The 57,671-nt window shown below is 67.0% G+C and carries 16 protein-coding genes and 2 pseudogenes (2 of these 18 only partly in view); 6 read left to right on the top strand and 12 right to left on the bottom strand.

All coding sequences use genetic code 11. The features are described 5' to 3' along the window. The 7 genes and pseudogenes from CQW31_RS05975 to CQW31_RS05940 all read right to left on the bottom strand — a co-directional run. Positions 1–1,908, bottom strand: partial view of a MacB family efflux pump subunit gene (locus CQW31_RS05975; RefSeq protein ID WP_099814052.1) — the 5' portion only. The gene continues 96 nt to the left of window position 1, outside the view; 1,908 of the gene's 2,004 nt are visible here — the first part of the coding sequence; its start codon is at positions 1,906–1,908; its stop codon lies off the left edge, out of view. Between the two features lie 2 nt (positions 1,909–1,910). Further along, a complete protein-coding gene (gene macA / locus CQW31_RS05970; RefSeq protein ID WP_099814051.1) occupies positions 1,911–3,068 on the bottom strand; it encodes a macrolide transporter subunit MacA in 1,158 nt (385 codons plus the stop codon). A 97-nt stretch (positions 3,069–3,165) separates the two neighbouring features. Further along, positions 3,166–14,586, bottom strand: a complete 11,421-nt coding sequence (locus CQW31_RS05965) for a non-ribosomal peptide synthetase (protein WP_099814050.1) — start codon at positions 14,584–14,586, stop codon at positions 3,166–3,168. Beyond that, positions 14,583–17,660 (bottom strand): annotated as a pseudogene (locus tag CQW31_RS32045) (AMP-binding protein); the annotation flags it as partial. The gene CQW31_RS05965 and the pseudogene CQW31_RS32045, both read right to left, overlap by 4 nt. 264 nt (positions 17,661–17,924) lie before the next feature. Further along, positions 17,925–19,469, bottom strand: a pseudogene (locus CQW31_RS32040) (amino acid adenylation domain-containing protein); the annotation flags it as partial. 197 nt (positions 19,470–19,666) lie between these two features. Continuing rightward, complete coding sequence (locus CQW31_RS05955) at positions 19,667–37,078, bottom strand: non-ribosomal peptide synthetase (RefSeq protein ID WP_218254730.1); 17,412 nt, start codon at positions 37,076–37,078, stop codon at positions 19,667–19,669. 521 nt (positions 37,079–37,599) lie between these two features. Next, entirely contained in the window at positions 37,600–43,953 is a 6,354-nt protein-coding gene (locus CQW31_RS05940; RefSeq protein ID WP_099814048.1) for a non-ribosomal peptide synthetase, read from the bottom strand. Between the two features lie 416 nt (positions 43,954–44,369). Here CQW31_RS05940 and CQW31_RS05935 point away from each other — a divergent pair, with 416 nt between their 5' ends. From CQW31_RS05935 to CQW31_RS05920, 4 genes are all read left to right on the top strand, one after another. Further along, positions 44,370–45,140 carry a helix-turn-helix transcriptional regulator gene (locus tag CQW31_RS05935; RefSeq protein ID WP_099814047.1) on the top strand — a complete coding sequence of 257 codons (771 nt, stop codon included), beginning with the start codon at positions 44,370–44,372 and terminating at the stop codon, positions 45,138–45,140. 18 nt (positions 45,141–45,158) lie between these two features. Then, positions 45,159–46,568 carry an efflux transporter outer membrane subunit gene (locus CQW31_RS05930; protein WP_099814046.1) on the top strand — a complete coding sequence of 470 codons (1,410 nt, stop codon included), beginning with the start codon at positions 45,159–45,161 and terminating at the stop codon, positions 46,566–46,568. A 101-nt stretch (positions 46,569–46,669) separates the two neighbouring features. Continuing rightward, a complete protein-coding gene (locus CQW31_RS05925; RefSeq protein ID WP_099814045.1) occupies positions 46,670–47,560 on the top strand; it encodes a universal stress protein in 891 nt (296 codons plus the stop codon). Positions 47,561–47,804: 244 nt separating this feature from the next. Continuing rightward, positions 47,805–49,940, top strand: coding sequence for a TonB-dependent siderophore receptor (locus tag CQW31_RS05920; RefSeq protein ID WP_099814044.1), 2,136 nt, complete (start codon positions 47,805–47,807; stop codon positions 49,938–49,940). A gap of 32 nt (positions 49,941–49,972) precedes the next feature. Here the strand turns inward: CQW31_RS05920 and CQW31_RS05915 are convergent, their stop codons facing one another. The 3 genes from CQW31_RS05915 to CQW31_RS05905 all read right to left on the bottom strand — a co-directional run bounded on the left by CQW31_RS05915 (position 49,973) and on the right by CQW31_RS05905 (position 52,109). Continuing rightward, positions 49,973–50,494, bottom strand: a complete 522-nt coding sequence (locus tag CQW31_RS05915; RefSeq protein WP_054885408.1) for an acyloxyacyl hydrolase — start codon at positions 50,492–50,494, stop codon at positions 49,973–49,975. Positions 50,495–50,729: 235 nt separating this feature from the next. Continuing rightward, positions 50,730–51,182, bottom strand: coding sequence for a hypothetical protein (locus CQW31_RS05910; protein ID WP_054885409.1), 453 nt, complete (start codon positions 51,180–51,182; stop codon positions 50,730–50,732). A gap of 60 nt (positions 51,183–51,242) precedes the next feature. Beyond that, positions 51,243–52,109 carry a LysR family transcriptional regulator gene (locus tag CQW31_RS05905; RefSeq protein WP_054885458.1) on the bottom strand — a complete coding sequence of 289 codons (867 nt, stop codon included), beginning with the start codon at positions 52,107–52,109 and terminating at the stop codon, positions 51,243–51,245. Between the two features lie 107 nt (positions 52,110–52,216). Here CQW31_RS05905 and CQW31_RS05900 point away from each other — a divergent pair, with 107 nt between their 5' ends. Then, positions 52,217–53,602 carry an aldehyde dehydrogenase family protein gene (locus CQW31_RS05900; protein ID WP_099814043.1) on the top strand — a complete coding sequence of 462 codons (1,386 nt, stop codon included), beginning with the start codon at positions 52,217–52,219 and terminating at the stop codon, positions 53,600–53,602. 122 nt (positions 53,603–53,724) lie between these two features. On the opposite strand, the gene CQW31_RS05895 is transcribed toward CQW31_RS05900, so the two are convergent. Beyond that, complete coding sequence (locus CQW31_RS05895) at positions 53,725–55,638, bottom strand: AAA family ATPase (RefSeq protein ID WP_099814042.1); 1,914 nt, start codon at positions 55,636–55,638, stop codon at positions 53,725–53,727. A gap of 182 nt (positions 55,639–55,820) precedes the next feature. Continuing rightward, on the bottom strand, positions 55,821–56,720 hold the full coding sequence (locus CQW31_RS05890) for a helix-turn-helix domain-containing protein (RefSeq protein WP_099814041.1): 900 nt from the start codon (positions 56,718–56,720) through the stop codon (positions 55,821–55,823). 183 nt (positions 56,721–56,903) lie between these two features. Here CQW31_RS05890 and CQW31_RS05885 point away from each other — a divergent pair, with 183 nt between their 5' ends. After that, a protein-coding gene (locus CQW31_RS05885; protein WP_054885413.1) for a glutamine synthetase family protein crosses the window boundary here: on the top strand, positions 56,904–57,671 show its 5' portion. It continues 591 nt past the right edge of the window; 768 of the gene's 1,359 nt are visible here — the first part of the coding sequence; the start codon lies at positions 56,904–56,906; the stop codon falls past the right edge of the window.

Raw genomic sequence — 57,671 nt, 5'->3', positions numbered from 1 at the left:
TGCCATCACGATCGACACCGGCGAAAACACCATCTCCCACTGTTTCACGAACAGCTCGAACAGATAACCGATCCCATACGACAGCCCGATCCCGACCACGCCGCCAAACAGGCAGACCATCACCGCCTCCACCAGAAACTGCTGGCGGATGTCCGACTGCCGCGCCCCCACCGCCATGCGGATGCCGATCTCGCGGGTGCGCTCGGTCACCGACACCAGCATGATGTTCATCACGCCGATGCCACCCACCACCAGCGAGATCACCGCAATCAGCGACAGCAGCAAGGTCAGCGAGCGGCTGGTCTTCTGCACCGTCTGCATGATGCTGTCGAGGTTGTTGGTGAAGAAGTCCTTGGTGCCATGGCGCTGCAGCATCACCTTGGTCACCTCTTCTTCCACGCGCTTGCTCGGCACGCCGTCCTTGATCCGCACGCTGATGCTGTCCAGGTGGCGCTGGCCGAGCACGCGGCCGGCGGCAGTTTCGTAGGGCACCCAGATGTTCAGCTGGTTGCTGGCGACGAACAGGTTCTTGTTCTCGGCAGTGACACCGATTACCGTGCACGGCAGGTTGCCGACCAGGATCACCTGCCCAAGCGGGTCGACATTGCTGCCGAACAGGCGCTTGCGGGTGTTGTGGTCGATCACCACCACCTGGGCCTGGCGCCGGGCGTCGTCGGCACTGAACACGATGCCGGCGGCCAACGGAATGTTGCGCACCTGGAAGTAATGTTCGCTGACGCCGTTGAGCTGCACGTCGACATCCAGGTTGCGGTAGCGCACCAGGGTGCTCTGGCCGATCACCGGGGTGGCGCTGTCGACGTAGTACAGCGCATTCAGCGCCGCCACATCGGCCGGCAGCAGGGTCTCGATGGTCTTGGCCCGGCTGTCGCCGAAGTTGCTGCCCGAGTAGATGTCGATGGTGTTGCTGCCGATTGCCTGGATGTCCTTGAGCACATAGCCCTTGGCGCCTTCGCCGATGGCCGAGATGGACACCACCGAGGTGATGCCGATGACGATCCCGAGCATGGTCAGCAAGGTGCGCATGCGGTGCGAGATCAGCGCGATCCAGGCCATCTTGAACGCCTCGCGGAACATCCCCAGGCTCGCCACCAGGCGCTGCGTGGCGTGCGCCTTGGGCGCAGGCTCGGCAGCTGGTGTAGGCAGGGCCTCGCGGGCGTTGCTGCGGTCGCTGATGATCTGCCCGTCGCTGACTTCGATGATCCGTTCGGCATGGGCGGCAACCTTGGGGTCGTGGGTGACCAGGATCACCGTGTGGCCGGCGCCATGCAGCTCCAGCAGGATGTTCATCACCTCCTTGCCGCTGGCGGTGTCCAGGGCGCCGGTCGGCTCGTCGGCGAGGATCACCTGGCCACCGTTCATCAGCGCCCGGCAGATACTCACCCGCTGTTGCTGACCACCGGACAGCTGGCTGGGGCGGTGTTCGAGGTGACCGTCCAGGCCCAGCCGCGTCAGCAGCTCGCGCGCCCGCTGGTGGCGCTGGCCCTGGGGCAAGCCGGCATAAACGGCCGGGATCTCGACGTTGTGCAGCGCATCCAGGTGCGGCAGCAGGTGATAGCGCTGAAAGATGAAGCCGAAATGGTCACGGCGCAGTGCGGCCAGGGCATCGTCGTCCAGTTCTCGGGTTTCCTGGCCACCGACCTGATAGCTGCCGCTGCTGGCGTTGTCCAGGCAGCCGAGGATGTTCATCAGGGTCGACTTGCCCGAGCCGGACGCGCCGATGATCGCCACCAGCTCGCCGCTGCGGATCTGCAGGTCGATGCCCTTGAGCGCGTGGAACTCGCGGTCGCCGGCGAGAAAGCTGCGGGTCACACCCTGCAGGCACAGCAACGGCTCGCCCTGGCCACGGGCGACTGCCAGGTGCGGGGTCAGCTCGACAGTCATGTTCATGCTCACGCCCCTGCTTCGCCAGACACCGGCTCGCCGATCACCACCCGGTCACCTTCGGCCAGGCCGTCCTTGATCTGCACCTTGACGTTGTTGTTGATGCCGGTCTGCACATTGCGCACCTGGGCAAAGCCCTTGGCATCGAGCACCCGCACCGGGAAGCTGCCGTCGCCATTGCGCAGGCCCAGCGCCGCCACCGGCATGGTCAGCACGCCCTCGGCGGTGTCCAGAACGATGTGCACCTGGGCGGTCATCGAGATGCGCAGTCGGTGGTCGGGGTTGGGCACTTCGAACAGGGCGTTGTAGAACACCGCGCCCTTGGGCTTGGTGCTGCTGCCATCGCTCTTGTCGGTGCTTTGCGCGTAGTTCTGCGGCGCAGGCTCGGTGCCGCGCAGCTTGGCGTAGTAGCGCTTGTCCTCACCAAGGATGGTGAAGTACACCTCTTGGCCTGGGGTGATGTGGATCACGTCGGCTTCGGAAACCTGCGCCTTGACCGTCATGGTGTCGAGGTCCGCGAGCTTGAGCAGCACCGGCGCCAGCTGGTTGGCGATCACGGTCTGCCCTTCCTGGGTGACGATGCCCACCACATGGCCGGTGATCGGCGCGTTGATGCGGGTATAGCCAAGGTTGACCTTGGCCGTGTCGATCTCCACCCGGGCGCTCTGGATCTGCGCGTCCAGCGAACGCACCGAGGCCTGTTTCACCTCGTAATCCGATTCGGCGTTTTCGAAGTCCTGGCGCGACACCGACTCGTCGGACTGCAGCTCACGGTAGCGCTCGTAGACACGCTTGGCCTGGCGCAGCTGGGCCTGGGTCGAACGTTTTTCGGCTTGCAGTTTTTCCTCGTCGACCTCGGCCTGGCGCAAGGTGTTGCGCAACACCAGCGGGTCGATCTCGGCCAGCCACTGGCCCTGGCTGACCTTGTCGCCGAGCTTGACCTTGAGCGACTTGAGCTGCCCGGAGACCTGGGCGCCGACGTCCACCTGCTTGATGCCCTCGAGCATGCCGGTGGCCAGCACCGCGTTCTCGATGTCGCCCTTCTCCACCGTGGCGACGATGTACTGCGGCGGCTTGGCCGGGGCCTGGATGGCATACAGGCTGATGCCGGCGACCAGGGCCACGGCGGCGCCGAGGCTGAACTTGCGGAATCTGGACTTATCCATGAACACTCACTTCCATTCAAATCACATCATCAACAGCTTGCCTCTTGCCCTGTGGGAGCGGGTTTACCCGCTCCTACAAGGTCCGAGGCGCCTTCGATTACTCAGTCACCTTGCCGAGCTGCAGCGCCTGGCCGTCGTGCCACCAGGCCGCCAGGCTGAACACATCCGGGACCTTGAGGATGCTGAAGTGGTCGCCCGGGCCCTGCCACAGCGCCAGTTGCGGCATCAGCGCCTGCCAGCCGGCTTGCATCGCTGCCTGCTCGCGGGCGTTGCCGGCCGTGTCCAGGCTCGGGTCGTCCACCAGCACCAGCCCTGCTGGCCCGCTGTAGTTCATGCGCGGCTGGTAGCGGGTGCGCAGCGCCGTGGCGAAAGTCCGTACCGTGCCATCCAGCGCCCGTGGCGCCGAACGGGCCGGCAGCAGGCCGATGCGCACCATCGCCGCGTGCAGCTGACGCAATTGCTCGTCGTCGCTGGCCTGGGCGAAAGCCTGCGGCTCGATGCCCAAGGCCTTGCCGGTGGACAGCTGCAGCGCGTGTATCAGCTTCTCCAGCGCCTCGCCGAAGGTGTACGGCCTGCCACATGAGCCCGCTTCACCCGGCGCCTCGCTGTCGATCAGGGTCAGCGAACGCACCTGCCGCCCCTTGGCCTCGAAACGTGCCGCCATGGCGTGCGCGACCCAGCCCCCGAACGAATGGCCGACCAGGTTCAGCGGCCCTTGCGGGTACAACCCTTCGATGGCCTGGACATGGCAGTCGGCGGCGGCCTCCACGGCACTGTGCGGCACCCGGTTGCCATCCAGGCCCCGCGCCTGCAGGCCGTACACTGGCCAGTCCGGGCCCAGCGCCTCGGCCAGGCCGATGAAGCTGGTGACGCTGTCGCCGGCACCGGGCACGCAGAACACCGGGGCATGCCCCGGCTGCCCGCTCTGGATCGCCACCAACGGCTGATAGCTCGGCTGCTCGGCACGCCCCTGCAGCTGTTGGAGCACCCGGGCGATCGCCTCACCCAGCGTCGCAATGTGGGGTGCCTGCATCATGCTGCGGTGATCGCCGGGGACACCGACTTCGAGCAGCACCTGGGCCGGCAATGTCTCGCGCCAGCCCAGGCTCGCCACGCTGTCGCTGCCTTGCTCGGCGCGGAACAGATGCACCGGTATGTCCAGTGGCGCCAGGCGGTAATGGGCCATGGCATGACCGTGGGCCAGTTCACGCTCGAAGTAGTCGCGCAGCTGCACATCGCTCATGCTCGACCACAAGCCGTAGAGCAGGTGGTGTTCGCGGCAGCTGGCGAGCAGGCTGGCGAAATCGCTTTGCTGGGCCTCCAGGCGCTGCAGTTGCGCCAGCGGCGCATTCCCGGCCTCGCCCTGGGTGCGCCAGAAGCTGTTGCAGGTGAGCAGCAGCTGGTTTTCCACGGCGCGCGGCCCCTGCCAGCGGGCCTTGCCCTGGTCGGCCAGGCGGGGCACGTAGGTGTCGATCAGGCCGAGGAACTCGACCCCCTCGTCCGCGCCCAGCAGCTGGTTGGCCATTTCGAAGGCCAACACGCCACCGAACGACCAACCGGCCAGGCGATACGGGCCATGGGGCTGGACCTTGCGCAGCTGCGCAATCTGGTAGCGTGCCAGGCACTCCAGCGTGCGCGGTTGTGCTTCGCCACCAGGGATACCCGGCAGGCCGTAGATCGGGAAATCACCCGGCAGGTGCTGGCCCAGCACCGGGAAGTAGAAGTCCAGGCCGGTGAATTCGTGGACCAGGAACAGCGGCGTCTGTGATCCGCTGGAGCGCACCGTGACCACGGCCTGGGCCTGTGCGTTGCAGCTGGCATCCAGATGCCGGGCCAGTGCCGCCACGCTGGGCTGCTGGAACACGTCGTTGATTGCGGCCGCCAGGCCGGCCTTGCCAAGTTTGTCGATCAGGCGAATCGCAGCCAGGGAATGGCCGCCCAGTTCGAAGAAGTTGTCGTGGCGCCCTACCCGTTCCACGCCCAGCAACTCGCACCAGATGGCGGCCAGCAGGGTTTCGGTGTCACCCTCTGGGGCTTCGTAAGGGCGGTCCTGAAGGGCGTCGGGCGCCGGCAGTGCCTTGCGGTCGAGCTTGCCGTTGGGGCTCAGCGGCAAGGCGTCGAGGTGCATGAACTGCGCCGGGACCATGAACTCCGGCAGGTGCGCGAGCAGTGCCGTGCGCAGGGTTTCCACGGTTTGCGCGGTGCCGGTGTAGTAGGCGATCAGGCGTTGCTCGTGGGCGATCACCACGGCTTCCTTGATGCCATCGATGGCGGTCAGGCCGGCCTGGATCTCGCCCAGTTCGATGCGCAGGCCGCGGATTTTCACCTGGTCGTCGTTGCGGCCCAGGTATTCGATATTGCCGTCTGGCAGGTGGCGTGCGAGGTCGCCTGTGCGGTACAGCCGCCCGCCTGGGCGGAACGGGTCGTCGAGGAAGCGTTCGGCGGTGAGTTCGGCTCGGTTGAGGTAGCCGCGGGCGACCTGTACGCCGCCGATGAACAGCTCGCCGGCCACGCCTTGGGGTACCGGTTGGCCCTGGTCATCGAGCACGTACAGGGTGGTGTTGGCGATGGGTTTGCCGATTGGGGTGTTGTCCGGGGCGGTCAGGCAGTGCCAGGCGCTGACATCCACGGCGGCTTCGGTGGGGCCGTAGAGGTTGTGCAGTTCGACGGTGGGGAGTTGTGTGTGGAAGCGGCGCACCAGGCTGCCGGGCAAGGCTTCGCCGCTGCACAACACGCGCCGCAAGGCGTACACGGTCCCTGTGGGAGCGGGCGTGCCCGCGAAGAAGTCGACGCGGTGCATGGCACCGGCTTCGCCGGTGTTCGCGGGCATGCCCGCTCCCACAGGGGACGTGCTCGCTGCTGAAGATAGGTATACATCCAGCATCGAAGGGACGAAGTGCAAGGTGGTGATGCTTTCTTTCTGGATGACCTGGCGCAGGTACTCGGGATCACGGTGGCCGCCAGGGCGGGCCATGACCAGGCGGGCGCCGGTCTGCAGCGGCCAGAGGAACTCCCAGACCGAAACGTCGAAGCTGAACGGGGTCTTCTGCAACACCACGTCATCGGCGCCCAGCTGATAGGCGTCTTGCATCCACAACAGACGGTTGACCACGCCGGCATGCTCGTTCATCACGCCCTTCGGCAAGCCAGTCGAGCCTGAGGTGTAGATCACGTAGGCCAGATGACGTGGCGTCAATCCAGCGACAACAGGGTTGTCAGCCGATTGATTGCTCCAAGTCGGCTGATCCAGATCGATGATCTGTCCGGCATCCGGCACATGGCGGGTCGCCCCGTGCACCAGCACCGCCACCGGCGCGCTGTCGGTCAACATGTGGCGCACGCGCTCGGCCGGGTAATCCGGATCGACCGGCACATAGGCACCCCCAGCCTTGAGGATCGCCAGCAGCCCGACCACCATCGACAGGCTACGTTCGACGCAGATCGCTACACGATCATCAGGCTTGACGCCTAGGGCGATCAGGTGATGCGCCAGACGGTTGGCCTGTTGGTTGAGCTGGCGATAGCTCAGTTCACCCGCTTCAGCCCGCACGGCAAGCGCATCCGGCGTCCGCGCAACCTGCGCCTCGATCAGGCTATGCAAGGTCTGCTCAAGGTCGTAATCGACTGCCGTGTCATTGAATGTCAGCAACAGCCGCTTGCGCTCGTCGGCATCGGGCAACCCGGTGTGGGCCGGAACGGCGTGCTCGCCTTCGGCGAAGGTCCACAGCAGTTGTTCCAGATAACCCACATAGCGCTCGACGGTGGCCCGTTCGAACAGCGCAGTGGCAAACACGATGCCGCCGCTGAAGCCATCGGCGCCCTCGCCCATGCTCAGGCTCAGGTCGAACTTGGCGATGCGCGCCTGCCCGCCCAGCGCCGTCACCGCCAGATCACCCAGCTCCAAGGCCTGGCGCTCGGGCGTGGCATCCCAGTCCAGCGACACCTGGTACAGCGGCGTATGGGCCAGGCTGCGCTGTGGGCGCACGGCCTCGACCACCTGCTCGAACGGCAGGTCCTGATGGCCCTGGGCTTCGAGCACTGCGGCCTTGACCCGCGCCAGCAGCGTGGCCACCTGCGGTGAACCCGACGTGTCCACGCGCAAGGCGATGGAATTGACGAACATGCCGATCAGTCCCTCCACCTCCGCCTGCCGGCGGTTGGCCAGCGGCGAGCCGATCACCACTTCATCCTGGCCGGCCAGGCGTGTCAGCAACACCGCCCAGGCCGCCATGAACAACATGTACGGGGTCACGCCCTGGGCCCGGCACACGGCCTTGAGCTCCAGGCTCAGGCGTGGGTCCAGGCTGAGCGCCACGCTATCGCCGGCATACTGCTGGCGCTCTGGCCGTGGTCGGTCCCACGGCAGGCTGAGCAGGGTTGGCGCACCGCTCAGCCGGCCACGCCAATAGTCGGCCTGGCGCTGCAGGGCTTCAGCGCTCAGCCAGCGCCGCTGCCACAGTGCATAGTCCAGATACTGCACCGGCAAAGGCGGCAACGGGTCGTCGCGATCGGCGCTGAACGCCTGGTACAACGCGCCCAGCTCCTTCACCAGCACCGCCAGCGACCAGCCATCGGCGACCAGGTGGTGCACGGTCAGCAGCAGGATGTGGTGATCGTCGGCCCGCTGCAGCAAGCAGCCACGAACCGGCAAGTCATGGTTCAGCGCAAAGGGCTCGCTGGCGTGCAGCTCGACCCGTTGCGCCAGCGCCTGCTCGTGCAGATCGCGCGCATCTTCCAGGGCTAGCTGGAAACCGCGCGCGTCCGCGGCCAGCACCACACGCGGCTCGCCGTCCTGCTCCACAAAGTGGCTGCGCAGGCTCTCGTGACGCTCGACCAGTCGCCGCAGCGCCCGCTCCAGCGCCAGCGCATCCAGCGTGCCGCGCAGGTGCAGGCCGAGGGGGATGTGATAGGCCGCGCTGCCGCCGCTCATTTGCGCCAGGAACCACAGGCGCTGCTGGGCGAACGACAGCGGCAGGCTGCCCAGCCGGGGGGCCGGCTGGATCGCCGGCAAGGCACGCTCGGCATGGCTGCCCAGGCTGGCGGCCACCGCCGCCAGGCTGTCATCGGCGAACAGCTCACCCAGCGCCAGCTCCAACCCGAGGCGCTGACGCACCTGGGCGAGCATGCGCATGGCCAGCAGCGAATGGCCACCCAGCTCGAAGAAGCGATCCTGACGCCCGACCTGCTCCACCTGCAGCAGCTCACCCCACAGCTGGGCCAACAGCGTTTCGCGCTCACCCTGCGGTGCCTCGTAGGCCGCCGCGGCAAAGTCCTGCGGGCCAGGTTGCGGTAGCGCCTTGTGATCGAGCTTGCCATTGTTGGTCAGCGGCATCCGCGCCAGGGCCACATAGGCCCCCGGCAGCATGTAGTCGGGCAGCCGACCACGCAGGAAGCTGCGCAGTGCATTGGCGTCCAGCGCCGCATCGTGGCGGGTGAACCAGGCGACCAGCCGCAGTGGCCCTTGCCCGTCCGCCAGCGCCGACACCTGCACGTCGCCAATGCCCGGGCACTGCGACAGCTGTTGCCTGATTTCCCCCAGTTCAATGCGGAAGCCCCGGATCTTCACCTGGTCATCATTGCGGCCCAGGCATTCCAGCTGGCCGTCAGGCTGCCAGCGCACCAGGTCGCCGGTTCGGTAGAGCCTGGCCCCGGGGCGCTGGCTGAACGGGTCGTCGATGAAACGCTCGGCGGTGAGTTCAGGGCGATTGAGGTAACACAGCGCCACCCCATCGCCACCGATGTACAGCTCGCCGACCACCCCACGCGGCACCAGCTGGCGATGGGCATCGAGCACATAGACCTGGGTGTTGCCGATGGGGCGGCCAATCGGCACCTGAGTGGCATTCGGTGCCAGCCCCTGAACGGCACACGTCACTGCAAACGTCGTGGTCTCGGTCGGCCCGTAGCCATTGATCAGGCGCAAGCCCGGCGCCTGCTCCAGCATGGCGCGGAAGGCAGCAGGCTCGGCACGCTCGCCGCCGCTGATGAGGATGCGCAGGCCAGCCAGCGCCTCGGGCAGCAGCTGCACGTACTGGTTAAACAGCGCCGTGGTCAGGAACAGCACGGTGATGCCGTCCTTCGCCAGCGCCCTGGCGAAACGCTGGGGGTCGATCAGCGTCTGGTGATCGACCACCCGCACCTGTCCGCCATTGAGCAGCGCGCCCCAGACGTCCATGGTGCTGGCATCGAACGCCGGGTTGGAGGCAAAGGCGATGCGGTCCTGGGCATTGAAGTCGGCATAACCATTGTTCAGTACCAGGCGGGCGATGCCACGGTGCGGCACGCACACGCCCTTCGGCTGGCCAGTGGTACCCGAGGTGTACATCACGTAGGCGGCGCTGCCGGCATCCTGCGCCAGGCCTGGGTCATGCCCGGCTTGCGGGTCGAGCATCAACGTGTCGAGGTCCAGGCGACGCACCGGGAAGTCCGCCTCAGTCGCGGCCAAGGTAAGCAACACGACAGCTTGGCAGTCTTCGACCATGAAGCCCTGGCGCTCGACCGGGGCATGCACATCCAGCGGCACATACACCGCCGCACACTTGAGCACCGCCAGTTGCGCCACCAGCAAGGGCAGCGAGCGCGGCAGCAGGATCGCCACGCAGGCGCCAGGCGCGACGCCTTCGGCGATCAGGTAATGGGCCAGGCGGTTGGCCTGCAGGTTGAGTTCGCCATAGCTCAGCGCCTGCTCGCCATGCACGGCCGCCAGGGCCAGTGGCTGGCAGGCTGCACGCTGCTCGAACAGCTGGGCGACGCTGAGGTCGCGGGGGTAATCCGCCGTCGTGGCATTGAAGGTGTGCAGCAGCGCCTGGCGCTCGTCTTCGCCAATCAGCTCGACCCGCTGCAGCAACGCCTGGTCGTTGCCAACCATGGCCCACAGCAAGGTTTGCAAGTAACCGAGGTAGCGCTGCGCGGTGATCTCGTCGAACAACGCTGTGGCGTACTCCAGGCTGCCGGCCACGACGTCGCCGTGCTCGCCCAGGTTGAGGGTGAGATCGAACTTGGCCACCTGCGCGGCCTGTGCCACGGCTTCGAGCTGCAAACCTTGCAGCTGCAAGGCCGCGCCCTGGGTCGCCTGCCAGTTCAAGGTCGCCTGGAACAACGGCGTGTGGCCAAGGCTGCGGGCCGGCCGGACGATCTCGACCACCTGTTCGAACGGCAGGTCCTGGTGCGCCTGGGCCGCCAGCACCCGGGCCTTGACCTGTTCGAGCAACGCCTCGGCAGTGGCGGCTGAGCCGCTGTCGATGCGGATGGCCAGGGTATTGACGAACAACCCCGCCAACGCCTCGAGTTCAGCGTGGCCACGGCCGGCCACCGGGCAGCCGATCACCACCTCCTGTTGCCCGGACAACCTGGCCAGCAAGGTGGCCCAGGCGCCCAGCACGGTCATGTACAAGGTCACCCCATGGCGCTGGGCCAGGGTGCGCAGGCCGGCCGCCAGGCGCGGGGCCAGTTGCACGGGCAGGCTGGCCCCGGCGAAGTCCTGGCGCTCGGGCCGTGGCCGGTCGCTCGGCAGTTTCAACAGGCTGGGCGCGCCGTCCAGCGCCTCGCGCCAGTAATCGGCCTGGCGCTGCAATTGCTCGCCGGCAAGCCAGCGCCGCTGCCACACCGCGTAGTCGCCATACTGGATGGCCAGTGCCGGCAGCGGGTCTTCCAGGCCTTGGCGCAGAGCCGGATACAGGGCGCTCAGTTCGCGCGTCAGTACCCCCAGCGACCAGCCGTCGGCCACGATATGGTGCACGGTCAAGGCCAGCACATGCTGTTCGGCCCCCAGGCGCAGCAGCCGCGCCCGCAACAACGGCCCGTGGGCCAGGTCGAAGGGCCTGCCGGCCTCTTCGCGCAGCTTGCCGGGCAAGGCATCCGGGCCAATCTCTTCGCGCTGGAACCAGCCCGCGCCGGCGCTGGTGCCAATGATCACCTCGGCGCTGTCGTCGCGCGGCACGAAATGGCTGCGCAGGGTTTCATGGCGCTCGACGATGCGCAGCAGCGCGCATTCCAGGGCGTCGTCATCCAGCGGCCCGCGCAGGCCCAGGGCCAGCGGCACGTTGTAGGCCTGGTTGCCGCCGTCCATCTGCGCCAGGAACCACAGCCGCTGCTGGGCGAACGACATGGGCAAAGGCTGCTCGCGGGGGACCGGCACGATCGCTGGCAACGTGCTGCGCCCGGCCCCCGCCAGCACCGCGGCCACTGCCGCCAGTTCGGCATTGGCGAACAGCTCGGCCAGGGTCAGCTCCACGCCCAGGCGCAGGCGCACCTGCGAAACCATGCGCATGGCCAGCAGCGAATGCCCACCCAAGGCAAAGAAGTGGTCACGCCGCCCTACCCGCTCGACTTGCAGCAGTTCGGCCCAGATCTGCGCCAGGGCCTGCTCCAGTTCGCCCTCGGGGGCCTCATAGCCCTGCTCGATCAGGGCCGAACGCTCGGGCCTGGGCAAGGCGCGGCGGTCGAGCTTGCCGTTGGCGGTCAGCGGCAAGGCCTGCAGCTCGACGAACGCCACCGGCACCATGTATTCGGGCAGGTGTGCCTGCAACTGGGCGCGCAGGCTTTCCGGGGTAGCCGCCTCGACGTCGGGCTGGGGGGTAAAGTAGGCAACCAGGCGCGGCTGACCGGGTTGGTCCTCACGGGCCAGCACCACGGCCTCGTTGATACCCACCAGACTGGCCAGGCGGCTCTCGATCTCGCCCAGCTCGATGCGCACGCCACGGATCTTCACCTGGTCATCGTTGCGCCCCAGGTACTCGAGGGTGCCATCGGCCAGCCAGCGCACCAGGTCGCCGCTGCGGTACAGGCGCCCGCCTGCGCTGAAGGGGTCATCGAGAAAGCGTTCGGCGGTCAACTCAGGGCGGTTCAGGTAACCCCGGGCCACCCCGGCACCGCCGATGTACAGCTCGCCCGGCACCCCCAGCGGCACCAGTTGCCGGTGCGCATCGAGCACGTACAGGCGCGCGTTGTCCACCGGCCGGCCGATATGCAGCACCCCGCCCGCCTCGACCACGCCAGAGCTGGCCACCACGGTGGTTTCGGTCGGGCCGTAGTTGTTGACCACGACAAAGCGCTGGGTACGGTTGAACTGGCGCAGACGGTCGCCGCCGATCAGCAGGGTGCGCAGGGTCGGGTGTTCGAGCTGGTGGCTGAAGGCATATTCGGCCACTGGCGTGGGCAGGAAGCTCACGTCAAGGGGTTGGCCGCGCCACCAGGCGAGCATGGCGTCGAGGTCTTCGTTGCCTTCGGCGGGCGGCGCCAGGTGCAGCGTGGCCCCCGCGCACAACGCCGGCCACACCTCCCAGGCCATGGCATCGAAGCCGAAACCGGCCAGGCACGAAGTATGGCGACCGTGGCACAGGTCGAAGGCGCGGCAGTGCCAGTCGACCAGGTTGTTGACGGTGCGGTGCTCGACCATCACCCCTTTGGGCTGGCCGGTGGAGCCTGAGGTGTAGATGACGTAGGCCAGGTGGTTGGCCTCCAGTGTCGCCACGCTCGGGTTGCCGGCCCGGGCCGGCCAGTCTGGCAGGTCCAGCAGCAGCACCGGCACTGCGACGGCCCCCAGGCGCCCGCGCAGTGCCTGCTGGGTAAGCACCACCAGCGGGGCGCTGTCGCCCAGCAGGTAGTGCACCCGCTCATCCGGGTGCGCCGGGTCGATGGGGACATAGCCGGCACCGGCCTTGAGCACGGCCAGCAGCCCGACCAACGTCTCCAGCCCTCGGCGGGCGAGCACCGCCACACGGTCATCGGGGCGCACGCCCAGCGCAATCAGCCGGTGCGCCAAGGCATTGGCCTGGTGGTTGAGTTCGGCATAGTTCAATGCCTGCTCGCCGCAACGGGCGGCGACGGTGTCTGGGTGCGCTTGCGCCTGGTTTTCGATGCGCCGGTGCAGGGTCAGCGTCGCCTCGAAGCCGGCCGCGTAGTCATTGAACCCTTCCAGCAGTGCATGGCGCTCGCTGTGCGGCAGCATCGGCAGCGCCAGCACCTGGGCCTCGGGCGTCTGCAGCAGGCTTTCCAGCGTCTGCTGCAGGTAGGCGCAGACACGCTCGGCGGGCACCTCGGCGCTGGCCAGCAAGGTCAGGCGGAAGGCTTCACCCAGGTCATCGACACTCAAGGTCAACGGGTAGTTGGTGGCCTCGGCGGAGTCGACGATATCGATGCCGGCCAACGCTGCCCGGCGTGGCGCGGCTGCACCGGCCGGGCTATTCACAGGGCTATGGCGATAGTTGAGCAAAGCATTGAACAGTGGCGCCGGGGCCGCCACGCCGCTGCAACGCTGGGCCAGGGCCAGCGGCGCATGCTCATGGCGCATCAGCGCACTCAGGCGCTGGTGTGTGGCGCGGATGGCCGTCGGCAGGTCGCTGTCGCCCAGGTCGACCCGCAGCGGCAAGGTATTGATGAAGATCCCCAGTGCCCGGTCGGTGGCCTCGGCACCGAGCAGGCGGCCCATCAGCACCGTACCGAACACCACTTGCTCACGCCCGGTCAGGCCACCCAGCACCCGGCCCCAGGCCAGGTGGAACACACTGGCAACGCTCACGCCAAGGCTGCGGGCATGGGCGCGCAGGCGCTGGCAAAGGGCAAGCGGCAGGTCGATGGCGTGCTCTTGGTGGCTGTCGCCCTCGCCCTGTACGTCCTGAATGCCATAGGCCAGGGTCGCTTCGTCGATATCACCGAGCATGTCGCGGAAGAACGCCTCGTGCTGCGCCTGGCTGACCCCCAGCACCGCCTGCGCCACGTAGTTGCGAAACGGCACCGGCGTGCCCATCTGCTGATCTTCGCCGCCGAGGAAGGCGATCAGCTCGTGGCGCACTACCTCCAGGGCGCTGTGGTCCATGGCGATATGGTGGAACTGCAAGGTGGCACTCAGCCTGCCATCGGCCTCGGGCGCCTCGCGCAACAGGCGCATCAGCGGGGCCTGGGTCAAGTCGAGCCAGGCACGCGCCGGGTCATCGGCAGGCAGCGCCAGCACCTGCAGCTCGGCATGCCGCCACACCACCTGCAGCGGCGCTTCCAGGCCTGTCCAGTGCACCGAGGTGCGCAGGATATCGTGCCGCGCGATCACCCCGCGCAGGGCCTGGGCGAACGCCTGCAGGCGCGCCTCGCTGGCGAACACGAAACGTGCCTGCATCACGTAGGGGTCGTGGCCGCTGGCGCTGGCGTGGTGGAACAGCATGCCCTGCTGCAGCGGTGCCAGCGGGTAGATGTCCTGGACATTGGCCGCGCCACCGGGAATCTCGGCGACCAGCCGGTCTAGGGTGTCCTGGTCCAGCTCGACCAGGTTGACCAGCGCCGGGGTGATCCGCGTGCAATCCCGCGGGATCAGGTTGCCCGGCACGTGCACCGTGCCCTGTTTCACGGCTACGTATTCACCGCTTTCGATCAGCGCCACCAGCGCCGGCTTGTGTTCGCGCAGGCGTGCCACCAGGGTAGCGTCGGTCAGCGCCTGACGGTTGCCCTGGACCACCAGCTGGCCGTCCTTGAGCGCCAGCTGCACGTTGTTGGCCGAAAGTGTTGTCAGTAGTTGGTTGATACTCACAGGACGATCTCCATTCTGTCTGTGATGGCTGCATAGCCGGCCAGGGTCGGTTGCTCGAACAGCGCGCGCACATCGGCTTCCAGGCCTTGTTCGCGCAAGCGGGAGGTCAGGGTTACAGCCAGCAGCGAATGGCCACCCAGTTCGAAGAAGTTGTCGTGGCGCCCTACCCGCTCTACACCCAGCAGCTCGCACCAGATGCTGGCCAGCAGGGTTTCGGTGTCACCCTCTGGGGCTTCGTAAGGGCGGTCCTGAAGGGCGTCGGGCGCCGGCAGCGCCTTGCGGTCGAGCTTGCCGTTGGGGCTCAGCGGCAAGGCGTCGAGGTGCATGAACTGCGCCGGGACCATGAACTCCGGCAGGTGCGCGAGCAGTGCCGTGCGCAGGGTTTTCACGGTTTGCGCGGTGCCGGTGTAGTAGGCGATCAGGCGCTGGTCGCGGGCGATCACCACGGCTTCCTTGATACCTGCGATGGCGGTGAGGCCAGCCTGGATTTCGCCCAGCTCGATGCGCAGGCCGCGGATTTTCACCTGGTCGTCGTTGCGGCCCAGGTATTCGAGGTTGCCGTCCGGCAGGTGGCGTGCGAGGTCGCCTGTGCGGTACAGCCGACCGCCTGGGCGGAACGGGTCGTCGAGGAAGCGTTCGGCGGTGAGTTCGGCTCGGTTGAGGTAGCCGCGGGCGACCTGTACGCCGCCGATGAACAGCTCGCCGGCCACGCCTTGGGGTACTGGCTGGCCCTGGTTATCGAGCACGTACAGGGTGGTATTGGCGATGGGTTTGCCGATCGGGGTGTTGTCGGGGGCGGTCAGGCAGTGCCAGGCGCTGACATCCACGGCGGCTTCGGTGGGGCCGTAGAGGTTGTGCAGTTCGACGGTGGGGAGTTGTGTGTGGAAGCGGCGCACCAGGCTGCCTGGCAAAGCCTCGCCGCTGCACAGTACCCGCTTCAGGGCCTGCACCTCTCCCAAGATCTGCACAGTCCCTGTGGGAGCGGCGGTGCGGCGATCCGACGTGCCCGCGAAGAAGTCGACGCGGTGCATGGCACCGGCTTCGCCGGTGTTCGCGGGCATGCCCGCTCCCACAGGGGAAGTGCTCGCTGCTGAAGATAGGTATACATCCAGCATCGAGGGGACGAAGTGCAAGGTGGTGATGCTTTCGCTCTGGATGACATGGCGCAGGTACTCGGGGTCGCGGTGTCCGCCAGGGCGGGCCATGACCAGGCGGGCGCCGGTCTGCAGTGGCCAGAGGAATTCCCACACCGAAACGTCGAAGCTGAACGGGGTCTTCTGCAACACCACGTCATCGGCGCCCAGCTGATAGGCGTCCTGCATCCACAGCAGGCGGTTCACCACGCCGGCATGCTCGTTCATCACGCCCTTCGGCAAGCCGGTCGAGCCTGAGGTGTAGATCACGTAGGCCAGATGGCGTGGTGTCAGGCCTGCAATCTCGGGGTTGCTTGCCGGCTGATCATTCCAGCTTGGCTGGTCCAGATCGATGATCTGCCCGGCATCCGGCACATGCCGAGTCGCTCCGTGCACCAGTACTGCCACCGGCGCGCTGTCGGTCAACATGTGGCGCACGCGCTCTGCCGGGTAATCCGGATCGACCGGGACGTAAGCGCCGCCGGCCTTGAGGATCGCCAGCAACCCAACCACCATCGACAGGCCCCGTTCGACGCAGATAGCCACCCGATCATCCGGTTTGACGCCCAAGCCAATCAGGTAATGCGCCAGGCGGTTGGCCTGTTCGTTGAGCTGGCCATAGCTCAGCTCACCCTCCTCAGCCCGCACGGCAAGCGCATCCGGCATCCGCACAACCTGCGCCTCGATCAGGCCATGCAAGGTCAGCTCAAGGTTGTAATCGACTGCCGTGTCATTGAAGTCCACCAGCACCCGCTGGCGTTCCTCTGCCTCCAACACCGGCAGGCGCTGCAACAGCAGCTCCGGCTCATGCTCAAGAGCCTCGACCATGGCCGCCAGCACCTGGTTCATCTGCCCGCAGACACGTGCCGCGCCGACGTCGGCAGGTGTCATGGCGACCAGGCGGAAGCCCTCGCCCGTGTCATCCACGTTCAGGCCCAACGGATAGTTGCTGCGCTCCTGGCTGGCCAGGTTGTCGATCCCCTCGGTCGCCTGCTTGTGGCGGGCCGTGGCCACCGTACTGTGGCGATAGTTGAGCATGGCACTGAACAGCGGCAACGGCGCGGCCACACCGCTGCAACGCTGGGCCAACGCCAGCGAGGCGTGCTCGTGGGCCAGCAATGCGCTGAGGCGCTGGTGCGCGGCATGGGCGCCCTCACGCAGGCTGATGCCGCCCAGGTCGATGCGCAACGGCAAGGTGTTGATGAACATGCCCAGTGCCCGCTCGGCGCCTTCGCCGCCTTGCAGGCGACCCAGCAGCACGGTGCCGAACACCACGCGGTCCTTGCCGCTGGCCGCACCCAGCAAGCGCGCCCAGGCCAGGTGGAACAGGCTGGCGACGCTGATCCCCAACTGCCGCCCCTGCTGACGCAGGCGCTGGGCCAGGTCAGCGTCCAGCCACAGCTGGGCCTCCTCGATATCGCGGCCATCACCCTGTACATCACTCAGCCCGAACGGCAGGGTCGGTTCGTCGATATCGCCAAGTTGCGTGCGGAAGAACGCCTCGTGCTCGGCCTGGCTGATGCCCAGCCGGGCCTGCGCCACGTAGTTGCGGTAAGGCACCGGTGCATGGGTGGGCTCGCCGCCTTGCAGGAAGCCGATCAACTCCTCGCCGACCACCTCCATGGCCGTGTGGTCGAGGACGATGTGGTGAAACTGCAAGGTGGCTTCGATGCCTGCAGCCGTCTCGCGATGGTGCAAGCGGATCAACGGCGCCTGAGCCAGTTCAAGCCAGGCATTGCCGGTATCCCCCTCGAACACCCCCAGCGGTGCCTGGCGCCACACCACCTGAACCGGCTGTGGCAGGCCTTCCCAAAGCACGGCCGTACGCAATACGTCGTGCCGGGCAATGACCTTGTCCAGCGCGGCTGCGAAGTCGTCGAAATGCGCGCGGCTGGCAAAGGCGAAGCGTGACTGCAGCACATAGGGGTCATGCCCGACGGCGCTGACATGGTGATAGAGGATGCCCTCCTGCAGCGGCGCCAGTGGGTAGATGTCCTGCACGTTGGCAGCACCACCCGGCACCTGGGCGACGATACGGTCGATGGCCGCCTGCTCCAGCGCCACCAGCGGCAGCATCGCCGGGGTGAGGTGCTGGCAGTTGGCCGGGATGAGGTTGTCCGGCACTTGCACCTGCTGTGCCTGGCCCAGGGTGGCAGCCAGCGCGGCAACGGTCGGCTGGCCGAACAGCGTCCGCACATCGACCTGCAGGCCTTGCTGGCGCAAGCGCGCCGTCAGGTTCACCGCCAGCAGCGAATGGCCGCCCAGTTCGAAGAAGTTGTCATGGCGCCCGACCCGCTCGACGTTGAGCATCTGCGCCCACACCTGCGCCAGGGCGGTTTCCACCGGACCTTGCGGCGCCACATAGGCCTGGCCGGCAAGCAGCGCCGGGTCCGGGTCTGGCAGGGCCTTGCGGTCGAGCTTGCCATGGCTGGTCAGCGGCAAGGTCTCCAGGCGAATGAACGCCAGCGGCAGCAGATGCGCCGGCAAGCTGGCTTGCAGCGCCTCGCGCAAGGCCCCCACCGCCACCGGTGCGGCCTCGGTGAACCAGGCCAGCAGGCGCTCGTCACGGACCAGGACCACGGCATCGGCAACCCCCGGCTGCGCAGCCAGCAGCGCCTCGATCTCGCCCAGTTCGACACGCACACCGCGGATCTTCACCTGGTCATCGTTGCGGCCCAGGTAGTCGAGGGTGCCATCGGCGTTCCAGCGCACCAGGTCGCCACTGCGATACATACGGCCACCCGGGTGCTCGCTGAACGGGTCGGCGAGGAAGCGCTCCTCGGTCAACTGCGGACGGTTCAGGTAGCCACGGGCGACACCGGCGCCGCCGATGTACAGCTCGCCTACGGCCCCAACTGGCACGGGCTGGCGGCGCTCGTCGAGCACATAGGCACGGATGTTGCCGATCGGCCTGCCGATATGCAGCGCGCCACCCGCTTGCAGCAGCCCGGAGGTGGCGACCACGGTGGCCTCGGTCGGGCCGTAGTTGTTGACCAGGGCAAAGCCTGGGTCGCGCTCGAACTGGCGCAGGCGGTCACCGCCGACCAGCAAGGTGCGCAAGGTCGGGTGCTGGCGCTCGCGGCGCAGCGCCTGTTCCGCGACCGGAGTGGGCAGGAAGCTGACCTGCAGCGGTTGTTCCAGCCACCAGTCGAGCAGTTCGTCGACATGCTCGCCGGCAATGCGCGCTGGCGGCAGGTGCAGCACGGCCCCGGCGCACAACGCCGGCCACACTTCCCAGGCCACGGCATCGAAGCCGAAACCGGCCACGCTGCTGGTGTGGCTGCCAGCGCCAAGGGCAAAGGCGTCGCAGTGCCAGTGCACCAGGTTGGCCAGGGTGGTGTGTTCGACCATCACCCCCTTCGGCTGGCCGGTGGAGCCGGAGGTGTAGATCACATAGGCCAGCTGCTGCGCCTCCAGGCCGGCGACCCATGGATTGCTGTCTGCCTGGGCCTGCCAGCCGTCAGCTTGCAGGTCGACACGCGGGGTATCGCCGACCAGGGCCCGGGTGCCAGCGTCGGTCAGCACCAGCGCCGGTGCGCTGTCCTGCAATAGATAGGCGATGCGCTCAGCGGGGTACGCAGGGTCTACCGGCACATAAGCGGCGCCGGCCTTCAGCACGGCCAGCAGTGCGACCAGGCGCTCAAGGCTGCGCGGCAGGCACACGGCTACCCGGTCGCCGACCAGCACGCCACGGGCGATGAGGTGATGGGCCAGGCGGTTGGCGCTGCGGTTGAGTTCGCCGTAGCTCAGTACCTGGCCGTCCTGCACCAGCGCGGCGGCCTGGGGTGACTGTGCAGCCTGGGCCTCGACCAAGGCATGCACCGTCTGCCCTTGCGGGTAATGCCGGGCGGTGGCGTTGAAAGCATGCAGTACCTGCTGGCGGGCCGGCAGGCCGAGAATCGACAACGCGTCCACCGGGGTGTCGCCACCCTGATCCAGCGCCTGGCTCAACTGTGCCAGTGCCTGCGCCATCCACAGCGCGACGCGTTCGGCGCCGATCCCCTGTTGGGCCAGGACACTGAGGGGAAGCCTTCACCCAGGTCATCGACGCTGAGGGTCAGCGGGTAGTTGCTGCGCTCCTCGCCGCCCAGCAGGCGCACACCCTGCACGCTGGCATCGTCGGCGGCCGGGCCGCCAGCGCTGCTGTGGCGATAGTTGAACAAGGCGCTGAACAGTGGCACTGCCGCGGCCACGCCACTGCAGCGCTGGGCCAGCGCCAGCGAAGCGTGCTCGTGGCCCAGCAGCGCCGACAGGCGCTGGTGGGTGGCACGCACGGCCTGTTGCAACGGCGCGCTCAGGTCGATCCGCAGCGGCAGGGTGTTGATGAACACGCCCAGTGCGCGATCGGCACCCTCGCCGCCTTGCAGGCGGCCCATCAGCACGGTGCCGAACACCACGTCGGTGCGGTTGGCCAGCACCCCCAGTACCCGCGCCCAGGCCAGGTGTGCCAGGCTCGCGGCGCTTACCCCCAGGCGCCGGGCCTGCTCGCGCAGCTGGCGGGCCAGCGTGGCCTCAAGCGGCAGGCGCGCCTCGTTGATGGCTTGGCCATCGCCCTGCACATCGGCCAGGCCGAACGGCAAGGTTGGCTCATCGAGGTCGCCGAGCATGTCGCGGAAGAACGCCTCATGAGCGGCAGCGTCAGCCCCCAGGCGGGCCTGGGCGACGTAGGTGCGATACGGCACCGGCGCCGCCAGCTGGCCGGCCTTGCCCGCGAGCAGCTGGCGCATCTCTGCGGCGATCACCTCCATCGCGGTGTGGTCCAGGGCCAGGTGGTGGAACTGCAGGATGGCCACCACGCGCTGGTTGGCCGGGTCGTCGGCATACAGCAGGCGCATCAACGGTGCCTGGGACAGGTCCAGCCGCTGCTGGCGCGCATCGAAACGCGCCTGCAAGGCATCGATGACCGAGGCCCCTTGCAGGTCGTCGACCGCCGTCACTGCCATGCGTGCTTCACGCCATACCACCTGCACCGGCTGTTCCAGCCCCTCGGTCAGCACGGCCGTGCGCAGGATGTCGTGGCGGTCGATGACCTGCTGCAAGGCCGCGGCCCAGGCCTGCAGACGGGCCAGGCTGTCGAAGGCCAACCGCGACTGCAGCAGGTAGGGGTCGCCCTGCCCGGCACTCAGGTGGTGATAGAGAATGCCCTCCTGCAACGGCGCCAGCGGGTAGATTTCCTGCACGTTGGCAGCACCACCCGGCACCTGCGCGACGATACGGTCGATGGCGCCTTGATCCAGCTCGATCAGGCTGAGCATGGCCGGGGTGATCTGCCGTGCATCCTGTGGCACGCGGTTATCCGGCACCTGGACTTCACGGCCGCTGCCCACTGCTGCGGCCAGCGCCGCCAGGGTCGGCTGGGCGAACAGCACGCGCACATCGGCACTCAGGCCGGCCTTGCGCATGCGCTCGATCAAGGTCACCGCCAGCAGCGAGTGGCCGCCAAGCTCGAAGAAATGGTCATGGCGGCCCACCTGCGAGACCTTGAGCACGTCCGCCCAGATTGCCGCCAGGGTGGTTTCCACCGCGCCCTGTGGCGCCTCGAAGGCGCGGCTGAGCACGGCGTCGCTGCCCGGCTGCGGCAAGGCGCGGCGGTCGAGCTTGCCGTTGGCGGTCAACGGCAAGCTCTCCAGCACCACATAGGCCGCCGGCAGCATGTAGTCGGGCAACTGGCCTTGCAGCCGGGCATGCAGCTCGGCTATCGCCGGGGCGCCCGCACTGGCGGTGAAGTAGGCCACCAGGCGCTTGTCGCCCGGCTCGTCCTCGCGCAGCACGACGGCAGTCTCGCGAATGCCGGCGCACTGCGCCAGGCGCGCCTCGATCTCGCCCAGCTCGATGCGGAAGCCGCGCAGCTTGATCTGCTGGTCGGCGCGGCCCAGGTAGCGCAAGGTGCCGTCGGCCTGCCAGCTGACCAAGTCGCCGCTGCGGTACATGCGCGCGCCCGGCTGCGGGCTGAACGGGTCGTCGAGGAAGCGTTCGGCGGTCAGTTGCGGTTGGCCGAGATAACCCAGGGCAACGCCATCGCCACCGATGTACAGCTCGCCGACCGCCCCAACCGGCAGCGGCTGCCGACGGGCATCGAGCACGTAGCAGCGGCTGTTGCCGATGGGCTTGCCGATCGGAATGCTGCCCTCACCCACCTCGCGGATTTCGTGGGTGGTGCTGAAGGTGGTGGCCTCGGTCGGGCCGTAACCATTGAGCAGGTGCTTCGGCGCACCGTCTCGCAGTACCCGGGCAATCACGGCCGGGTCCAGCACATCACCGCCGACCATCAGGTAGCGCAGCCTGGCCAGCGCCGGCAGCAAGTCATCGGCAAACTGCTGGAACAACCCGGCCGTGAGCCACAACACGCTCACTTCCTGCTGCAGCAAGGTATCCCTCAGGGCCTGGCGTGACAGCACCTGGTGCTGATCGATGACCACCAGGGTGCCACCGTTGAGCAGCGGTGCCCAGACTTCCAGGGTACTGGCGTCGAACGCCGGGTTGGAGGCGAATGCCACCCGGTCCTGGTTGCTGAATTCGGCAAAGCCGTTGTTGACCACCAGGCGCACGATGGCCCGGTGGGGCACCTGCACACCTTTCGGGGTGCCGGTGGAGCCAGAGGTGTACATGATGTAGGCCGCGCTTTCGGCGCTTGCCGGCACGCCTGGCGAATGTGCCGGGCAACGCTCCAGCGCCAGCTGATCGAGTTCGACCCGCAGGGCCTGGCCAACCTGATGTTCGCTGCTGTAGGTCAGCAGCACACGGGCCTGGCTGTCGGCGATCATGAATGCCTGGCGTTCGGCCGGGGCATTGCTGTCCAGCGGCACGTACACCGCCGCGCACTTGCTAGCCGCCAGTTGTGCCGCCAGCAGGTCGAAGCTGCGCGGCAGCAGCAAGGCAACGCGATCACCCGGCTGCACGCCCAGCGCCAGCAGGTGATGGGCCAGCCGGTTGGCATGCTGGTCGAGTTGCGCGTAGCTGTATTGCCGGTCACCGTGCACCACGGCCAGCGCCGCCGGGCAGAGTGCGGCATGGGCGCCAAACAGCGTGTGGACGGCATGCTCGCGTGGATAATCGCGGCGGCTGGCGTTGAAGCCATGCACTACCAGCTCGCGCTCGGCGGGTGCCAGGCAGGTGAGCTGTTGCAGCGGCGTGCCAGGGGCGTGCTGCAGGGCTTGCGCCAGCTGCTCCAGAGCCGTGGCCAGCAGCCGGCAGACCTGCGCCCCGTCCACGCTCTCCAGCGCCTGCACGGTGAGCACGAACGCATCGCCGACATCGTCGACGTTGACCACCAACGGATAGTGGCTGCGCTCATGGGCGGCCAGTTGCTCGATACCCTGCCAGGCCTCGCTCAGCTCGGCCTTGCCCGGTGCACTGTGACGGAAGTTGAGCAGGCTGGTGAACAGTGCCTGCCCGGCCGGCACCGCACTGCAACGCTGAGCCTCGGCGAGCGACCCCTGCTCATGGGCAAGCAGGCGGGCCAGGCGTTGGTGGGTCAGGCGCACAGCGTCGCTGACCGCCGCCGTGCCGACACTGACGCGCAGCGGCAAGGTGTTGATGAACATGCCCAGCGCCCGTTCGGCGCCTTCGCCACCCTGCAGGCGGCCCAGCAGCACGGTGCCGAACACCACCTCCGCACGCCCGGACAGCTGCGCCAGCACCAGTCCCCAGGCCTGGTGTACCAGGCTGGCAACGCTGATCCCCAGCTGTCGGGCCTGTTCACGCAGGCGTTGGCCCAGGCCGGCATCCAGTGCCTGGCGGCTGTCGAGCACACGGCTGCCACCGCTGTGTGCTTCGCGCAGGCCGAACACCTCGGTGGTCTCGTCGATATCGCCCAGCAGCTCGCGGAACATCGCCGCTGCTGCCTGGCCGGTGTTGCCCAGGCGTGACTGGGCCACATAGTTGCGGTAGGGCACGCTGGCGTGCAAAAGCGGCCGGCCCTGCAGTACGGCGGTGATTTCCGCGACCAGCTGCTCGACGGCAGCGTGGTCGAGGATGATGTGGTGGATCAGCAGCGTTGCTTCGACACGCGCGTCGGTTTCGCTGCGCAGCAGGCGAATCAGCGGCGCCTGGTTCAGGTCGATGCCGGTGCTGCCTGCCTCGCGGCCAAGCCTGGCTTCTCGCCACACCACTTGCACCGGCTCTTCAAGGTGCTGCCAGTGGATGCTGGTACGCAGGATGTCGTGGCGGGCAATGACCTGATCCAGGGCAGCGGCGAACGCGTCGAGCGTGGCCGGGTCAGGGAAGGCGAAGCGCGCCTGCAGCACGTAGGGGTCGGCGCCTTCGCTGGCCAGGTGGTGGTAGAGAATGCCTTGCTGCAGCGGGGCCAGGCCGTAGAGGTCCTGGATATTGGCGACGCCGCCCGGGATCTGTGCAGTCACGCTGTCGATGGACGCCTGTGACAGGCTTGCCAGTGGCAGCATGTCCGGGGTAATGCGGGTGCACGCTTGGGTAATGCAGTTGCCCGGCACCTGCACGGCGTTTGCAGTGCCCACCGCCGCCGCCAGCGCGGCCAGGGTCGGCTGGCCGAACAGCACACGGATATCGGCATGCAGGCCTTGCTGGCGCAGGCGCGAGGTCAGGGTCACCGCCAGCAGCGAATGGCCGCCCAGTTCGAAGAAGTTGTCGTGACGCCCTACCCGTTCCACGCCCAGCAACTCGCACCAGATGGCGGCCAGCAGGGTTTCGGTGTCACCCTCTGGGGCTTCGTAAGGGCGGTCCTGGAGGGCGTCGGGTGCCGGCAGCGCCTTACGGTCGAGCTTGCCGTTGGGGCTCAGCGGCAAGGCGTCGAGGTGCATGAACTGCGCCGGGACCATGAACTCCGGCAGGTGCGCGAGCAGTGCCGTGCGCAGGGTTTCCACGGTTTGCGCTGTGCCGGTGTAGTAGGCGATCAGGCGCTGGTCGCGGGCGATCACCACGGCTTCCTTGATGCCTGCGATGGCGGTGAGGCCAGCCTGGATTTCGCCCAGCTCGATGCGCAGGCCGCGGATTTTCACCTGGTCGTCGTTGCGGCCCAGGTATTCGATATTGCCGTCCGGCAGGTGGCGTGCGAGGTCGCCTGTGCGGTACAGCCGACCGCCTGGGCGGAACGGGTCGTCGATAAAGCGTTCGGCGGTGAGTTCGGCGCGGTTGAGGTAACCGCGGGCGACCTGCACGCCGCCGATGAACAGCTCGCCGGCCACGCCTTGGGGTACTGGCTGGCCCTGGTTATCGAGCACGTACAGGGTGGTATTGGCGATGGGTTTGCCGATCGGGGTGTTGTCGGGGGCGGTCAGGCAGTGCCAGGCGCTGACATCCACGGCGGCTTCGGTGGGGCCGTAGAGGTTGTGCAGTTCGACGGTGGGTAGCTGTGCGTGGAAGCGGCGCACAAGGCTGCCGGGCAAGGCTTCGCCGCTGCACAACACGCGCCGCAAGGCGTACACGGTCCCTGTGGGAGCGGCGGTGCGGCGATCCGACGTGCCCGCGAAGAAGTCGACGCGGTGTATGGCACCGGCTTCGCCGGTGTTCGCGGGCATGCCCGCTCCCACAGGGGACGTGCTCGCTGCTGAAGATAGGTATACATCCAGCATCGAAGGGACGAAGTGCAAGGTGGTGATGCTTTCTTTCTGGATGACCTGGCGCAGGTACTCGGGGTCGCGGTGTCCGCCAGGGCGGGCCATGACCAGGCGGGCGCCGGTCTGCAGCGGCCAGAGGAATTCCCACACCGATACGTCGAAGCTGAACGGGGTCTTCTGCAGCACCACGTCATCGGCGCCCAGCTGATAGGCGTCCTGCATCCACAGCAAGCGGTTCACTACGCCGGCATGCTCGTTCATCACGCCTTTGGGCAAGCCAGTGGAGCCTGAGGTGTAGATCACGTAGGCCAGATGACGTGGCGTCAATCCAACGACAACAGGGTTGTCAGCCGATTGATTGCTCCAAGTCGGCTGATCCAGATCGATGATCTGCCCGGCATCCGGCACATGACGGGTCGCCGCGTGCACCAGCACCGTCACCGGCGCGCTGTCGGTCAACATGTGGCGCACGCGCTCTGCCGGGTAATCCGGATCGACCGGGACGTAAGCGCCGCCGGCCTTGAGGATCGCCAGCAGCCCGACCACCATCGACACGCCACGTTCGACGCAGATCGCCACCCGATCATCCGGTTTGACGCCCAAGCCAATCAGGTAATGCGCCAGGCGGTTGGCCTGTTGATTGAGCTGGCGATAGGTCAGTTCACCCTCTTCTGCCCGCACGGCGAGCACATCCGGGGTACGCGCAACCTGCGCCTCGATCAGGCCATGCAAGGTCTGCTCAAGGTTGTAATCGACTGCCGTGTCATTGAAGTCCACCAGCACCCGCTGGCGCTCCTCGGCCTCCAATACCGGCAGGCGCTGTAGCAGCAGTTCCGGCTCATGCTCCAGTGCCTCGGCCATCGCCTCCAGCACCTGGTTCATCTGCCCGCAGATCCGCGCCGCGCCGACCTCGGCCGGGGTCATGGCGACCAAGCGGAAGCCTTCGCCCATGTCGTCCACGTTGAGGCTCAGTGGGTAGTTGGTGCGCTCCAGCCCGTCGAGCACTTCGATGCCTTGCCAGGCCTTGCGCTGCTCGGCATTGGCCTCGGCACCATGGCGGTAGTTGAGCATCGCGCTGAACAGTGGCAGCGGCGCGGCCACGCCGCTGCAGCGCTGGGCCAGTGCCAGCGAGGCGTGCTCGTGGGCCAGCAGCGCACTGAGGCGCTGGTGGGTGGCCTGCGCCGCCTCGCGCAGGCCGACGCTGCCCAGGTCGATGCGCAGCGGCAAGGTGTTGATGAACATGCCCAGCGCCCGCTCGGCGCCTTCGCCGCCTTGCAGACGCCCCAGCAGCACGGTGCCGAACACCACCGTGTCCTGACCGCTGGCGGCGCCCAGCAGGCGTGCCCAGGCCAGGTGGAACAGGCTGGCGACGCTGATGCCCAGCACACGGGCCTGATGGCGCAGGCGAGTGGCAAGCGTGCTCGGTAGCGTCAGTTTCACTTCCTGCATGTCACGGCCGTCGCCCTGGACGTCACTGAGGCCGAACGGCAGGGTCGGTGCGTCGATGTCGGCCAATTGCGTGCGGAAGAATGCCTCGTGTTCGGCCTGGCTGATGCCCAGGCGGGCCTGGGCCACATAGTTGCGGTAAGGCACCGGGGCGTGGGCTGGGGCTGGAGCGCCCTGGAGGAAGGCCTGCAGCTCTTCGCCGACCACTTCCAAAGCGGTGTGGTCGAGCACGATGTGGTGGAACTGCAGGGTGGCGTCAACTGCGCCATCACCCTGGGTATGGAACAGTCGGATCAGCGGCGCCTGGTCCAGGCGCATCGTCGGCAAGCTGCCGTCCAGGGCGCCCGCCAGCACAGAAGGCACTGTGCGCAGGACCACCTGCACCGGCTGCGGCAGGCCCTCCCAAAGCACTGCGGTGCGCAGCACATCATGGCGGCCGATGACTTGGTCGAGGGCGCTGGCGAAGGCCTGCAGGCGTTCGAGGCTGGCGAAGCGCAGGCGCGAGTAAAGCACATACGGGTCGTTCCCGGCCGCGCTCAGGTGGTGATAGAGAATGCCCTCCTGCAACGGCGCCAGCGGGTAGATATCCTGCACATTGGCAGCGCCGCCCGGCACGCTGGCGACGATCCGGTCGATGCTGGCCTGGTCGAGATCGATCAGGCTGAGCAGCGCCGGGGTGATGTGGCGGCAACCCGCCGGGATACGGTTCTCAGGCACCTCGACCTGTTGATCGTGCCACAGGGTTGCCGCCAGGGCGGCGATGGTCGGCTGGCCGAACAGGGTACGCACATCCACCTGCAGGCCCTGCAAGCGCAGGCGCGCCGTCAGGCTCACGGCCAGCAGCGAGTGGCCGCCCAGTTCGAAGAAGTTGTCGTGCCGACCTACGCGCTCCACGCCCAGCAGCTCGCTCCAGATCGCCGCCAGCAGGGTTTCGGTGCTGCCTTGCGGCGCCTCGAAGGCACGCTGCTGCAACGCGGCGTCAGGGGCTGGCAGCGCCTTGCGGTCGAGCTTGCCGTTAGGGGTGAGCGGCAGCTGGCCGAGGTGAATGTACTGCGCTGGCACCATGTAGTCCGGCAGTTGCGTCAGCAGCGCCTGGCGCAGGGCATCCGCCGCGTGCGGCTCACCGGTGTGATAGGCGACCAGGCGGGCATCGAACGCCAGCACCACGGCTTCGCGCACCCCGGCAATACGGGTCAGGCAGGCCTCGATTTCGCCTGGCTCGATGCGCAGGCCGCGAATCTTCACCTGCTGGTCGTTGCGACCGAGGAACTCAAGGTTGCCATCGGCGCGCTGGCGCACCAGGTCGCCACTGCGATACAGCCGCTCACCCGCCACGAACGGGCTGTCGATGAAGCGCTCGGCCTGCTGTTGCGCCAGGCCCAGGTAGCCACGGGTCACGCCGGCGCCACCGATGTGCAGGTGCCCGGACACGCCCCACGGCACCGGCTGGTCGCGGCTGTCGAGCACATACAGCCGGGTGTTGTCGATCGGACGGCCGATCGGCAGCGTGCCGCCTGGCAGCGCCGCGTCGGCTTCCAGCGTCCAGGCGCTGCAGTCGACGGTGGCCTCGGTGGGCCCGTAGACGTTGTGCAGGCGCACATTCGGCAGGCGCGCCCGCACTTGGGCGGCCAGCGCTTCGGTCAGCTCGCCACCGCCGCAGACGATGTCGCTCAGGCTGGTGCAAGCGCTGGACTGCGCCTGTTCCAGGAACTGCTGCAGCAAGGCCGGCACGAACTGCACCACGTTCACCTGCTGCTGCTGGATCAAATGCGCAAGGTATTGCGCATCTCGCTGGCCATCCGGGCGCGCAAGCACCAGGCGCAGGCCGCTGCACAAGGGCCAGAACAACTCCCATACCGAGGCATCGAAGCTGATCGGGGTCTTGTGCAGCACGCTGCCGGCGCCGGCGCACAGGCGCTGGCTCCAGTGCAGCAGATTGACCACGTTGCGGTGCTCGACCATCACCCCCTTCGGCACGCCGGTGGAGCCGGAGGTGTAGATCACGTAGGCCAGGTGCCGGGCCGTCAGACCTGCCACGCGTGGGTTGCTGAGCGGTTGCTCACCCCAGGCGGGGCGGTCCAGGTCGACCTGCACCGCGTGCAGGGCTAGGTCGCGGGTCGCTGCATGCACCAGCAGCGCCTTGGGCGCACTGTCGTCCAGCATGTGGCGAATGCGCTCGGCCGGGTAGCCAGGGTCGAGCGGTACATAGGCGCCACCGGCCTTGAGAATGGCCAGCAGGCCGACCACCAGCGACACGCCACGCTCGACGCAGACCGCCACGCGGTCGTCGGGTTGCACGCCCAGGGCGATCAGGTGATGGGCCAGGCGGTTGGCCTGTTCGTCGAGCTGGCGGTAACTCAGTTGACCGTCTTCAGCCACCAGTGCCGGGGCATCCGGCGTGCGCCGGGCCTGCGCCTCGAACAGGCGGTGCAGCGGTTGCTGCAGATCGTGTGGCTGCTCGCTGGCGTTGGCCGCCACCAGCAGCTGCTGGCGCTCCTCGGGCGCCAGCACCGGCAATTGCTGCAGCGCCAGTTGCGGCTGTTGCTCCAGCGCATCGAGCAGGCCGACCAGCACCTGCAGCAGTTGCCCGCAGACCCGTTGCGCGCCCACCTGCGGCGTGACCTGGGCGGTGATGCGCAGGCCGTCGCCCAGGTCGTCGACGTTGACGCTCAACGGGTAGTTGCCATGCCCGCCGCTGGGCAGCGCCTGGATGCCTTCCAGGGCTTCGCGTTGTGCCTGCTGCTGGCGGGCACTGGCGCCGTGCCGGTAGTTGAGCATGGCGCTGAACAGCGGCGTGGGCGCCGCCACGCCACTGCAACGCTGGGCCAGCGCCAGCGAGGCGTGCTCATGCATCAGCAGCGCGCTCAGGCGCTCATGGGCCAGGCGCACGCCCTCGCGTACGCCAAGGCCGTTCAGGTCCAGGCGCAGCGGCAAGGTATTGATGAACATGCCCAGGCCGCGGTCGGCGCCGGCACCGCCCTGCAGGCGGCCGAGCAGCACGGTGCCGAACACCACGCTGTCCCTGCCGCTGGTGGCCGAGACCAGCCGCGCCCAGGCCAGGTGCAGCAGGCTGGCGGCACTCACGCCCAGCTGCCGGGCCTGTTGGCGCAGGCGTTGGTAGTGGCTGCTGGCAAGTTGCACGGTGGCCAGTTCGAAGCCGTCGGCCTGGCCCTGCAGGTCGGTCAGGCCGTATGGCAGGGTGGGTTCGTCGATGTCGCCAAGCGCGGCACGGAAGAAGGCTTCGTGTTCGGCTTCGCTGATGGCCAGGCGGGCCTGGGCCACGTAGTTGCGGTAAGGCACCGGCTGCTGGCTGGGTTGCCGGCCCTGCAAGTGGTCGCGGATTTCGTCCAGCACCTCTTTCATCGCAGTGTGATCGAGGGCGATGTGGTGGAACTGCAGGGTTGCCTCGATAGGGCCTTGCGCCTCGGTGTAAATCAGGCGGATCAACGGCGCCTGGCTCAAGTCGAGTGCGGTGTCGCCTGCTTCGCGGGTAAGCCCGCTCCCACAGAGGGCCAGAACCGCCCCGGGAGCCTGGCGCCAGACCACCTGCACCGGTTGTGGCAGGCTGTCCCAGAGCACGGCGGTGCGCAGCACATCGTGGCGGGCGATGACCTTGTCCAGCGCGCTGGCGAAGGCCTGCAGACGCGCCAGGCTGTCGAAGGCCACGCGCCATTGCAGCAGGTACGGGTCGGCACCGCTGGCACTGAGGTGGTGATAGAGGATGCCTTCCTGCAGCGGGGCCAGCGGGTAGATGTCCTGCACGTTGGCAGCACCGCCCGGCACCGTGGCGACGATGCGCTCGATACTGGCCTGGTCCAGGTCGATCAACGGCAGCAGGTCGGGGGTGATGTGATTGCAGCCGGCCGCAATGCGGTTCTCCGGCACCACGACCTGTCGGCCCTTGCTCAGTGCCGCAGCCAGTGCGGCCACCGTCGGCTGGCTGAACAGCACGCGCACGTCGGTGTCCAGGCCTTGCTGACGCAGGCGCTCGATCAGGGTCACGGCCAGCAGCGAGTGGCCACCCAGTTCGAAGAAGTTGTCGTGTCGCCCTACCCGCTCGACGCCCAGCACCTCGGCCCAGATGGCGGCCATGAGGGTTTCGCGCTCGCCCTGGGGCTCGACATGGCCTTGCTCCGCCGTATCGGGTTCGGGCAAAGCACGACGGTCCAGCTTGCCATGGCTGGTGAGCGGCAGTTGCTGCAGGCGCATGAACGCGTGCGGCAGCATGTGCGCCGGCAGGCTGGCTCGCAGCGCCTGGCGCAGCGCATCGAGGTCGACTGCGCTGGCTTCGGTGAACCAGGCCAGCAAGCGCTCGCCACGCACCAGCACCACGGCATGCTCGATGCCGGGCTGGGCCGCCATGGCCGCTTCGATCTCGCCCAGTTCGACGCGCATGCCGCGGATCTTCACCTGGTCATCGTTGCGGCCCAGGTAGTCGAGGCTGCCGTCGGCATTCCAGCGCACCAGGTCGCCGCTGCGGTACATGCGTGCGCCCGGCAGGCGGCTGAACGGGTCGGCCAGGAAACGTTCCTCGGTCAGTTGCGGGCGGTTGAAATAGCCCCGGGCGACCTGGCCGCCGCCGATGTACAGCTCGCCGGTGACCCCCACCGGCACCGGTTGAAGATGCGCGTCGAGCACATAGACGCGGGTGTTGGCGATCGGCTGGCCGATGTGCAGCGCACCGCCCGGCAGGACCTTGCCGGAGGTGGCGACCACGGTGGTTTCGGTCGGCCCGTAGTTGTTCACCAGGTCGAAGCCCGGGTCGCGGTCGAACTGGCGCAGGCGGTCGCCGCCGATCAGCAGGGTGCGCAAGGTCGGGTGCTGGCGTTGGCGACGCAGCGCCTGCTCGGCGACCGGCGTCGGCAGGAAGCTGACCTTCAGCGGTTGCTCCAGCCACCAGTCGAGCAGCTCCTCGACGTGTTCGTTGCCGATGTGCGTCGGCGGCAGGTGCAGCGTGGCACCGGCGCACAATGCCGGCCACACCTCCCAGGACATGGCGTCGAAACCGAAACCGGCCACGCTGGAGGTGCGCTCGCCGGCACCCAGCGCGAATGCCTGGCAGTGCCAGTGCACCAGGTTGGCCAGGGTCTGGTGCTCGATCATCACGCCCTTGGGCTGGCCGGTCGAGCCGGAGGTGTAGACCACATAGGCCAGTTGATGGGCATCGAGCCCGGGCACTTCAGGGTTGCTGTCGGTTGCAGGCCAGCTGGCGGGCTGATCGAGGTCCAGCCGTGGCAGCTCGCCTGGCAAGCCATCGACGGCCGAATCGGCCAGCACCAGCGCGGGTGAACTGTCGGCCAGCAGGTAGGCGATGCGCTCGCGCGGGTAGGTCGGGTCCACCGGCACATAGGCAGCCCCGGCCTTGAGCACGGCCAGCAGGCCGATCAGCCGCTCGATGCTGCGCGGCAGGCACAGCGCGACCCGGTCGCCGCAGCGCACACCGTGTTCGATCAGGCGATGGGCCAGGCGGTTGGCGCGCTGGTTGAGTTCGCCGTAGCTCAGGGCCTGGTCGCCCTGGCTGATGGCCGTCGCCTCGGGCGCGCGGGCGGCCTGGGCCTCGATCAGGGCATGGACGGTCTGGCCCTGCGGGTAAGCCTGCGCCGTGGCGTTGAAGCTGCCCAGCAGCTGCTGGCGCGCTTGCTCGCTGACAATCGACAGGCTGTCGACCGTCGCCTCGTGCCCCGACTCCAGCGCTTGCAGCAACTGCGCCAGCGTGTTGGCCATCCATTCGGTGATGCGGGCGGCGCCAATGCCTTCGACGGCCAGCACGCTGAAACTGAAGCCCTCGCCGAGGTCGTTGACGCTCAGGGTCAGTGGGTAGTTGCTGCGTTCCTCACCGCCAAGCAGGCGCACACCCTCCCAGATGCCCTCGCCTTCAAGTGGCGCATCGGCAGCGCTATGGCGGTAGTTGAGCAAGGCGCTGAACAGCGGCACCGACGCTGCCACGCCGCTGCAACGCTGGGCCAGGGCCAAGGGGGCGTGCTCATGGCCGAGCAGGGCCGACAGGCTGCGATGGGTGGCCATCACCGCCGCGTGCGCGCCAGCACGGGTGTCGACCCGCAGCGGCAAGGTGTTGATGAACATGCCCAGTGCCCGGTCGGCGCCTTCGCCACCTTGCAGGCGGCCCATCAGCACGGTGCCGAACACCACGTCGCTGCGGTTGGCCAGCACGCCCAGCACCCGCGCCCAGGCCAGGTGCATCAGGCTGGCGGCGCTGACCCCCAGCTGCCGTGCCTGACGGCGCAGGCGCAGGCTGAGGCCGGCATCCAGCGCCATCCAGGCGCTCTCGATATGGCGCCCGTCGCCCTGCACATCGGCAAAGCCCAACGGCAAGGTCGGCTCGTCGACATCCGCCAGCATCTCGCGGAAGAACGCCGCCTGGCTGGCCGGGTCGGCCTGGCGGGCCTGGGCCACATAGTTGCGATAAGGCACCGCCGCCGGCAGCGTTGCGCCCTGGCCGAACAGCAAGGCGCGCATCTCCCGGGCGACCACGTCCATGGCGGTGTGATCGAGGGTCAGGTGATGGAACAACAGGATCGCCACCACCTGGTGGTTGGCGGGGTCGAGGCTGTAGTACAGGCGCGTGAGCGGTGCCTGGCCCAGGTCCAGGCGGTGGTGGCGCGCATCGAAGCGCGCGTGCAACTGCTCGATGCGTGACACGCCAACTTGGTCGGCCAGGTCATCGACCTCGCACACCACCAGCTGCGCAGCCCGCCAGACCACCTGCAGCGGCTGCGCCAGCCCCTGCCAGAGCACCGAGGTGCGCAGGATGTCGTGGCGGTCGATCACCTGTTGCAAGGCGCCTGCCCAGGCCAGCAGGCGCTCGACGCTGTCGAAGGCCAGGCGCGTCTGCAGCAGGTACGGGTCGCCCTGCTCGGCGCTCAGGTGATGGTAGAGAATGCCTTCCTGCAACGGCGCCAGCGGGTAGATTTCCTGCACGTTGGCGGCCCCGCCCGGCACCGTGGCAACGATGGCATCGATGCTGGCCTGGTCCAGCTCGACCAGGCTGAGCATGTCCGGGGTGATCCGCGCTGCACCCTGGGGCACACGGTTGGCCGCAACCTTGGCCTCGCCACTGGCCGTCGCGCCGGCCAGCGCAGCCACGGTCGGCTGGGCGAACAGCACGCGCACATCGATGACCAGGCCGGCCTTGCGCAGCCGCTCGACCAGGGTCACAGCCAGCAGCGAGTGGCCGCCCAGCTCGAAGAAGTTGTCATGCCGCCCTACCCGTTCCACGCCCAGTACCTCGGCCCAGATCGCGGCCATGGCGGCCTCGGTTTCACCTTGCGCTGCTTCATAGGCTTGCCCAGGCAGCGAGGCGCCGTCCGGATCGGGCAGCGCACGGCGGTCGAGCTTGCCGTGGCTGGTCAGCGGCAGTTGATCCAGGCGGATGAACGCCACTGGCAGCATGTGTGCCGGCAAGCTGGCCTGCAGGGCCTGACGCAAGGGTTCAGGGTCGACGGGTGCGGATTCGGTGTACCAGGCCAGCAGGCGCCCTTCGCGCACCAGCACGACGGCGTCGTCGATGCCCGGCCGGGCAGCCAGGGCAGCCTCGATTTCGCCCAGTTCCACGCGCACGCCACGGATCTTTACCTGGTCATCGTTGCGCCCCAGGTAATCGAGGGTGCCGTCGGCATTCCAGCGCACCAGGTCGCCACTGCGGTACATGCGGCCACCGGGGTTGAAGGGGTCGTCGAGGAAGCGCTCTGTGGTGAGTTCGGGGCGATTGAAATAGCCGCGTGCGACCTGCGCCCCGCCGATGAAAAGCTCGCCACTGACGCCAATCGGTACTGGCTGCAGGCCTTCGTCGAGCACATACACGCGGGTGTTGGCGATCGGCTGGCCGATGTGCAGCGCACCGTTGACGATGATCTGGCCAGAGGTCGCCACCACCGTGGTTTCGGTCGGGCCGTAGTTGTTGACCAGCGCGAAGCCTGGGTCGCGGTCGAACTGGCGCAGGCGGTCGCCGCCGACCAGCAGCGTGCGCAAGGTCGGGTGCTGGCGGTCACGGCGCAGGGCCTGTTCGGCCACCGGGGTGGGCAGGAAGCTCACCTGCAGCGGCTGCGCCAGCCACCAGTCCAGCAGCTCGTCGACGTGTTCGTTACCGATGTGCTTCGGCGGCAGGTGCAGCGTGGCGCCCGCACACAGAGTCGGCCAGACTTCCCAGGCCATGGCGTCGAAGCCGAAACCGGCGACACTGGCGCTGTGCGAGCCGGCCGCCAGCGCGAATGCCTGGCAGTGCCAGTGCACCAGGTTGGCCAGGGTCTGGTGCTCGATCATCACCCCCTTGGGCTGGCCGGTGGAACCGGAGGTGTAGACCAGGTAGGCCAGCTGCTGCGCATCGAGCCCGGGCAGTTCCGGGTTGCTGCTGTTGGCTGCCAAGGCGTCGGCCTGGTCGAGGTCGAGGCGCGCCATCGGCGGCAAGCCTTCGATCGCCGTGGTCGCCAGCACCAGCGCTGGCGCGCTGTCTTGCAGCAGATAGGCGATTCGCTCCGCCGGATAGGCCGGGTCTACCGGCACATAGGCAGCACCTGCCTTGAGCACCGCGAGCAGGCCGACCATGCGTTCCGGGCTGCGCGGCAGGCACAGGGCAACCCGGTCGCCCACCTTGACGCCGTGCTCGATCAGGCGATGGGCCAACTGGTTGGCGCGCCGGTTCAGTTCGCCGTAGCCAAGGGCCAGGCCGTCCTGCAGCAGCGCGATCGCCTCGGGGGCGCGGGCCGCCTGGGCTTCGAACAGCGCCTGCACGGTCAGCCCTTGCGGGTAAGCCTGGGCGGTGCGGTTGAACTGCTCCAGCACCTGCTCGCGCTCGGCCTGGGGCAGCACGGCCAGGTGCTGCAGCGGTGTTTCAGGTGCCTGCTCAAGTGCGTCGATCAGGCTTGCCAGCACCTGCCGGAACTGCTCGGCAATGCGCGCAGCGCCCCATTGCGGCAAGCTTTGCACGGTCAGGCGCAGGTCATCGCCAAGGTCGTCGACGCTGACGGTCAGCGGGTAGTCGGTGCGTTCTTCGGCGCCGACGATGTCGATGCCCGGCGCCACCGGGATGATCTCGGCGGCATCGCCGGCAGCACTGTGGCGGTAGTTGAGCATGCTGTTGAACAGCGGCGCCGGCGCGGCCACGCCGCTGCAACGCTGGGCCAGGGCCAGCGAGGCCTGCTCATGGCCGAGCAAGGCGCTGAGCCGCTTGTGGGTGGCCAGCAAGGCCTGGCGCACACCGTGCTGGCCGAGGTCGATGCGTAGCGGCAGGGTATTGATGAACATGCCCAGCGCCTGCTCACCGCCTTCACCGGTGGTCATGCGCCCCAGCAGCACACTGCCGAACACCACGGCCTGGCGCGCGGACAGTTGCCCGACCAGGCGAGCGAAGCCCAGGTGCAGGACACTGGCCGGGCTCACGCCAAGCTGTCGGGCCTGGCGGCGCAGGCGCAGGCTTAGCGCGGGCGCCAGGGTCAGGCGCGCCTGTTGCAGTGGCTGCTGGCCTTTGTCTGGCAAGCCGAAAGCCAGGGTCGGCTCGTCGATGTCGTCGAGCATCTCGCGGAAGAACCGCTCGTGGGCCTGTTCGTCCAGCGCCTGGCGCGCTGCGGCCAGCACGTTGCGAAACGGCATCGGCGGCGCCAGCTGCGCCGACTCGCCGGCCAGGTGCGCCTGGATTTCGCGGCGCACGATGTCCAGCGCTGTGTGGTCCATGATCACGTGGTGGAACATCAGCAACGCCACCCACTGCCCGCCAGCGCCACGGGCGTGCATCAGCTGCATCAGCGGTGCCTGGCGCAGGTCCAGGCGGTAGTGATGCGGGTCGAAACGCGCGCACAACCGGGCCAGCGGATCGTCGCCCTGGACGTCGACGGCGTCACGCACAAGGGTCGCCTCGCGCCAGACCACCTGCACCGGCTCGTCGAGGTATTCCCAATGCAGCGCGGTTCGCAGGATGTCGTGGCGCTGGATCACCCATTGCAGGGCCTGGGCGAAGGCTTCGAGGTGTGCCTTGCTGGCAAAGCGCAGCTGCACTTGGGCCAGGTACGGATCGCCGTCGGCGGCAGACAGGTGCTGGTAGAGCATGCCTTGCTGCAGCGGTGCCAGCGGGTAGATGTCCTGCACGTTGGCGGCGCCGCCGGGCACGCTGGCAACGATGCGGTCGATGGCCTGCTGGTCGAGCTGCACCAGCGGCAGCATGTCGGGGGTGATGCGCAGCGCCGGGCTGAGCCAGTCATCATCGTGCTCGGCGAGCATTTCCAGCAAGGCCGGCTTGTGCCGTGACAGCGCCTCCCACAGGGTGTCGTCCAGGGCCTGGTCGTCGCCCAGGACGATCAGGTCCTGGTCTTCGCGCTGGAGTCGGATTGCATGGGTGGAGAGAACAGCCATCAGTTCGCTGAAGAGCATCAGTAAGCATCCTGCTTTGCCTGGAAGGTAGGGATCGTTGTCACGCTAATGGATCGTGACCGGGTGGTCTGACATGGGAAGCGGGGACAGGGTTGGATATGGGGGGCTTTTCCTGGCTTGGGATTTTCGGCGCCTGTGGTTTTCCTGGCTTGAGATCTTCAGCGGCTGTGAGATCGAGCGCCGCCCGCGCGGCGCATCGCGGGCAAGCCCGCTCCCACATCTGTTTCGGGCCAATCTCTCCTGTGAAGCCAACAGGGACCGCCTTGTTGGTATGGCGATGTATCTCGGTGGGCGCTGATGCCGCTCCACCTATCTCCAGTCATGCACCAAGGCGGATCCTGTTGGCGGCACAGGAGTAACTGGCCCGAAACAGATGTGGGAGCGGGCTTGCCCGCGATGCGCCGCGCGGGCGGCGCTCGATCTCACAGGCAACAAAAACCTCAAGGCGAACACCTTCCACAGGCCATCAAACCCTCAAGACAAACACCTTCCACAGGCCACCAACTCTCAAGGCGAACCATTCAAATCCGCCGCCGCTTCCCCCCCAGGCTCGGAATGGTCGTCTGCGGTATCACCACCGCCACCTGCTCCCGACTGGTACTGGCCGCCAGCCCCGCCAATGTCGGCTGGCTGAACAAGGTCCGGGCATCGACGTGCAACCCGGCCTGGCGCATGCGCGCCACCAGGCTCACCGCCAGCAACGAATGCCCACCCAGCTCGAAGAAATTATCCTCACGCCCCACCTGCTCGATCTTCAACACTTCGGTCCAGATCGATGCCAATGCGGTTTCCAGGTCGCCCTGCGGTGCCTGGTACTCCCGGCTGATCACAGCCTCTGGCCCCGGCGCCGGCAGGGCCCGGCGGTCGACCTTGCCATTGGGGCTCAACGGCAGTTCGGCCAGCGCGACGAACGCCTGCGGCACCATGTACTCGGGCATGCGCGCCAGCAGGTGGCTGCGCAGCACCTCCAGGGCGGGCGGCGGGCAGCCATCGCGGCAAGTGAAGTACGCCACCAGGCGCTCCTCGCGCATCAGCACCACGTTTTGCCCGATCACCGGGTGCGCCGCCAGCGCAGCCTCGATCTCGCCCAGCTCCACACGCAGCCCGCGCAGCTTGACCTGGAAGTCGTTGCGCCCGACGAAGTCCAGTTCACCGTCCTGGCGGTAACGCACCAGATCGCCGGTGCGATACAGCCGGTCGCCCTCGACAAAGGGGCTGGCGATGAAACGTTCGGCCTGCAGCTGCGGCAAGCCCAGGTAACCTCGGGCCACGCCAACGCCGCCAATGTGCAACTGGCCCACCGCCCCCAGCGGCACCGGACGGTCATGGGCGTCGAGCACGTAGAGGCGGGTGTTGGCGATCGGCCGGCCAATCGGTGGTGCCAGCGCGGGCAACGGTTCGAAGGGCTGCAAGGTCCAGGCGGTGCTGTCGACCGTCGCCTCGGTGGGCCCATAGACGTTGTGCACGCAGACCTTCGGCAGGCATTGGCGAATGCGCTGCAGCAGCGCCAGGGTCAGCTCGCCACCGCCACAGAACAGGTCGGTCAGGCTGCTGCAACGCTCCACGCCCGGCTCCTCCAGGAACTGATGCAGCAGCGCCGGTACGAACTTCATGATCGTTACCTGCCGGGCCTGGACCAACTGCACCAGATAGGCCGGGTCACGGTGCCCGTCAGGCCGGGCCAAGACCAGCCGCAGCCCGGCCACCAGCGGCCAGAACAGCTCCCAGACCGAACCGTCGAAACTGAACGGCGCCCGCTGCAGCAACGCCCCGCCCGGCTGCGGCGGGCAGATCTGCGAGCCCCAGTGCATGAGGTTGCACAGGCCGCGGTGCTCGACCATCACGCCCTTTGGCGTACCGGTGGAGCCTGAGGTGTACATCACGTAGGCCAGCCGGGACGGCCCGAGTTCCGGCACATGCGGGTTTTCGGCACTGCACGCGTGCCAAGCGTCATCGTCAAGGTCGAGCATCGGCGTGACGAGCGTATCGAACAGCCCCCGCGTGGCCGCGTGCACCAGCACCACGGTGGGTGCGCTGTCATCGAGCATGAAGCGCAGGCGCTCGAGCGGATAGCCCGGGTCGAGCGGCACATAGGCACCACCGGCCTTGAGCACCGCCAGCAGCGCGACCATCATCGACACGCCGCGCTCGACGCAGATCGCCACCCGCGAATCAGCAACGACGCCCAACCCGATCAGGCGATGGGCCAGGCGATTGGCCTGGGCGTTGAGGGTGTAGTAGTCGAGGGCCGCGTCATCCGTTTGCACGGCCAGGGCCAGTGGGGTGCGCCGCACCTGGGCCTCGAACAGTGCAGGCAGTGTGCTGGCCAGCGGGCTGAGGCGGTCTTCGCTGCGGTTGAAGGTGTGCAGCAGACGTTCCAGCTCGTCGCCCGGCACGCTGCACAGCGTCGTCAAAGGGCTATCCATACCGTCGGCGAACTGGCGCAGGGTCGTCAGCAGGCTGGCCAGCACTCGTGGCGCGCCGACTGCACGGGGCGCTCGCAGGCCAAGCTGCAGCGCGTCACCCAGGTCGTCGACGCTCAGCACCAGGCCGTGGCTGAGCACTTCGCTGGCCTGCAGCAAGGTCACGCCCGGCAGCACCTCGCCGTGCGGCAAGGCGCCCTGGCGGTAGTTGATCAGGCCCTGGAACAGCGAAGTACCGGCGGGCAGCCCGCTGCAGCGCTGGGCCAGCAACAAGGGTGCATCTTCGTGGCCGAGCAGGCTGGCAAGCCGTGCATGGGTCTCGGCCAGGGCCAGGCTTGCCGGCCCCCCGGCCAGGTTGATGCGCAGCGGCAGGCTGTTGATGAACATGCCCAGGGCGCGGTCGGCGCCGTCACCGGCCATGGTCCGGCCCAGCAGCACGGTCCCGAGCATGACCTCGTCACGGCCCGACAAGCTGCCGAGCACCTGGGCCCAGGCCAGGTGCAACAGGCTGGCCAGGCTGGCGCCGTGGCGACGCGCCTGCTGGCGCAAGCGCTCGCTGAGCGCGACGTCCAGCGTGGCGCTATGGCTGTGCAGGTCGTTTTCGTCGACCGCTTTCCCGCCCAGCCCGGGGATCGCTGCCAGCGGCTCGACGCCAGCCAGCTGCTCGCGGAAATAGCTTTCGTGACGCGCCTGCCGTTCGGCATCGCCACTCAGTGCCACGTAGTCGCGGTACGGCACCGGTACCGGCAACTGCCCACCGCGCTGTTGCATGAAGGCTTCGAGTTCGCCCAGCAGCACCTGCAGGGAAACCGCGTCGTTGACCAGATGGTGGAAGCGCAGCAAGCCCAGCCAGCGGCCCTGGCCCGGGTCTTCGGCGGTGACCATCGCCATCATCGGTGCCTGGCGCAGGTCCAGCGGCCGCTGCTGCGGGTCGAAGGCCTGGCACAACTGCGCGCCCAGATCGCCCGACGCCGGTACAGGCCAGCTTTCCACTGGCAGGCGGGCCTGGCGCCAGACCACCTGCTGGGGCTGCTGCAGCCCTTCCCAGGCCAGGCTGGTGCGCAGGATGTCATGGCGCTCGATCACCTGTTGCAGCGCCTCGACAAAGGCCTGCAGGTGCGCGTGGCTATTGAAGGCAAACAGCACCTGCTGCTGGTAGGGGTCCCGGGCTTCGCTGACATGGTGGTACAGCAGCCCCTGCTGCAGCGGCGCGAGTGGGTAGATTTCCTGCACATTGGCGGCGCCACCCGGCACTGTCGCGACGATCTGCTCGATGGTTGCCTGGTCGAGCGTGGTCAACCGCAGCATCTCGGGGGTAATGCGCTGGCATCCCGGCTGCACGCCATTGGCGGGCACCGTTGCAATCTCGCCGACCACCACGGCAGCCGCCAGGCTGGCCAGGGTCGACTGGCCGAACAGCACCTGCACGTCAGCCTGCAGGCCTTGCTGGCGCATGCGCTCGATCAGTTGCACCGCCAGCAGCGAATGGCCACCCAACTCGAAGAAGTGATCCTGGCGCCCTACCCGCTCGACCTGCAGCAGCTCGGCCCAGAGCAGGGCCAGCCGCGCTTCGATGTCGCCTTGGGGGACCTCATGCTCGCGGCGTACTTTCGCGGTTTCGTCCGCCGCCGGCAAGGCGCGACGGTCAAGCTTGCCGTTGGCCGTCAGCGGCCAGCCGGCCAGGCTGACGTAGGCCACGGGCAGCAAGGTGGCAGGCAAGCGCTCGCGCAAGTGCTCGTGCAACGCGCGTGGCGTTACCGCACAGGCGCCGACGTACCAGGCCTGCAACTGCCCCTCGCGCAGCAGCACCACGCTTTCGCGCACGGCCACATGGCTGTTCAGCGCGGCTTCGATTTCGGCCAGCTCGACCCGCACGCCGCGGATCTTCACCTGGTCGTCGTTGCGCCCGAGGTATTCCAGGGTGCCGTCGGCCCGCCAGCGCACCAGGTCGCCGCTTCGGTACATACGCGCCCCGGGGTGCGCACTGAACGGGTCGTCGAGAAAGCGCTCGGCAGTCAGCTCGGGGCGGTTCAGGTAACCGCGTGCCACGCCATGGCCGGCAATGTACAACTCACCGACAGCGCCAAGGGGCAGCAATTGCTGCTGCTCGTCCAGCACGTACAGCCGGGTGTTGGCGACCGGCCCGCCAATGTGCAGCGGCTGCCCGGCCTGCACTTCGCCCGACGTGGCCACCACGGTGGCTTCGGTGGGGCCGTAGTTGTTGACCACCCGGTAACGGCGTTCGCGGGCCAGGCGGCGCAGGCGGTCACCGCCGACCAGCAGGGTCTGCAGGGTCGGGTGCAGTTCGCCCTGGGCGAAGGCATGTTCGGCCACCGGCGTCGGCAGGAAGCTCACGTCCAGCGGCTGCTCGCGCCACCAGTGCAGCAAGGCGTCGATGTCTTCGCCGCCCTCGCGTACCGGCGCCAGGTGCAGGGTCGCGCCGCTGCACAAGGCTGGCCAGATTTCCCAGGCCATGGCATCGAAGCCGAAACCGGCCAGGCTCGACTGGTGGCGGCCCGGGCCAAGGTGAAAGGCGTTGCAGTGCCAGTCGACCAGGTTGGCCAGCATGCGGTGCTCGACCATCACGCCCTTGGGCAGGCCCGTGGAGCCGGAGGTGTAGATGACATACACCAGATTGCCCGCTGCCAGCTGTGGGACGGCGGGCGCCTCGGCACTCGGCGCTTGCCAGGTGCAGCGGTCCAGTTCGATCTGCGGCAGGCCGTGGGCTGGCAGGCGTGCACTGAACCGGGAATGGGTCAGCACCACGCACGGCGCGCTGTCTTCAAGCAGGTAGGCCAGGCGTTCCTGCGGATGCGCCGGGTCGATCGGCACGTAGGCGGCGCCAGCCTTGAGCACCGCCAGCAGGCCGACCAGGGTATCCAGCCCACGCTGGGCCACGACGGCAATCCGCAGGTCCGGGCCTGCGCCCAGGCCGATCAGCCGCCGCGCCAGCTGATTGGCGAGGCCGTTCAGCTCGCCGTAGCTCAGGCGCTGGCCACCGTGCACGGCCGCCAGCGCCGCTGGCCGACGCCTGGCCTGGGCTTCGATTCGTCGGTGGATCAACAGCTCCGGCTGCCCCTGGGCAATCGCCGCCTGGTGCCAATGCTGCAGCTGCCGCTGTTCAGCGGCCGTTATCAGGTCGAAATCGGCGGCGCTCAGCGCGGGTTGCTCCAGTCCCTGCCGCAACACGTGCAGGAGCCGCTCGGCCAAGGCGGCGACCTCGTCCTTGCTGAACCAGGCCAGGTTGTGCACCAGGTGCAGATGGGCCTTGCCGCTGTGCAGGTTGCTGCGCAGGTGCAGGCTCAGGGGCGTCGGTTCGTGGCTGTTGCAGATCATCACCGTATGGCCGCAAGCGCCGCCAAAGCGCAGCGCGTTGCCATCTTCTTCATAGGACACCATCAGTTCGAACAGCTGCGGCCGCTCTTCGCGCAGGGCGCCAAGCGTGCGGTTCAACTCGCTGAGGGCGTAGCGCTGGTGACGAAAGTCCTGCTTGAGTGCATCGCGAATGCTGCGCACCAGTTCGGCAAAGGACTGGCTGCGGCCAAAATCCATGCGCAAGGCGCTGACCTGGGTAAACAGCCCGAGGGTCGACTTGAAGCGCGCGCTGGCACGGTTGCGCACCGGCACGCCGACCACCCACTGGTCGCGCTGCCAGGTGCGGGTGCAGCACACGTGCATTGCCGCCAGCAGCACGTGGAAGGCCGACGCCTGCAGTTCGCTGCCCAGTGCGTTCATGCGCGCCAGCAGCTGGCTGTCGAAGGGCAGCTCCAGGGCCGCGCTGGGCTCACCAGCCGACAACCGCCCGCGCTCACGCGGCGCCAGCAAGGCATCGGGCAACTGCTGGTACTTGCCCAGCCAATAGTCACGGTCACGCGCATGGCGTGCCGACGCCTGGTATTGGCTGTCGTCTTCGACGAACTCACGGTAACCGGGCGCGCTTTCCGGCAAAGGTGCGCCCTGGCCCAGCAGGCCATAGTAGTCGGCGATGCATTTGAACCACAGGTCCACACCCCAGCCGTCGAGAATCAGGTGATGCGCCTGCAGCGCCAACAGGTAGCGCTGCTCGCCAAGCCTGATCAACTGCGTACCCCACAAGGCACCGGCGCCCGGTGCAAAAGGTTTTTGCATAAAACTGTCGAGCAACGACCGGGCGGCGGCCATGGGGTCTTCGACACCGCGCAGGTCATGTTCGGCTAACGCCACCGTCAGCGTTTCGGCAAAGCACTGACGCGGCACGCCCCCTTGGCCCTCTGGCGCCAGCAGCACCGTGCGCAAGCCTTCGTGCAGCGCCACCAGGTGCGCCAGCGCCTGGCGCAACCGCGGGACATCCAACCCACCGTCGAACTCGACATAGGCGCCGATGTTGTACAGCGGCGAATCGCCGTGGCCGATCTGGTCCAGCCAGATATCACGCTGGGCAACGGTCAGGGCAAAGGTTTCGGCGGCAGGCATGGGGGGGCAGGTCCTTCTTGGCTTGATCATCCGCGGATTCAAGCACCCCCTCCCCGCACTGTATGGCCCCTTAAACCCGGACAACCGGAGCGTGTATCAAAAGCTGCTGAAAAGCCTGTAGGAAATCAACCATAGCGTGCCGCCCTTGATGGCTTACGCCCACGCCATTCGGCAGGAAACGGGCGCGAAACGTCAGGCTAATGACGCCAATTGACCGGCTGGTCGGGGCGTATTGCGCATTCGCCACTGTTTCATGCCCCACTCGCCACGTCGTCTTTGATGGCATTTTCTGTCCCGGTTTTCCATTACAGACGCAGCCCCCGCTGCGGGCTTGAATACCGTCACCTACCCCGTCATCCGGAGCCCTCGACTGCGCGACCACCCGCCGTAACGCTTTGAATCAAGGAAGAAAGGATATGAAGCTGACTGCCAGCCTCGCACACCGCCCCGACCCTCGGCTGTACCTGCAACTGGGCGAACTGATCGCCAGTACCGGCGCCGAAGGCTTCGCCGCACAGATGTTATGCCTGGTCGATGCCCAGGTACCGGTCCACAGGCTCGAGCTGAGCGAATGGACCCTGGACCCGCGCCAGGCCCGTATCAGCCACATCCGGCTGCTGGGCAGTGCCGGCCTGGAGCAGCAACGGCCGGGCAGCGAACCACTGCGCCACCCGTTGCTGCAGAGCATCATGCAGATGGACGACCCGCTGCTGATCGAGTTCAAGGCACCGCTGGACGCCCAGCATCCCCACCAGTGCCACCTGGTGTCGTGCAGCGGTGACCGACGATGGGTCATCTGTTTCCATCGGCTGCCAGACCAACGGGCGTTTTCTTTGGCTGAACTGTCACACCTGAAGAGCCTTTCCGACACCTTGCTGCCACTGGTCGAGCACCATGGCCAGCTGCTCGGCCAGGGCTTGCCGCGCCGCGTCGGCTCGCCCCTGGCCGACGTTGAAGCGGGGTCGTTGCGCCACTGCTTTGGCGAGCGTCTGGTCCAGGAAGCCGTCAGGCTTTCCAGCCGTGAAGAGGAAGTGTGCCTCGGCCTGCTGACCGGCGGCACGGTGCCGGAACTGGCGCAGAAGCTGAATGTGAAAAACAGTTCGATCGAAACCTACCTCAAGCGCGCCACCGCCAAGCTGGGGGTCAGTGGCCGCCATGGGCTGGCGAAATGGATGGCCGGCGCCTGACCGTACGAGAGCCCCTTGATGCCCCGACATGCCCTTTCCCTGTGCGCCGTACTGCTGTGCGGCTGCTCCCTGGTACCGGACTATCAGCGCCCCGCCGCCCCTGTGCCCGAGCAGTTCCCGCAAGGCCCGGCCTATCAGGGCGACGCGCTGGCGCGCCAGCACGCCGAGGACTGGCGCCAGGTGTTCCAGGACCCGGTGCTGCGCCAACTGATCGACCGCGCGCTGGCCAACAACCGCGACCTGCGCGAGGCTGCACTGAACGTCGAGGCCTACCGCGCCCAGTACCGCATCCAGCGTGCCGACCTGCTGCCTAAGGTGTCGGCCGATGCCCAGGGCAAGCGCCAGTACCTGCCCCGTGGCATGACCGGTACCGACCAGGGCATGATCAGCTCGACCTACGCCGCGACGCTGGGCATCAGTGCCTACGAACTGGACCTGTTCGGCCGCGTGCGCAGCCTCAGCGACCAGGCGCTGCTGACGTACCTGGCCAGTGAAGAGGCGCGGCGCAGCACTCAGCTGAGCCTGGTGGCCAGTGTAGCCAGCGCCTACCTGACCTGGCGGGCCGATCAGGAGCTGCTGGTGCTGTCGCAGGAAACCCTGGCCGCCGACCAGCGCAGCCTGCGCCTGACCAGCGCCCAGCGCCGTGCCGGCACGGTATCGGCGCTGGACCAGATCCAGTCGCGCACCAGCGTCGACAGCACCCGGGCCACGGTGGCGCGCTACCAACGCCAGGTGGCCCAGGACCTCAACCAGCTGACCTTGCTGGTGGGTACGCCGGTGGAGGGCGACCTGGCCGCCCTGCCCCTGGCCGACGAGCAGATCGCCGGGCTGCCAGCGGGCTTGCCTTCAGACCTGCTGCGCCGCCGCCCGGACATCGTCCAGGCGGAATACCAGCTGCGCGCGGCCAACGCCAACATCGGCGCAGCGCGGGCGGCGTTCTTCCCCAGCATCAGCCTTACCGCCAACGCCGGCAGCACCAGCCCGCAGCTGAGCGGCCTGTTCGACGGCGGCAGCGGCACCTGGCTGTTCCAGCCTCAGATCAGCCTGCCGATCTTCACCGCCGGCAGCCTGCGCGCCAGCCTGGACTATGCAACGTTGCAGAAGGACATCCAGGTGGCGCAGTACCAGAAGGCCATCCAGGGCGCGTTTCAGGAAGTGGCCGATGGCCTGGCGGCACGGGCGACCTACCAGCGGCAGTTGCAGGCCCAGCGCGAGCTGGTGGCGTCGAACCAGCGTTACTACGACCTGGCCGAGCATCGCTACCGCAATGGCGTGGACAGCAGCCTGACCTTTCTTGATGCCCAGCACTCGCTGTTCACCGCCCAGCAAGGGCTGATCAGTGATCGTCTGGCGCAACTGGTGGCGGAAGTGAACCTGTATGCCGCACTGGGTGGGGGCTGGCAGGAAGCTGCAGAGAAGCCTCGCTAGGGCTTGGGCCGCGCTCGGGTGCTCGCAACGAACGGGGTCTAGACTGTACAGACCAGATGACATGGCATGAACCGGGGGGCTGCCACACGTGGAGGTGTGCGATGAGCCAGTTCAAGCGTCTGTTCGTCATGCTCGGCCCGCAAATGCGCCATACCCCGGCGCTGCAGCGCGCGGCGGCGTTGGCCGAGTCCAGTGGTGCCCTGCTGGATATCAACGTGTTCGTCGACGATGTCGACACCTTTGGCCTGATGAGCGACGGCCGCGAGCGTGAGCGGCTACTTGGCGACAACCGCCAGTGGCTGGCCGACGAAGCCGAGCAACTGGGCAACGCCGGGCTCGATGTCTCCACCGAACTGCTGTTGACCCGCGACCCGCTGGGCAGCGTGCTTGAACGCATCGAACGGCTCGGTTGCGACCTGCTGATCAAGGACGTGCAGCACGAACCGGTACTCAAGCGCTTGCTGGTCACGCCGCTGGATTGGCAATTGCTCAAGCAAAGCCCGGTGGCCGTGCACCTGGTCAGCGACATCCGCCTGCCGCTGCCCCGGCAGATTGCGGCGGCGGTGGACCTCAACTGCCTGGGTACCGGCGAGCATCTGGACGATCAGGTGATCCACAGCGCCCATGCCCTGGCGCTGCAATGCAACGCTGAACTGCACCTGCTGCATGTGTGCGATGCGGCCAAGACCCATATCGCCGACTTTGGTGCCGGCACCGTCACCATGCCAGGCTTCGATGGCAGTGTGCGCACGGCGCAGCGGGCGGCGTTCAACCGGCTGGGCGACCACCACCAGATTCCGCTGGAGCGACGGCATTTTGTCGAGGGTGCGGCGATCCGCGCGATTGCCCAGTTCGTCAGCCACAGCCGGGTCGATGTGATCGTGATGGGCAGCCATCGGCATGATGCGATGCAAACGTTCCTGGGTGGAACCACGGCGCATGTGCTGGAGCATCCGTTGTGCAATGTGCTGGCCATAAAGGGCGCTCGCTGAGCGTTCGGCTGCCTGAACCGGCCTCTTCCCGGGCGCGCCGGCTCCCACAGGTATACCACCAGCCTGATGGGCTGCGGGGCCGCTGTGGGAGCGGGCGTGCCCGCGAAGAGGCCGGCCCTGCCAAGTGCACGGTATCTGGCACACCAGCTCTAATTAAAAAGAATGCATTTGATAATTATTCGTAGTAGTTTCTCAGCGCTTCCCCCACTCCCCCTCAGCGCCCTACTCCAGGATCGTACCGTCGATGCGTCGCACGTTCGTTTCGCTTTGTTTGCTTCAAGCTATCTCCCCGCTGGCCTTCGCCGAGCCCGAGCCGCTCAATGACCCGGCCCAGATCGAGCTCCAGGCCCTGAACATCACCAGCAGCGCCGACAGCGAACGCGCCGATGGCCCGGTGGATGGCTACAAGGCCACCCGCTCGGCCAGTGCAACGCGCACCGACACCGCCCTGCACGAGACCCCGCAATCGATCAGCGTGGTGCCCAGGGATGTGCTTGAAGACACCGGCGCCACCCGCCTGCAGGATGGCCTGGACTACGCCGGTGGCGTCGGCCGCGCCAACAACTTCGGCGGCCAGGGCCTGACCACCTTCACCGTGCGCGGCTTCACCACCGGCGAGTTCTACCGCAACGGCTTCCCGATCAACCGCGGCTACCCCAACGCCCCTGACGCCAACACCGTCGAGCGCCTCGAAGTGATCCGCGGCCCGGCCACCAGCCTGTATGGCCGTGGCGACCCCGGAGGTACGTTCAACGTGGTCAGCAAGCAGCCGCTGGCCGAGCCCAAGGTGACCCTCGGCAGCCAGTTCGACGACCAGGGCATGCACCGGGCAACCCTGGACGCCACCGGCCCGCTGAATGCCGATGGCTCGCTGGCGTATCGCCTGAACATACTGGGCGAAGGTGGCGAAAGCTTCCGCGACGATGTCGAAAGCGAGCGCTATGACGTTGCACCGGTGATCAGCTGGCAGGTCAACGACGCCACCAAGGTCATCTTCGAAGGCGACTTCATGCGTAACAACCACCCGCTGGATCGCGGCCTGACTCGCCTGCCTGGCCAGGCCGGTACGGCCTCGCGCGACACCAACATCTGGGAAAAGGGCAGCGACAACCTGCTGCACAACGACAACAACATGGCCCAACTGCGCTTCGAGCACCTGCTCAACGACAACTGGACCCTGGGCGGCGGCATGCAATGGCTCGACGGCTCGCTCAAGGGTAACGCCGTGGAAGCCAACGGCCTGCAGGCCGACGGTCGCACCCTGGGCCGCAACTTCAACTACCGCAAGCTGGAGTGGACCGACCGCGACTACCAGCTCAACCTCACCGGCCACTTCGACACCGGCGGTTTCGCCCACACCCTGCTGACCGGCATTGAGTACGAAGACTACGACTACAACTCGATCATCCAGCGTTCGGCCGCAGGTACCGGCGCCTACCCGATCGACATCTTCGACCCGGTGCTGGGCCAGCCGCGCCCTGCCCTGACCCGCACCACCACCCATGACAAGGAAAACCTCAAGACCTGGGCGGCATTCATCCAGGACCAGGTGGCCCTGACCGAGCGCCTGAAAGCCCTCGCCGGGGTGCGTTTCGAGCGCTACGAGCATGACTACGACAACAAGCTCAACAATGCCGGTGACTTCAACAAAGGCGAGAACGGCGTCACCCCGCGCCTGGGCCTGATGTACGACCTGACCGACAGCGTTGCCGTCTACGCCAACACCGCGCGCTCGTTCAAGCCCAACAGCGGCGCGAGCCTGCAAGGCACGGGCTTTGACCCGGAGAAGGGCAAGTCATACGAGCTGGGCGTGAAATGGGAAGCGCTCGACCGCCAGCTGAGCGTGGACGCGGCGATCTACCACATCGTCAAGGAAAACGTGCTCACCCGAGACCCGAACGACCCGACCGGCACCTACAGCGTCGCTGCCGGCGAAGTGCGCAGCCGCGGCCTGGATATCAACGTCGCCGGCAACCTGACTCCGCAATGGCGGATGATCGGCGGCTACGCCTATGTCGACGCCGAGGTGACCAAGGACAACAGCCTCCCCACCGGCACTCGCCTGGCGAACATCCCGCGCAACAGCTTCAGCCTGCTCAACACCTATGAGTTCCAGGATGGGCTGGCCAAGGGCCTGGGGCTGGGAGTTGGCGTGAAGTATGTGGATGACCGCGCCGGGCAGACGGCGGCCAGTACCTACACCATGGAGCGCTACAGCGTGGTTGACTTGCTGAGCTTCTACAAGGTCAACGAGCACGTGCGGTTGAACCTGGACGTGAAGAACCTGTTCAACAAGGGCTATGACGAGGGTGCGTTCAACACCTATGTGTACCCGGGTGCGCCGCGCACGGTGCAGGCTGGGGTTGCCTACACCTTCTGAAATGACAGGGGGCCGCCTGGCGGCCCCGTGCATCAGAAGCTCTTGCTGTAGAACAGCGAGTAGGACTCGATACCGTCGTTCGGTTGCTTGATGCCGGCATTGGAGTAGTGCATCAGACGGAGCCCCACCTTCTGCGCACCCGGCAGCTTCAGGCCAAAGCCGATGCGGTCTTCGAAGTTGACCGATGAGCCCAGGTGCTGGTCACCCACATCGGTCTTGGAAAAGGCCGCCAGGCCGATGCCGGCTTCGACATACGGGGTGTAGGTGAAGCCACTGAACTCGTAGGTGAACACCGGGCTGAACGACAGCGAGTGAGCGCCGCTGGCATCGCCACCTTCCCAATAGGTGTAGGCCGCATCCCAATATCCCGTCACAAAGCCGATGTCACTTTTCATCCACTGCTTGTCCCAGTCGAACGCCATACCGAGACGGTACGTCATGTCGCCCTGGCTAGTGGCACCCACAGCGCCGGAAATTTCTGCGGCCTGGGCCAGAGGGGTGCCCCCGAGCACCAATAGGGCGGCGGCCAGCGTGCTGGCAAGACGGGTTTTCATCAATGACTTCTCCTGATGGTCACACGGGCAAGTGGGGGCTGGGGCCCCTCGATTTTTGCGGTGAACGGTGCAGCCGGTCACACGGCGTAATACTTTTCTGATTATTGTCCAGATAATCAGAAAGTTGAAAGTGAATTGCCAGCATTGCTTGAATTTACCCGTAGTGCCCCAGCTGCTGATGGCGGCAGGTCCCCGCCGAGGCGGAGTACGGATGTACTCCGCCCGTCGTGGACGCTCAATGCCAGTTCAGGCTTGCGGTGACAGGCGTCTTGCCGTTTACCGTGACCCGTTGCTGGACCGTTGTACCCTGCGCCTGGCCGATGACCTGGTACTGGCCGGGTGGCAGCTGGACATAGACCAACGGCCCGGCATCCTGCAGGCTCAACACGGACTTGCCTTGTGCATTGTGGATGTCGACTGCGGCGCCGCTCTCGAACTGGCCGTGTGCACCGGTCGACAGTTCGACGTGCAGGTCATAACCCGGGGTCCGGCGTATGGCATTGGCCTCATCCTGGCCGATACCGCCCGCCAGGTAGCGCACGCCATTCTGCTCCTGCGGCTGCACTTGCACGGCTTGCATGTCGATCGGCGCGTTGTGGTCGTCGACTTCTGCGCCAGCGGCCAGGGTCCAGGGCAGCGCCAGTGCGATCAGCAACGTGGCGCCCACAGCATGGTGATGGTTACGCATGGTCAGCTCCTCCTCAAGGAGATGGCTTACCTGATGTTTGACCTCACACCGTGCTGATGTTCAGGCCGCCCGCCGCTCTTCGAGAAGTTTCACGAACATGCTCAGGCTGCGCGAAACCGTGCCCCGGCGCCACACCAGCCAGGTCTTGAGGTAGCGGAACTGCTCCTGCATCGGCCAGGCGCAGACCGTGCTGCAGCCAGGCATGTTGTCGAGCATGCTGCGCGGCAGCATGGCCAGGCCGGCACCGGCGCTGACGCAGGCGAGCATGCCATGGTACGACTCCATTTCATGGATCTTGCCGGGCACCGCCTGGTCCTGGACAAACCAGTTCTCGAAGTGGTGACGGTACGAGCAGTTGGCGCGAAAGGCATAGATGCTCGCGCCGTTGACGTCCTGGGCACGGGTGACCGGGGCGTGGTTGAGGGGCGAGATGATCACCATCTCCTCCTCGAACACCGGCATGCCTTCCAGCGTGGGGTGCAGCACCGGGCCATCGACGAAAGCCGCCACCAGGCGCCCCGCCAGCACGCCTTCAAGCATGGTCCCGGAGGGCCCGGTGGACAGGTCGAGGTCGACTTTGGGGTAGCGCTGATTGTAGGCCGCCAGCAGCGCAGGAATGCGCACCGCCGCGGTGCTCTCCAGCGAACCCAGGGCGAAGGTGCCCTGGGGGTCCTCGCCGGCCACGGTCAGCCGTGCTTCGTGCACCAGATCGAGGATGCGCCGGGTGTATTCCAGGAAGTTCCAACCCGCCGGTGACAGGCGCAGGCGGCTCTTCTCACGGATGAACAGTTCGACGCCCAGGTCTTCCTCCAGCTGCTTGATACGCGTGGTCAGGTTCGAGGGCACCCGATGGATATGCTGGGCGGCGGCGCTGATGCTGCCCTGTTCGGCCACGGCCTTGAAGATCTCCAGTTGCACCAGGTCCACAGTCATTCTCCAAACGTGAATGTTTCGCTCATTATTATTCAGTTTTCATTAAAGCCATAGCCCACTAGTCTGGCGTCACCGAGTAACAACAACGAGAGTGACCCGCCATGAGTGCGATCAGCAGCCTGACCCACGCCATCTCCGTCGACCCGTTCAGCGGCGAGCAGATTGGCGCCTATCCCTTCGACACCGACGCCGCACTGGAAGCGGCGCTGCAACGCGCCAAGGCTGGCTACGGCCAGTGGCGGCAAGTGTCGCTGGGTCAGCGCAGCGAGTACCTGCTCGCCCTGGCCAGCACCCTCGAAGCCAAGGCCGAAGCCTTCGCCCAGATGATCAGCCGTGAAATTGGCAAGCCGATCGCCCAGGCCCGTGGCGAAGTCGCCAAGTGCGTCGGCCTGTGCCGCTGGTATGCCGAGCACGGCCCGGCGATGCTCGCCGCCGAGCCGACCCAGGTCGAGAAAGCCCGCATCGAGTACCGCCCGCTGGGCCCGATCCTGGCCGTGATGCCGTGGAACTTCCCGGTCTGGCAGGTGCTGCGCGGCGCCGTGCCGGCGATCCTGGCCGGCAACACCTATGTCCTGAAGCACGCACCGAACGTGATGGGCAGCGCCTACCTGCTGGGTGAACTGTTCAAGGACGCCGGCCTGCCTGAAGGCGTGTTCGAAGTGCTGAACGTCACCCCGGACGGCGTCACTCGCGCCATCAACGACGTGCGCATCGCCGCCGTGACCCTGACCGGCAGCGTGCGCGCGGGCATGGCCATCGGTGCCCAGGCAGGTGCCGCGCTGAAGAAATGCGTGCTGGAGCTGGGCGGTTCCGACCCGTTCATCGTGTTGGCTGATGCTGATATCGACGCCGCTGTGCAGGCCGCCGTGATCGGTCGCTACCAGAACACCGGCCAGGTCTGCGCCGCCGCCAAGCGCCTGATCATCGAAGAAAGCATCGTCGAGGAATTCACGCACAAGTTCGTCGAAGCCACGCGCAAGCTGAAAGTCGGCAACCCATTGGAAGACGACACCTACATCGGCCCGATGGCCCGCTATGACCTGCGCGACGAGCTGGATGGCCAGGTCCAGGCGACGCTGGCCGAAGGCGCCACCCTGCTGCTGGGCGGCGACAAGGTCGAAGGGGTTGGCAACTTCTACGCACCCACCGTGCTGGCCAACGTCACCCCGGACATGACTGCCTTCAGGCAGGAGCTGTTCGGGCCAGTGGCAGCGATCATCACTGCCCGTGACGCCGACCATGCGGTTGAGCTGGCAAACGACAGCGAGTTCGGCCTGGCTTCGACCATCTACACCGCCGACTATGCGCTGGCCGAGCGCATGACTGCCGCGCTGGATACCGGTGGCGTGTTCATCAACGGCTACTGCGCGTCCGACCCCCGTGTGGCGTTTGGTGGCGTGAAGAAGAGCGGTTTCGGGCGTGAGCTCTCGCACTTTGGGGTGCGCGAGTTCACCAATGCCCAGACTGTCTGGCTGGATCGTAACTGATTCCAGGCATTGGGGCCGCTTTGCGGCCCTTTCGCGACACAAGGCCGCTCCTACAGGGGATCGCGTTTCCCTGTAGGAGCGGCCTTGTGTCGCGAAAGGGCTGCAAAGCAGCCCCAGCAATATCAATCCCGGACCTGGTCCTTGACCCAGTCCAGCATCCCCCCCGGCACGATCAGCTCATGCCGCGCCCGCGAACAGGCGGTATACAGCCCCGCCAACAGCCGCGCCCGGTCGTTGCGATTGCCCGCCGTGCCAGGCGCCACCATCAGCTCCGGCGACACCATCACCCGGGCGAACTCCATGTTCTTCACATCCCGCACCCGGCCAAGGAACAGCTTTGGCGCCTTGTCCCAGCGGTAACGGCTCTTGGCCTTGGCAAAATGCTCCGGGGTATAGCCTTTGCGCAGCATGCCGGCCACGGCGACAAAGGCCTTGTCGTCGCCCTTGTCCTGCTCCAGTGCTTGCCAGCTGGGATAACGGAACAACATCGGGTGGCGCGCCCGGGTGCCGTAGCGGTACAGCTCGATGCAGTCCTCGACGAACAGTTCGAAGTCCTTGCGCGCGCTTTTCAGCAGCACGAAGGGCACCCCCTGATGAGTCAGGCGCTGGAACCAGCCGAACAGGCCCCACTCGTCATCGACGATCAAGGCGGTTGGCTGCTCAGGCACGGTCACCGTGTCGAAGAAACTCACCCGGGTGTAATGCTCGGCACTGCCACTGAAGGCCGCCTGGATCGTCGCCGGGTGTGCCTGGATCAACGGGTTCAGCACGCCGTCCATGGCGGGGCCGGCGCGCAGCGAGTGGTCGATGTAGCGCTGGCGAATGAAGTTGCCATGGTGGGGGCTCAGGCCATTGAGGTTCTGCAGCTCGTCGCCCAGCGCGATGACTGACTGCGGGCTGCGATCGAGCACCGAGAGCATCGGCGCGGACAATTCATGGGCCTCGTCGACGATGACGTGGCTAAAGCGGCTGTCGATCACCTCAGCGGTCAATGACAGCAGCTTGACCCGGTGGTAGTCACGCACCGGCAGCTGGATGTCGCGAGCTGACGGGCGGACCAGCTCCTGCCAGTACAGGCGGGCCTTTTCCAGCAGCACTTCCTGGTCCAGCGGCGTGGTGCCAGGCCCGGCCCAGGGCAGGTGATGCAGCTGCAACTGGCTGTCGCCGCTGCGGCAGAAGCTGCGCACGGCCTTGACGCACAGGGCCACCACATCGCGCGCGGCGAGCGGGCCGATGTCGGGGATGTTCAACCAGCGCACCACCTGCGCCTCCTGCGGGCGCCAGGACAGTTTGGTGCGGTACGGGTCGCGCAGGCGCCAGCCGTTGCTGGTGAGGTCACGGTTGAGAATTTCGTCGGCCAACTGGCCGAAGGTCAGCGCAGTGTAGGCCTGGGCATCCCTGACCCGTGCCTGCAAGGCCCGCAGCTGGCCTTCGGTAAGGGCTAGCAGCAGCGTGCGCTGAGGGTCAAGCAGGCGTGCGAACTGGTGGATCAGGAAGGTCTTGCCGGTGCCGGCGAACCCCTGCACGGCGACCGATTCGTCGACACCGCAGACAAACTCGCGCAGCAGGCGGTGCTGTTGGTCACTGAGCATCAGGTCACTGGCCAGTGACGGCAGGTACACCGGGTGCAGCGGCGTGACGCGCTGGCGATAGCTGTCGGCGAACTGGAAATTCCACTGGCCTTCGGCGTCCTGGAACTCGTCGGCCTGGTACTCGGTTTCGGCCGACACCAAGGCGACCCCGTTCTCACCGAGCATGCCCAGCCCCATGGCGAACGCCTCGCGGTCGAAGTGCTGGGCGACCTGCCGCTGGAAGCGGCCTGGGGCTGCAGCTTCGACTTCATTGGCGATGCGCACGATCTCGGCGAAGCGGCGCTCCTGTGTGTCCGCCGAGGCGCTGGCCGGTTGGCGTGGCAGGTTCTGCACGAACAGCACGGCGGCAGCTTCCAGCAGGCTGGCGCTCGGGAAGAAGTCGGTGGCGGGGGGCACGCTGGCCAGGCTGTCGGCCTGGTCGCTGGGCAAAGGCAGGTAGAACATCGGGACCTCGGGTGGAAACTGCCGGGCACGATAGCAATTTTCCAATGGGAATGCTGGGTTGTCTGTACCGACCCCTTCGCGGGTAAACCCGCTCCCACAGGTACCGTGCTGCCTTCAAGACCTGTGATATCCCTGTGGGAGCGGGTTTACCCGCGAAGAGGCCGGTACAGGCAACAGAATTCTCAAGCCCTGCCCCGCTTGAGGGTCTCGCTCGGAAACTCCTTGAACAACTGCCGGTAACTCTCTGAAAACCTTCCCAAATGCCAGAAAGACCAACGCATGGCCACTTCCGCAACGGTCACCTCACCGCCGCGCAACAGATCCCGCCGCGCGCCGTTGAGCCGACGCAACCGCAGCCAGTGCGCCGGCGGCATCCCGGTAAACGCCTTGAACGCCTGCTGCAGCTGGCGCAGCGACACACCGGCCACCTCGGCCAACTCGACCAGATTGAGGGTCTCATCCGGGCAATCTGCCGCCCATTCGCTGACCCGCTGCATGATCGCCCGCTCCTCGCCGCGCCGCCCCAGCGCCCCGCCTTGCAAGCGCTGGCAGGCGTTGTCGAGAATGAACAGGCAATCTTCGAGCAACTGCTCGGCCAGCGCCTGCCCTTGCAATGGGCAATCGGCCTCGCCCAGGCGGGTCAAGGTGGCACTCAGCCAACTGCCGAACAGCGCATTCTGCCCACTGCCCAGCGGCACCATGAACAACCCTTCGAGCCGCTGTGGGTCCAGGCCATGACGGGCGAGAAAGGCCTGGTCGAACACCACGGCCACTTCCTGATAGTTCTCCGGTGTGATCCAGATATTGCGGCTTTGCTCATTGAGCAGGTAAAGGCTGTTTTCGCTCTGGTCGAAACAGAACGCCAGCGCACCGCTCGGTGCCCGGAAGAACTGCTCCACACGTGTGTTCAGTCGCTCCTCGTAGACCTCCACTCCATCGAGCCCCAGGCAGCGCAGCTGGCCGCTGAAATGGCCTGGCGACATCTGCCGGTACTGCTGCTGCCAACCGGGGGTGGCGCGTACCTGTTCGGTCACATCCGTGGTGTGGAAGGCCTGGACTTGCAAGGCATTAGGCGTTGTCACGCGTTGTCCTAGTTGCACTCTTTTGGTGCATTGATCGCAGAAGAAAGTGGATAGATGGCTTTGCGGGCCTGCGCTCAAGATAGTCTCCAGCGTGTCACCTGGGAAGCGCAATGCCTTCGAAACCCTGCAACGGCTTTCGCGGGCCCGCCCGCTCCCACAAAAAAACCCAACCAAGAGGTCTGTATGAACGCCCCCTTCGATCAGCTGTCCGCCTGGCTGAAAGAACACCGCATCACCGAAGTCGAATGCGTGATCAGCGACCTGACCGGCATCGCCCGCGGCAAGATCGCACCGACCGCCAAGTTCCTTCACGAACGCGGCATGCGCCTGCCAGAAAGCGTGCTGCTGCAGACCGTCACCGGCGATTACGTCGATGACGACATTTACTACAGCCTGCTCGATGCAGCCGACATCGACATGGTCTGCCGCCCCGACCCGACGGCCGTCTACCAGATCCCGTGGGCCATCGAACCCACCGCCATCGTCATTCACGACACGTTCGACAAGCAGGGCAACCCGATCGAGCTGTCGCCACGCAACGTGCTGAAGAAGGTGCTCAAGCTGTATGCCGACAAAGGCTGGCAGCCGATCGTCGCGCCAGAGATGGAGTTCTACCTGACCCAGCGCTGCGAAGACCCGGACCTGCCCCTGCAAGTACCATTGGGCCGCTCGGGCCGCGCCGAAAGCGGGCGCCAGTCGTTCTCGATCGACGCCGCCAACGAATTCGACCCACTGTTCGAAGACGTTTACGACTGGTGCGAGCTGCAAGGCCTGGACCTCGACACGCTGATCCACGAAGACGGCCCGGCGCAGATGGAAATCAACTTCCGTCATGGCGACGCGCTGGACCTGGCCGACCAGATCACCGTGTTCAAACGCACCATGCGTGAAGCCGCGCTCAAGCACAACGTCACCGCCACCTTCATGGCCAAGCCGATCACCGACGAGCCA

Origin of the sequence: Pseudomonas sp. 382 (assembly GCF_002759075.1) — a bacterium.
In the GTDB taxonomy this organism is placed as follows: Bacteria; Pseudomonadota; Gammaproteobacteria; order Pseudomonadales; family Pseudomonadaceae; genus Aquipseudomonas; species Aquipseudomonas vlassakiae.
Note: the sequence above shows the minus strand (reverse complement) of the source record. Positions and strands in the feature narration are given on the sequence as shown.

What these genes read in the sequence shown, in the direction of transcription:
- CQW31_RS05925 (WP_099814045.1), top strand. Translation starts at nt 46,670, where the DNA reads ATGAGCCAGTTCAAGCGTCTGTTCGTCATGCTCGGCCCGCAAATGCGC.
- CQW31_RS05920 (WP_099814044.1), top strand. Translation starts at nt 47,805, where the DNA reads ATGCGTCGCACGTTCGTTTCGCTTTGTTTGCTTCAAGCTATCTCCCCG.
- CQW31_RS05900 (WP_099814043.1), top strand. Translation starts at nt 52,217, where the DNA reads ATGAGTGCGATCAGCAGCCTGACCCACGCCATCTCCGTCGACCCGTTC.
- CQW31_RS05910 (WP_054885409.1), bottom strand. Translation starts at nt 51,182, where the DNA reads ATGCGTAACCATCACCATGCTGTGGGCGCCACGTTGCTGATCGCACTG.
- CQW31_RS05930 (WP_099814046.1), top strand. Translation starts at nt 45,159, where the DNA reads ATGCCCCGACATGCCCTTTCCCTGTGCGCCGTACTGCTGTGCGGCTGC.
- CQW31_RS05895 (WP_099814042.1), bottom strand. Translation starts at nt 55,638, where the DNA reads ATGTTCTACCTGCCTTTGCCCAGCGACCAGGCCGACAGCCTGGCCAGC.
- macA (WP_099814051.1), bottom strand. Translation starts at nt 3,068, where the DNA reads ATGGATAAGTCCAGATTCCGCAAGTTCAGCCTCGGCGCCGCCGTGGCC.
- CQW31_RS05935 (WP_099814047.1), top strand. Translation starts at nt 44,370, where the DNA reads ATGAAGCTGACTGCCAGCCTCGCACACCGCCCCGACCCTCGGCTGTAC.
- CQW31_RS05915 (WP_054885408.1), bottom strand. Translation starts at nt 50,494, where the DNA reads ATGAAAACCCGTCTTGCCAGCACGCTGGCCGCCGCCCTATTGGTGCTC.
- CQW31_RS05940 (WP_099814048.1), bottom strand. Translation starts at nt 43,953, where the DNA reads ATGCCTGCCGCCGAAACCTTTGCCCTGACCGTTGCCCAGCGTGATATC.
- CQW31_RS05955 (WP_218254730.1), bottom strand. Translation starts at nt 37,078, where the DNA reads ATGCTCTTCAGCGAACTGATGGCTGTTCTCTCCACCCATGCAATCCGA.